We start from the raw sequence: 57671 nt of genomic DNA, 5'->3' as shown, positions 1-57671 counted from the left end.
CATCTGGTGCCAAATCACCTGCTGCTTGTAACGCAAATACTTCATGTAAGACGAGGTCAGGTTCTTCTCGCAACCAGTCTTGATTCGTATGGACGCGAAGAATTCCCTCACCGACTCGCAAAACGAGGGAGGAAGTCGCGCCTTTTAGGACTTCGACCTCTCCTCCCTCCCGTCCAAGCTGTTGCAAGATTTTTGTTAGGACAGCGGACGATATCATGACGTCACGCTGCCAGTCAATAATTGGTCGATTTGCATCTTCTCGTTCGCATGTTCGCGCAAGTCGTGCAGAATTTCTTGCGGGAAGAACAGCTTCTCATCAGTCTGGCGTGATGTGGCGATGGCTTGAACGAGTGGTGAGACTTGCGAAATTTCTTTCATCTGTCCATCCTTCATCTGTAACATGATCGGTTGTTTGCTGATTTCCCCGTTGTCTCCATATAAATCGTAAGGAAGACGACTGAGTTTATCTTCAAGCAGATAATAGGTCGGATTCAAGCCGATCGCCTCAAACAACTCACACAGTTTATCGTGGACGAGTTCACGTTTTTCAGCCGGATAATCAACATACTTGAACAACTTCCGGTCAACGAATCGCCTCGAGAGATCAGCAAGGATTGGATCCTGCTCATTCGCCCACTGCTGAAAATAAAAGTAGACGATCGTCTCATCGAGCCCAAGGAAATCACGCAACTCCATCTTCTGATCAAACAACGGCATCAAATGGACCGGTGCAATCGCAAACGGATAACCGGACAGGTACAACTCCTGCGCCCGTTCGAGAATGGCTTTTAATAGGTAATCACTCGATCGTGTTACCGGATGCAGGTAGACTTGCCAATACATCTGATACCGGCGCATGATGTAGTCTTCGATTGAATGCATCCCCGACTGTTTGACGACCATCTGATTCGGCGCCGGACGCAATACACGAAGCATCCGTTCGAGATCGAATTTTCCGTAGCTGACACCAGCAAAGTGCGCATCGCGCAATAAGTAATCCATCCGATCAACGTCGAGTTGTGAACTGATCATCGTAACGAGCAGTTGATTCGGGTGCGTCTTATTGATGATCGAAGCCACTTCCTCTGCAAATCCCTCTCCGACTTGATCGAGGACTTTTTTGATTTCCGTGTCCCCGAGGATGATCCGCTCCGTCCACGTTTCGTGATTCACACCGAAGACATTCTCGAACGCGTGCGAAAACGGACCGTGTCCGACATCGTGTAAGAGGGCTGCAACGAGCGTCAACTCCCGGTACTGATCGTCCCAATCGGCGCGACCATTGAAGACGTCGATCAATTGGCGGGTGATTTCATAGACACCAAGCGAATGATGAAACCGCGTGTGTTCCGCCCCATGAAACGTTAAAAAGGATGTTCCTAGTTGCTTGATTCGGCGTAGTCGTTGAAATTCACGTGTCCCGATCAATTGCCAAATCAACTGGTCACTGACATAGATATACCGATGAACGGGATCTTTAAAGACCTTCGTTTCCTTTAATTGTCCTAATGATTGATACATATGTTTCTCTCCTTTAAATCGAGTCTATGTCGTTGTTGTTCGGTTTTGTTTCCGAGGATTCCTGTCTCCCGCGGCGCTTCGCACAGAAACTTTACACACCCTGTGCTATAATGATGTCGCAAATCTACAATAAAGGAACGAGCCTATGGGAATCGAACTCTTAAAACAAGAACATTATCGTATTTTTGATCAAACGTCACTCGGAACTGCTTTCCATGCGACACAATCGTTTGCGATGGACGACACATTATGTGCATCGGTTGCAACAGAAGGAGCAGCACTCCGCTCTTGGATTCATCATGAAACCGTCGTCCTCGGCATCCAGGATGCCCGTCTTCCCCATCTTGCTGATGGTATAGCCGTCCTGCATGAACATGGTTTCTCGCCCGTCGTCCGTAACTCAGGTGGTCTTGCCGTCGTCCTCGACGCCGATGTCTTGAATATTTCGCTTGTCCTACCGGAACGTGGTGAGATTGATATCGACAGTGGTTACGAGGCGATGCTTGCGCTCATCCGCCACATGTTCGCGCAAGAAACGGACGCGATCGTTGCCGGTGAAGTCGTCGGATCGTATTGTCCCGGTTCTTATGACTTATCGATTGCCGGTAAAAAATTCGCCGGTATCTCACAACGTCGTGTCCGCGGTGGCGTTGCCGTCCAAATCTATCTTTGTGTCAACGGAAGTGGGAGTCAACGTGCCGCTTTAGTCCGTGACTTTTACGCGGCAGCGCTTCGAGGTGAGACGACGAAATTCGTCTATCCGACCGTCGTACCGGAAACGATGGCATCCCTTGAAGAACTACTTGGTACTTCCTTGACGGTCGAGGAGTGTTTACGTCGAGCATATGAAGCGTTACTTGCGCTCGGTGCTGATTTAACGCCCGCGACGTTGACGGAACTCGAGAACGAGCGGTTCGGTGTCAATTTGAGTCGGATGCTTGATCGAAACGAAAAAGCCCTAGGTTAAGAAAGGAGAGAACGTGATGATCCGATTGATCACAGACAGTGGTGCCGATGCACCAAAAGACATGTTAGATGCATATGATTTTACGGTCATGCCGTTCGGCGTATTGATCGACGAAGACACGTTCTTTGATGGAGAATCGATATCTCCGAAACAACTGTATGATAAGATGCGTGACGGTGCAGCACCGAAGACATTCCAGGTCGAAGTCAGCCGGATGGTCGAGGTGTTCACGCGTCACTTTGAACAAGGGGACCCCTTCCTCTACCTCGCTTTCTCGAGCGAATTATCAGGAACGTATCAAACAGCGAAGATGCTCGCAGATGAACTCGCCGAAAAGTATCCGAACGTTCCTTACCTGGTACTCGATACGAAAACAGCTTCAACAGGACAAGGATTGTTCGTTCTCGACGTCGCAGAATACGCACAAACGCATTCGTTCGAAGAAACAGTGGCTTACGCTGAAGCCAAGGTAAATACGATTCGTCATCTGTTTACAGTCGAATCACTTGAATATTTGATGCGCGGTGGACGCGTTTCTCGTGCCAGTGCCTTTATTGGTGGTCTCTTATCGATTTTGCCACTCTTGACAGTCGAAGACGGAAAGTTGATTCCAAAAGAAAAAATCCGCGGTCAGAAAAAAGTCATGAACCGGATCGTCGAGTGGATGGAAGAAGCACGTCCAGCGATTGACGGACACCGGATCATGATCGGTCACGGGGATTCGATCGAACGGGCAGAACAGTTAAAACAATTGATTGAAGCTCATTTTTCACCAAGCGAAGTCATCTTGACGATTGCTGGCGCGGCGATCGGTTCACATACAGGTCCGGGACTCGTCGTCATTGGGTATGACCTTCCACGTTAATGGCACTCATTCCTATCCTATAGTACGACAAAACGGGACAGACTCTGTTTAGAGCCTGCCCCGTTTTTTTATGAATTGTATCCGAAAAACAGCAGTGCCATGCTCAATCCAAGCGAAGAGACGATGAACACGATCGCCATCCCACCCATTCCGAAGACTAACAGCTTCGGTAAATCACGTCGCTTCTTCAGAAGGGCAGTCAATAACCCAACGTTAATCAAGAAGACGACGAGGAACGGAAGCAACAGCATCCAACGCTCTTGCAGTAGAAATAAACTATCCATTTCTTTGCTCCCTTCCTTCAGACTCCGAGAACGGTTGGAATAGATCAAGACATAAAAAACGGAATAAGACATAAGCGAACAGAAGAGTCGACACTACTTCGAACCCAACGTATCCGACGTCACGCCACGTGATTCCTGTCGTCACCCCAGCGAACCAGTACGGGAAGTCGACCGTCAACAGACTGCACATCAAAGCGAGAACGGCCTCCTGACGTGTTTGTCGATCGTAAAGTGAGTAAGATACCTTCTTTATATTGAATATATTCGCGATTCCGTCATCCGATGTGTATCCTTTGATGATTCCAATGACGCCACCTAGTACCGCCAGTGCATACCATGGAAGCGGCCAAGCAACGTGGAAAAGCAGGAGTGCGAACACAATCAATAAGACGCGGATTGCCATCAGTCTTCTGTTTTCGACGCTGCCACCGCATCATGGGAATTCAAGTTGACCGTCAACGGTTTTGCCGTTCCTTTACCGGAGAAGTTCTCGATCAACTCTTTGACATCGAGTCCTGACGACGCTTTTAACGTCTCTTGCAGTGATGCCATCAAATCTGTCGCGTAACCCGTGACACGGTTCGCACCGCCACCTTCACCGCTACCTGTATCGACGACCGTGATCTTATCGATGTTACCGAGTGGTGCTGCAATTTCTTTTGCATACTCTGGCATCATCCGAATGACCATGTCGAGAATCGCTGCTTGTCCGAATTGTTCGAACGCCTGCGCGATTTTTTCTTTCGCTTCTGCTTCCGCAAGACCTTTCAGACGAATGATCTCCGCTTCAGTCTCCCCTTGTGCCCGCTCAGCGTCCGCTTTCGCAAGACCATCGAGACGAATGCGTTCTGCATCGGCTTTTGCTGATGCCTCGATCCGGTATTTCGTTGCATCTGCTTCCGCATATTGCTTCGCACGATCCGCTTGGGCAGCCTGCTCAATCGAGTAACGATCGGCATCGGCGCGTTTTTTGACTTCCGCGTCGTATTGTTTCTCACGACGGAGAATCTCGCGTTCTTCAAGCTCGATTTGTTTTTGACGCTCGATGATTTTGATCTGCATCTGTTGCTCCGTGACTTCTTGTTGCGCACGTGCGTTTTCGAGATCATACGCTTGGTCGGCTTTCGCCTTCGCGATATCTTGTTCGCGGCGATAATCTGCCATCTTCAACTGATTTTCTTTTTCCGCTTCAGCGATTTCCGTTGCACGTTCGAGTTCTGCTTTTTTCGCATCTTTTGAAGCTTCCGCCCGTTTGATGCGTGTCTCTTTTTCCGCGTCTGCCGTTGCGATATCGGCATCACGGCGAACCTGGGCAATCCGCGGTTTCCCGAGCGATTCTAAGTATCCGTTCTTGTCACGGACGTCTTTGATCGTAAACGATACAATGACGAGTCCCATCTTTGCAAGATCTTGAGACGCGACCCGCTGGACTTCTTGTGAGAACTTATCGCGGTTTTTATAAATTTCTTCGACGGTCATCGACCCGAGAATCGAACGCAAGTGTCCTTCAAGGACTTCACGTGCTTCTCCTTCGCGCTCTTCTTTTGATTTTCCGAGGAACTGCTCCGCTGCCGTCGCAATTTCAGAAATCGAACTGCCGATCTTGATGATCGCTGTTCCGTCTGCCATGACCGGTACACCTTGCTCCGTATAGACTTCGGGTGTCGTGACTTCAAGCTTACTTGATAACAAGCTGAGTGGTGTCGCTTGTTGGAAGACAGGTAACACGAACGTCCCGCCACCACGAATGATTTTCACCCGGTTGCCGGACTCATCGGTATTGACGTTGCGTCCTCCGAGATAACTCCCCGATACGATCAGCGCTTCTTCCGGACCAACTGTTCGGTATTTCGTGATGAATAGGACGATCAACGCAACGATCAATGCGACCGCGACGATTGATACGATTAATACTGGATTCATGTAAACATCTCCTTTTTCCATTGTTGGGGGTACGTCACGACAGACGCGACGCCTTGTTTGATTTCGATGACGAGCACCTTTGTGCCTTGTGGTAGGGCAGGTCCTTCAAACAGAATGGCTGACTTTGATACGCGTCCTGAGACGTCATCAAGTAAGATTTCACCATATCCTTCAGTCGGAATCGGCACGATGACGGTTGCACTGCGTCCTTCTAGCATCTGTTCCGAAAATCCAAGCGACTGTTCGGCTTGTGCCATCGGAACGAATAAGAAAATATGCATCAGCGTCGTCACTAATAACGCAATCACACTGCTGATGATTAGAATTAACAGCGAACCAAACGGACTGAGCTGTTCGAGTCCGAATCCGATCGCTGACGTGATGATGACAAAAGATAAGATCAACGTAGGATGAAAGATTTGATCGACGCCTGGAATGACGTCTGAGAATAGGATGGACACAAACACACCGCAAGCTGCAGCCGCTAACGCATATAAATAAAGTGTACTAACGTCCATCTTCGTTCACCTCGATGTAAGGATGGGAACCATACAGTTCGTGGTAAGCCCTTTGATAAGCAGTCCGGTTTTCCTCAAACAATAAACGAGCCAATTCTTTGTCTCGTTGATCGATTGCCTCTTCTTGACGGCGTAAGTATTTTTTCTGTGCGGCAAAATGACGGGCTAATCTTGCCTCAATCGACGGTTTTCGTTCACGCTGCAACTCCTGTTTCATCGCTCCACTCCTTTCTGAAGTACTGGCTTTCTTTCTCTTCTACGCTTAATTTTTAGAAAATGTTTCAAAATGAATTCCATTTCTTTTCCTTTCATTAAAAGAAAAAACGCTCGTCCCATACATAGGACAAACGTTTTTGAATAATTAGCGTTTATGAACGATTTGGTCGACGGACGATTAGTCCGTAATAGAGGACGAGCGCTAGACAATCGAGTGTCATAATGATCAGACCCATCGGAACAGCCGATTGCTCTCCCATGATGCCGACGAGTGGTGAGACAAGTGAGCCAACGAGCATCGGTAAGAGTCCGAGAAGTGCCGAGGCACTACCAGCCGTTGATCCATAGTTTTGCATCGCTAAAGTGAAACCGAGCGTCGAGATCAAACCAACGCTTGAAACGACGAAGAACAGTGGAATCATGACGAAAATTAGTTGCTCCGTTAACGTCAAGGCAAGGAACAATAAGATACTTGCACTCGCAACAACCGTCAAACTGATTCGCATCAACCGTTCTGAATCAACACGACCAGCAAGGCGACCGGCGATTTGTGCTGCTAGGATGATTCCGATTCCGTTTAAACCGAACAAAAAACTGAACTGTTGCGGCGAAGCGCCATAAATATTTTGTAAGACGAACGGTGAACCGGAGATGTAGGCAAACATCGCGCCCATGACGAATGCTTGCGCGAATGCATAGCCGATGAAGACGCGATCCGTCAACAAGCGTCCGAACGTCTTCAACGTCGTCGTCAGATTTCCTTCGACACGTCTATCAAGCGGAAGCGTTTCCGGTAAACGGAGTGCGACGGCAAGTAACATCATCGTGCTTAAAATCGCGAGCAAGTAGAAGACGAAATGCCAGTCACCGAACCGAAGCAACTGTCCCCCGATGACGGGTGCGAGAATCGGTGCCGTTCCGTTAACGAGTGACAAGGCAGCAAAAAACCGCGTCAATTCGGGTCCATCAAACAAGTCACGAACGATTGCCCGGGAAATGACGATTCCTGACGCTCCGGCTGCTCCTTGAATGAATCGAAGCGCGATCAATACTTCGATCGTCGGTGCCATCGCACAGGCGAGAGAAGCGAGCAGATATGCGAGCAGAGCAAACATCAGCGGTCGTTTACGACCGCGAACGTCACTCAGCGGACCAACGATCAATTGTCCAAGCGCCATTCCAAGCATACAAGCCGTCAAACTCAATTGGATTAGTGATGCACTCGCATCAAACGAGCGTGACATATCCGGAAAAGCAGGTAGATACATGTCGATCGAGAGTGGTCCGAGTGCAGCGAGTGAACCGAGGATCAAGATCAACGTTAAGCGGCGTGGGGTCATCGTTGTCTTCGTCATGACGTCACGTAATCCAAATCATGCAAGACATACGCGAGGAAAAAGACGACCGATGGGTTTTCATATGTCATCTGAACCTTTTTGAGTTGTGCCCGATAACCCGTCTCATACTCGACCCCATTTAATTTACGTTCCATGTTCATCTTGATCAGCGCATCGAGTTTATCGATCACGTCGACCATCTGTCCCTCGTATGTCTCGTCTTTTGCTTCAACGACGAACCGACGGAACGGTGCTCGAATGTCTTTCGGTAAATTATTGATCAACATCTCTCCTTCTGCCCGTTCGTAAGCTTCGAAGGCTGCTGCTGTGACCGGTGTCGCATGTTTGACAGGTCCGAGAACATCTCCTGTCGTTCCTTCAACGAGATCATGACACAAGAGCCGCGAGACGACTTCTTCGATGTCGATCGTGACGCCGTACTTTTCTGATTCAATCAGACCATTGAAGATACCAAGCGAGGCTGCTCGAAACGCATGTGTCGCGTCGTTATCATCAATCGTGTTGAAACGTCCTTTCCAGCGCCGAATTGTATCCATCATCAAGACGTTTTCAATGAAATGAGACATCTCGTCCTCTTCCATGACCGACTGTGTCAAGCGCCGGACCGAAACAAGTGGATGTCGTTCCAGAACAGCCTGCAATTCTGCTGCCTTTTGTTCGAAAAAGACGGACTCTGTCATCCGTGCTTCCCTTCGTGCGTACAACATCGCATCGAACGTATCAATCGCTTCGACGATCCGTCCTTCCGGTGATTCATCTTCTGCATGTACGAGGTATGTCGTGAACGCTGGTTGAAGCGACTTTGAGAGTAAGGCAACGAGCTGTTCACTTGCTTGTTGTTCCATTGCCTGAATGTGTGCATGTAACGTTGGCTCTTTTTTTGTCCGGTGTTTAATGGGTCCGGTAATGACTTCATTCATGTCATGGAATAGAGCTTTTCCGAGCAATGTCTGGCGGTCGACTGGTGTTTGCCCGTCTGCTTCTTCTAAATAGCTTGCCATCAAACTGAATAAGGCAACACGAAAGCTGTGACTAGCTGCGTTATCCGGAAAACGTGGTGCATATTCATCCCACCGTGGAACGTTTTGCATCCGCGTCAGCATTCGAATGAAATTACCGTTTTGCATGAAATCTCTCCTAACGAAAGACGGACAGAGAGTACCCTGCCCGCCATTGTATTATTTTGCTGATTTGGTTGAACTGCTTCCGCTACGGAACCAACCAATGATTAAAATCAGAGCAAGTACGACCCAGAAGATCGTTTGCCATAGTGTACTCTCTGGAAACTCATGCGGCAAGACGTCGATTGACGGATGCGCGAGTGTCATGACGACCAGTTTTACACCAACCCATGCGACGAGCCAAAAGGCAGCTTCTTCGATGCCTGGTCGCTTTTGGAGCAAGACGACGAACCAGCTCGCGAAGTAACGCATGATAACGAGCCCGATGATCCCACTGAAAAAGACGACCCAGAATTGTCCTGTGTTCAGACCACCGATCGTTCCACCAATCATCGGTAGTGTCGTCGCCATCGCGACAGCGGCAAGTGTCGAGTCGACAGCGAACGCTAAGTCAGAGAACTCGACTTTAACGACCGTCCACCAAAAGTTCGGTGAGGCTTTTTGTGAGGCAATCGTGTCCGGTACTTGGTGTTTATTCGATCGTGCCTCGACGATTCCTTTAAACGCGACGTAGAAAAGGTAAATCGCCCCGAGTGCTTGAAGTTCCCAAATCGTCGCTAAATACGAAGCAAAGAAGATTGCGACGAAACGTAAAACGAGTGCTCCGACGAGACCATAGAAAAGCGCCTTTTTACGTTGATCGTCTGGTAACGGTCGGACCAGGACCGCCATGACCATCGCATTATCAGCAGAAAGTAACCCCTGCAAAATGATCAGTACGAGCCCGACGGTCGCATACTGTGTAATTAATCCAATATCCATACTAACGAATCCCCTTTTTTGTTCAGTCTATTCATTATATGCCGGTCGACCGGAAAGAAAAAGATACAAGCTCAGCTCAAGTACTTAACCTTGTGTTTTATTCCCATTGTTTAAGAAAACCTAACACAAAAAAACGACCCGTCATCGACGGATCGTTCCATTTCTTATAAGTTTTGATCGACTTTCTTTTCAGCATCTGGATTTGGTTTTGTTTTTGGTGAAGAGAACCAACCCCAAAGAGCAAGACCGACCATGACTGTCCAGAAGAATGCCTGCCACGGTGTACTGTGGGCGAATCCTTCAGGAAGTTTTAAGGCTTCAAAGATTGTTCCTTCGATCGATGCATGGTATTTCGGGTGCTCGAGCGCAAGAACGGCTAACTTTACACCGACCCAGGCAACGATTGCAAAGGCTGCTGTCTCAAGACCTGGGCGATCTGCAAGTAACTTAACGAAGACACGTGCTGCGAAACGCATCAAGACGACCCCCATCAAACCACCTGTTAAGATGACGATGAAGTGACCCGTGTTCAAACCACCGATTTCGCCTGATCCCCAGTTTGGAAGGGCAACGGCAAGGGCAACGGCAGCAAGAATCGAATCGACAGCAAACGCTAAGTCTGCGAATTCGATTTTCGCGACTGTCCGCCAGAATTCACCTTTTGAAACTGGCTCTTCCGACTTCGGTTCTGCATCTAGCTCATTTTCAGCGCCATGATTTTCACCGAGCTTTCTGGCTTTAACGGTCTTATAAATATGCCGTAGTCCCATGATGAGCAAGTACGCTGCTCCAAGTGCTTGGATTTGCCAAATATCGACGAGGAACGAAATCGCGAACAATGCCGCGAATCGTAAGACGAATGCTCCAGCTAGTCCATAAAAAAGTGCTTTCTTTTGTTGTTCTCCTGGTAAGTGCTTGACCATGACCGCGAGTACGAGTGCATTATCCGCTGAAAGTAATCCTTCAAGCGCGATCAAGACGAGTACGACCCAGGCATACTGTAATAGTAACTGCCAATCCATCTCTGTCATCCCTTTCTTTAACTACCTGTAAAATAAAAAAACTTCAATTATTGACCATGACGAAAAAACAGTGATTACACGTTCACCTGAACATATAGTATAGGATAGTATACCCGATTGCAAGTAAGTTATTCCTCTAAATATGGAAACTGTCGATTTTGAGTCGTGCGAGTTTCGTTTATCGGATGTTCGTGATAAAATTCAAGACAATACTTCTATCGATGAAAAGATGAAACACATTTGCGGAATCATCAGACTTGCTCGTCTCTAGCATTCCTGTCATGTTATTACTATTGAAACACTACAAAAGGACAAAGGGGCCAATGAATATGTCTACCTACCCGATTACGTTACCAACAAAAGAAGAGCGCCATAAGCTGTTCGGTTCGGTACCACCGATCAAAGGAACAAAACCGACTGAAAAAGATAAGATGGTCGACTTGCAAAATACACCAAAGAACTTCCTGTTCGCACTAGACGCTGTTGGAATCTCAAACGTCAAACATCCTGTCGTCATCCAAGACGGAGACAAAACACAAGCGACAGTCGCGACGTTCGAACTGTCAACGTCACTCGTGCAAGACCGTAAAGGGATCAACATGAGCCGTTTAACGGAACAACTTGATCAATACCATAATGAAGGTTGGACGGTCACAAACGAGTCACTCATTCAATTCGCGCGTGATTTAGCAGACCGCATGGAACAAACGGAAGGTCAATTGACGATCCGTTACCCATGGTTCTTCACACGTAAAGCACCTGCAACAGGTCTTAGCGGCTTGATGAATGCCGAAGTATGGCAAACAGTCAGCGTCAACACGGAAACAGACGAAGCGACGTTGTCTGTCGGCTTGACGATCAACGTCACGACACTTTGCCCATGTTCAAAAGAAATCAGCGAATACAGTGCTCACAACCAACGTGGTTACGTCACGATGGAAGCATCGTTACGTGATGAAGCAGAAGACTTTGACTGGAAACAATCATTGCTTGATGCTGCGGAATCCAATGCCTCAGCGCCACTTCACCCAGTACTCAAACGTCCGGATGAAAAGCGCGTAACAGAGATGGCATACGAAAACCCACGTTTCGTAGAAGATATGGTTCGTTTGATTGCTGCTGACTTGTACGAAATGGACCCAATCGCTTCGTTCTACGTCGAATGCCGTAACGAAGAAACGATTCACCAACATGACGCGATCGCACGGATCACGTTCGATAAAGACGCACAATAAGTAAGTCTGCCGTACTCCCTCTTAAACCGAGTGAGTACGGCTTTTTTGTGTGCCGGCATTGCTCTCCGTTTTGCGAGCGTTTACACTTAACTCGAATGGAGGAATGCACATGTTGGAACTGATTCCTTTTTTACTCGAACGACTCGGTATCATGATCATCTTAGCGTTCATCCTCGCCCAGTGGGGACCGACACGACGGCTGCTGCGTCAACCGGAAGCAGGCTGGCAATTTCGTGTCCTCGTCCTGTTTTTTGCAACGTACGGCATTTTAAGTAACTATACAGGGGTCAAAGTCGACTTAGCTGAATTCTTACCTCATGCTTGGCTCGAAGAAGTCGACGGGACATCAGCGATTGCAAACACACGAACGATGATCGTCGTCATCAGCGGATTGCTCGCTGGTCCGCTCGGTGGATTGATGACCGGATTGATTGTTGGGGTTCACCGGTATTCCCTCGGCGGATTCACAGCGTTCGCTTGCGCGCTTTCCACCGTCATCGCCGGTGGTGTCAGCGGTCTCTTACGATCCTATTGGCGCGACCGCCTCAGTAGCCAAGCGTTATTGCCCGTGTGTCTGACGGCTTTTTTAATGCTGTTTGAAATGTCATTAATTTTACTATTCGCCCGCCCCTTTGATGCGGCAGTCGAACTCGTCCAGTTCATCTTCGTACCGATGACACTGATCAACGTCCTCGGTGTCTGGTTGTTCTTATCGATCATCCGTCTTGCTGCACGAGAAGAGGAAACGGTTCGGGCACGAGAAGCAGAACGGTCGTTGCATATCGCCGATTTGACGCTTCCGCATCTGACGCGTGGTCTACATATCCATACGGCAGAAGCTGTCGCGGAAATTCTGTTGCAGCAAACGCGAGCCGAAGCCGTCTCACTGACGGATCGTTCCGTCATCCTGGCCCATATCGGTATCGGGAGCGACCACCATCAAGCTGGGAGTCACTGGACGACGAAACCGACCGAGCATGTCTTGCAAGACGGACAAGTCCGTCTTGTGACGGAACGACTGGATATCGGCTGTCCCGTACGTGATTGTCCACTCCAAGCAGGCATCATTGCTCCGCTGATCGTCGGGGAAACGACGATTGGAACGTTGAAAGTCTATTATCCGCATGCCGAATTACTCGACGCGGTTGAAGTCGAACTCATTGAAGGATTAGCGAAACTGTTCTCGACACAACTGGCACTCGGGAACGCAGAGCGTCAAGCCGGTTTACTGAAGGATGCCGAGATTCGGGCACTTGAAGCACAAATTCATCCCCACTTCCTGTTTAATGCGATCAATACGATTTATGCACTGTGCCGGACGGATGTCGAACAGGCACGCACGTTGCTGCTCGAATTATCGACGTTCTTCCGTAGTAACCTCCAAGGCGCACGATCGACGAAAATTCCGCTCCAAAAAGAATTCGAGCACATCGAAGCGTACACATCGCTTGAAGCCGCTCGTTTTCCGAATCGCCCGTTTCTCGATATCGATTTAGCAGACGAGACGACGTCTTTACTCGTTCCACCGTTCATCTTACAACCGTTGATCGAAAATGCATTCCTTCACGCGTTTTCTTCTGAACAGACAGGATATGTCGGTGTGACGGCATGGTGTGAGGCAGACCAACTGTGTCTCGAAGTCGTCGATAACGGACGCGGGATTGACGCCTCGCGTCTTGCCCGTCTCGGCCGAGAAGTCGTTCCGTCCTCAGGCACCGGTACCGCATTATTTAATACGGCAGAACGAATTCGAAGTTTATATGGTGAAAAGGGACAGTTTACGATCACGAGTGACGGTCAAAACGGCACGACGATCGCGATTCGTCTCCCGATTGAAGTCAGAAAGGAGATTCAGCATGCGCACCTTGTTGATTGAAGATGAACCGCTCGCACGCGACGAGCTCCGTTATCACGTGACCGCAGCCGGTCTTGAAGTCGTTGGGGAAACCGGAAGTGTCGAAGAAGCGGAACGACTCGTCCGCTCCCTTCAACCCGACTTAGTCTTTCTCGATATCGAGTTGACGGACGGAAGTGGTCTTGAAGTCGCCAAACGTTTGAAATCGATGCCACGTCCTCCAGCTCTTTTGTTTGTGACGGCATATGATGCTCATGCGCTTGAAGCATTTGAGCTCAATGCCTATGACTACATCTTGAAACCGTATGATCCGGCACGGATTGTCCGTGCAATTGAAAAAGTGGCGCGACCGCTTCCCAAAAAAGCACCTCGACTTGAACGTTTAGCCGTCGAGACAGGAGAACGCCTCAAACTCTTGTCTCCTCAAGATATCGATTACATCGTCGCTGAGAACGGAAAGACGAAGATCGTCACGGAACATGAGGCGTATCCATCGAACGAGACCTTACTCGAACTCGAACGAAAGCTTCAAGATCATCGCTTTTTACGGGTTCACCGCTCGTATCTCGTCAACTTATCGGCAATCGACGCGATTGAACCTTGGTTTAACGGCGCCTATAATTTAAAAATTCATCAGATTGACGTGCCAGTCAGCCGGACGTATGTCAAACTACTGAAAGAAGCGCTCGGTATTTGAGCGCTTCTTTTTTGTGATTCAAGGTCCATTTTCAACCTTTCATCGAACGAAACCGACAACTCATCTAAAAATCAAAGAAAGCGCTTCCATAACTTGTATACTAAATCCATCATAGTTCATTCAAGAGGAGGAATTTTAGATGAGTGCTACTCCAATCGTTATTGCTGTCATCTGTATCTTATTAATCGCGTATCGCCTCTACGGTACGTTCATGGCCGCGAAAGTCTTAAAAATCAAAGATGATCGCGAAACGCCTGCTCATAAATTAGCGGACGGAAAAGATTACGTTCCAACAAACAAATGGGTCTCGTTCGGACACCACTTCGCGGCAATCGCTGCTGCCGGTCCACTCGTCGGACCTGTCCTAGCTGCGCAGTTCGGATATCTCCCCGGCTTACTGTGGCTCTTAATCGGTGCCGTCATCGGTGGAGCGGTCCATGATATGGTTGTTCTTTTTGCCTCGATGCGCCAAGACGGTCAGTCGCTGTCTGAAGTCGCTAAAAAAGAGCTGGGACCAGTCGCTGGTTTTTGTGCCGGTCTGGCGATGCTCTTCATCATCACGATCACGATGGCCGGTCTATCGATGGTCGTCTTGCACGCACTTGAACATAACCCATGGGGTACATTCGCTGTCTTCTCGACGATTCCGATCGCGATGTTCGTTGGGATTTACTTACGTAAAGGTGGCAACTTAGCACTTGCTTCAACAGTTGGTTTTTTACTTATTCTAGCTGCGATTGGTTTTGGTCCTCAGTTAACGGAAACATTCATCGGTGACTGGTTCGATCTGTCGTCACGTCAACTCGCGATTGCTTTACCGATTTATGCGTTCTTTGCTGCTGCACTGCCAGTTTGGCTCTTACTCGCACCTCGCGACTATTTATCGAGTTTTATGAAAATCGGTGTCTTCCTTGCTTTGATCGTTGGTGTCTTCATCATCAACCCGGACATTCGATTCCCAGCATTCACGAAGTTCGTTGATGGTGGTGGTCCAATCATCGCTGGTCCAGTCTGGCCATTCATCTCGATCACGATTGCCTGTGGTGCGATATCTGGTTTCCACGCCTTCGTTGGTTCTGGTACGACACCGAAGATGATCAATCGATGGAGCGACATCAAACCCGTTGCCTTCGGTGCTATGCTTGTCGAATGTCTTGTTGCCGTCATGGCATTGATCGCTGCGACATCGCTTGAAGTCGGTGATTACTTCGCCATCAACTCAACACCAGAAGTATTCGCGACGCTTGGTATGAGCACGGTCTATCTTGATGATTTATCCCGTGAAATCGGTCTCGATCTGGCAGGTCGAACAGGTGGTGCCGTCTCACTCGCCGTCGGTATGACATTCATCTTCCGCGCCATCCCGTGGTTCAAAGAGATTGCCGGATTCTTCTTCCAATTCGTCATTCTATTCGAAGCGGTCTTCATCTTAACCGCAATCGATGCAGGAACACGCGTCGCCCGTTACTTGATTCAAGATTTCTTCGGGGAGTTCTACAAACCACTCAAACGTGTCGACTGGATTCCAGGTGCGATCTTCGCTTCGGCACTCGGGACGTTCTTCTGGGGCTATCTCCTGTTCTCGGGTGACATCGGTTCGATTTGGGCATTATTCGGGGTATCGAATCAGCTGATGGCGTCGATCGGCTTGATCATCGGAACGACGATCATCTTGAAAATCGCCGACAAAAAAATCTATGCCCTGACGACGTTCATCCCGCTCGTCTATCTTCTGATCACAGTAACGTTCGCGGATATCTGGATGGTCGCAAACGTCTATGCGAATCCCGATTCTCCAGGTTTCAGCATCTTGAATACGGTCTTGTCCGTAACGATGGGACTGCTCGCGATCGTCATCACGATCTCAGCCGTCAAGAAATGGATTGAACTGTTGAATTCACCACGTTGGGAAAATCAAAAACGATCTGCGTAAGTGGATCAGTCATATGACAAAAGGCAGTGGACGCATCCACTGCCTTTTTCGTATCTCATTTTTAAAACGGATTATAAAAGCGATTACCATCATAGAAAGTGACGACGAATGACAAAACCGTCAAAAGTAGCACACAGCCGATCGCGACATAATCGATTTGTGTCATCGTCTGTTGGTTGTACCACGTCCGCTTTCGTCCGGCACCGAATCCACGGAGATCCATCGCATTACTGACGGTCTCAATCCGCTCCAAACTCGTAAATAGCAACGGAAGTAAAATCTGGATGCTATTACGTGCCCGTTGCCAAAGGGAGCCGTGTGAGACAGCAATCCCTCGTGCTTCTTGAGCATTCGCGATCGTCCGAAAATCCGCTTGTACGTCTGGAATGTAACGGAGTGCTAAGGAAACTGCAAAGGCGATTTTATACGGAACACCAATCCGATTCAATGAAGAAGCGAATTCCGTCGGATGGGTCGTGACGAGAAATAGCACGGCAATCGGAACGATCACACTGTATTTTAAGATGAGATTAAACAGATAAAACAACTGTTCTGCCGTTACCGTAAAGCGCCCGATGCCTTCAAATAAGACGTGGCGCGACCCGTAGATTGCCACGCCCTGCTCTGGCTCGAACAGATAAACAGCAAGCGCATTGATCAGGACGAAAATCGCTGTAAAGATCAAGACGAACCGGACTTCCCGAAACTGAATACGCGACAATCGGAATAACACGATGCTGACTAATCCCATGACAAGTAAGACACGTGTATCATAGGTGAACATCGTTGCTGTCGTAAATAATAAGAATCCGATCAGTTTCGTCGTTCCCGTCAATCGATGAATCGGTGACGTTTTTTCAATATAGCCAAGCATTTCTACAGCCATTGTTCCCGCTCCTTTCGCTCCGCCGTAATCACGGACTCGACGAATCGTTCCGGATCGACTTCGAGGTGTTGCGCTAGCGTAAAGAGCGATGTTTGTTTTAAATGGGCATGATGCAGCAATTGTTCTTGATTCAGCAGTCCAAATGATGTTCCGGCGTAACGGATGCGCCCAGCTTGCACGAGGCAGACTTGATCGCTGTATTCTAAGACGAGATGCATGTCGTGCGTGATGATGAGTAACGTCATTCCGTCCTGCTTCAATCCTTCTAAAAAGTCCATCATATCCGAATAATGCCGATAATCTTGACCGGCTGTTGGTTCATCGAGAATCAAGATATCCGGTCGTCGAACGAGAATCGAAGCAATCGTCACTCGTTTCTTCTGACCAAAACTCAGTGCTTGAATCGGCCAATTACGAAACGGATATAATCCGCAACGACGTAATGTCTGCTCGAGACGCTCGTTTTCTTCCGCCTCACTTAATCCGAGCGCCTGCATCCCGTAGCGGATTTCCTCCTGCACGAGGTGCTTCGAAATCATATGATTCGGATTTTGCAGAACGAATCCGATCGTTCCTGCTCGCTCTGCGATCGATTGGTTCGTGATGTCGATTCCGTCAAGCAGGATCCGACCACCTGTCGTCCGTTGGTAACCACTCAACACTTTCGCAAGCGTGGATTTTCCGGCACCATTCTGACCAACGATCGTCGTCAGTGTTCCTTTTTGAAAAGTCGCCGTCACATTCTCAAGCACCGGCGTTCCTTGACGATAATGAAACGCCAACTGATTGAGTTCAAGCAATGAAGTAGAGGTTGCAACCTCTTTTTGGGGTGCTTTCTCTAAACGCTCTAACACGTTCGTCTGGTTGAATCGCTTTAAAAAGGGATCGATGCGGCTCGGCTGATCTGAAGGTTGAACGGCAAGCCCAGCCCAGCGTGCGGCACTGACATAGAGAGGTTCACGCAAGATCGCTTCTTGCAGTTTTCCGTTACTTAAGATGACATCCGGATGATCATCAGCGATGATTTCGCCATCGACCATGACGATGATGCGGTCAAACGGAATGACGAGTACATCCTCGATCCGATGTTCGACGACAATCAATGTGCGATTCGTATCACGTTGCAGTCGATCCATAAGCGTCATCGCCTCTTGTCCCGCTACTGGATCGAGATTCGCGAGCGGCTCATCAAACAGTAAGATGTCCGCATCTTCCACGAGGACTCCGGCTAATGCCGCCCGTTGTCGTTGTCCTCCTGATAGATCATTCAATCGTGCTTGCAAGAGCGTCTCGACATCCGTCATCCGTGCGACACGTTCGACGATCTCCTGCATTTCCGGTCGCCCAGTCTGTTTATTTTCGAGCGCAAAGGCGATGTCTTCGCCAACCGATAAACCAACGAACTGCGCATCTGGATCCTGTAACACCGTTCCAATATGCAGCGAACGATCAAATAACGATAACTCCCGGGCATCCTGATCCTTGATCAGGACCTGTCCTTCCCACGTTCCCGGGTACGAGAACGGAATCAACCCATTGATGCACTGGGCGAGCGTACTTTTTCCTGAACCCGACGGTCCCACGATTAAGATGCGTTCGCCTGCTTGAATCGTTAACTGAATCTGTCGGAGTGTCGGTTCCGACTGACTCCGATATGTAAATGAAAAATCCTGAAATTCGATTACGTTTGTCATGTCCTTCTCCCCCCAAGCTAAATGAGCTATGATCCTGCCGTCTCTTCGCACAGGATCATAGCTCATTCGGTCAAGCTTCGCGTTTCAAGCTGCCTGCTTTACTTCTTGTTTTCGCATAGGTGACGAGCAACAACGTTCCAATGACACCGACCGTCAAGATGTTCGATGTCGCAGCGACAGCCCCTTGGACGAAGACTTTGTTCGCTGGCTCCGTGTAAATTAAGATATCGAGTACCGGTGCAATGATGATCCAACCGATCGCTTGCACGATGGCTTGTGTGACATTGAATAAGACGATTTTACGTGTCGTCAATCCGCCTTCTTCTAGACGAATCCGGTTAGCGATCAATCCGATGCCAAAGCCGACGAACCCGGATACGATGACCCAGCTCCACCACGGGGATCCATATAAAATCGCATCTTTTAATCCATGACCGATTAAACCAATCAAACCGGCTGTGACTGGTCCGAACAAAACTGCCATGAATGCGAGAAATGCATAGGATGTCTCGATTGACGTGTTCGGTACGCCTGTCGGAATCACAGCGAATCGACTTAAAATGATGAATACTGCTGCTCCGATCCCGGTTGCGACGATCTGTTTTGTCGTAAATCCTTTCATGTTCGATCTCCTCCTTTAATATGTTGTACGTTAACACTCCAATCATTTCCGATTCCAACCTCAAATGCATGCGCAAACGAACCTTGATTCAAGGCAAGAGCAATCTGATCCAGCGAGTTGATGTAGACGACGCCTGAACCAACCGGCACATCGGCGAACGAATGACCAAAGAGCAGTGTTTGTTCGTAAACAATCCGTTCTCGGTACGAAATCGTTACCTTGACGTGGCTACCGATGTCGAGACCCGCCTGACGGACGAGAGCGACCGGAATATTCGTCCAGACATTTCCGAAGCGAACATCGAGAATCTCGACGATACCGGTAACACCGGTATCTGACGACGAGGCAAGTGTCCGGTCGAGCAAGACGATGTCCGAAGCAGGTAAAACGGGTCCTACTTCCTCGAAGGTGATGACATGGCTCGATAACCGAGCACCCGTGAAGGCAAAGATATCTCGTCCGTGAAACGTATACGATTCACCCATTCGAGGTAAGCGATGCCGTCGATCATCGAGTTGCCTCACTTCAGCAATGTATCCGGCTTGCCAAAGATGCGTCAACGTTCCGTTATCTGGTGTGATGATGTATTGATTCGCATGCGTCCGCGCGACGACACTCTTTCGACTCGATCCGACACCTGGATCAACGACAGAAACGAACACCGTTTGCTCCGTCCAGTACGGTACCGTCTGCAGTAACCGATAGGACGCTTCCCAAATGTGGAAGGGCGGAATGTCGTGCGTCAAATCAAAAATCCGAATCTCTGGATTGATGCTATGCGCAACCCCATACATCGCACTCACTGCCCCGTCACTCACGCCAAAGTCTGATTGCAATACCAATGCTTCTGCCATCTCGTCATCCTCCTCCTGCGCGGACGTCCCCACAAAAAAGACACCACGCCCTTATCTCTCAGGACGTGATGTCTGATCACGTGGTACCACCTTCGTTCATGGCTCAACTCACGTTCAGCCACCTCTAGGAGTACGAGACTCCCTGGAATGCTAACGGTATCCGTCCTACCGGTCGGTTCTACTGATGAACACGGTTCACGTTCTTCCGACTGCTCCGGGACCATCTTCAAATGACGAAATCGTCTCATTTCCAGCAACAGAGACTCTCTATCGATTTCTGATCACTTTACTCTTCCCGTCTACGCATGCAGATTTAGTTGTCTGAAAATTTAAATTAATAGTACAACCGTTTCATTCCTGACGCAAGGTTTTTTACTCAGAAATTTTTAAATTCGTCGTCCGGATCGTTCCCCATGGTGACACATCCGCACGGACTTCCAGTGCTTTTGCTTTTTCATATTGTTTTCCGCTTCCCTGTTCGACATAATACTGCGTCAATTGTGGAATCGACACGTATTGATCGTAATAGTCGCCGGCGACACTTCCAAAGAATCGTTCATTCGAAATCCGGTCGATTTGAGCATAACCAGAAGCATCGGTCTTGAAGCTGACATAGACACGTCCATTTTGAATCGTCGGACCTGGTTTTAAATCCGGATACTGCAGCATCACGTATTCGCCGTAAACGGGATCAAACGGATCAAACGGTTCTGCCCGAAAACGGTACGATGTTCCGAACCAGGAGGTCGCAAAAAAGCTGACAATCAACAGACCGACGGCGCACGTCTGCAATACAGGCATCAGATAACGCTTCATGACGTCACACCTCCTCTACGGCGTAACCACCATAAGACACCGGATAATAGGAAGATGAGTAGCGCACCGATGAGGAAAAATAAAGACATGTTCAACCGATCCCACGCATAGATGACATATATCGCGATTTGAACGAGAATGAAATAGAGAAAGGCTGGCCAGACGACCGCATGACGGCGTTCTTGATACAACAGATACAGTAGCGCCGATAGTTCAACGAGGATGGCAAGTAGAATTGCCTGTTCATCGAGCCACAGGACTCCGACGAATCCAAGCGGAACGATAAACAATAAGGAGCGACGTTTTTGATAGAGGAAGATTCCTAACCCGATGGATACGATAGCTAGCAGAATCGCTTCTGTCATGGATGGTAATGTGGCATTTGATTCCGCACGTACAGACAGATAGACGATCGAACTGATGGCAGCAACGACCAGATAGACCATTTCGACGATCCGACGATTGGACTCCTCAGGAACAAGCCAGAGAACTGGAACGAGTAAAAATAGCGTCCAGACCGGCCACAGGAATCCGTCATATGATACAAGGAGAAACAAGGAGAGACCACTGAAGAAGAGAAACAGCCAGCTAAACAAAAGCGATGGCAGACGTTGGCTGAAGTAAAACCAACTGAACGACAGCACGACCATCAGACCGAACGATGTCCAGTCGAGATAACTCGCCTGTTCTTGACCAAAACCACCGAGACTCGTGAAGATCGTCCATCCGGAAAGGAAGGCGACGACACCGTATGCTTCATGACGCCAAAGCACATAATGCGCTAACGCGGCGACAAACACACACCATCCGAGTAATGATCCTTCCATCGGCAAGTGGAAACTTTGAACAACGACGAGAATCGAGGCGCCAAACGCTAGGATTCCACCGATTCGGAAGACAATCGGATGCAACATACTCCGACGTTCCGAAAGATCCGCCATGACGTAACAGCTCCACATGAGTGCTACGACAAGCCCGATTTTCCAGCCAACCGGCATCGCTTGCCAGTTGGCAGCTAAAAAGCTGAATACAGCCAATACGACGAACGTACCCCCTACAATCAACAAGAGCGGTAGACGTTGCTTTTCCTTACGATTGTTCTCATAATCGACGATTCGTTTGACGGTTGCTTCGTCCAAAAGCCCCGCTTCACTCCACTCTCTCATCTTGCGTAACTGCTTCATCGCACCCACCTCCTTCGAAGTGTTTAGATATTTATTAAATTCCCGATTTAGTACCATCTCAAGCCCGGATTCACAAGGATTCCAAGCTATTTGTTCAGTTCGTCACAAAATGGTGGCAGACAAAAAAAGCAAGGAAGAATAGCTTCCTTGCTTTGTATAATCGATGGCTTAAACACGGAAACGGGCAACGAGCACCTGTAATTCTTCCGCCATATCGGATAATGCTTTGGCTGATTGCGAAATCTCTTCCATCGCACTCAACTGTTCTTCTGTCGTCGCCGCCACTTGTTTCGACGCCGATGAATTCTCTTGCGCGATATGTGCGATTTCGGTTGCAGAGGCAGAAACCTCTTGAACGTTCGCTGCGATTTCCTCGACAGTTGCCGTCACATCTTCAATCCGCGGTGTCATCTCTTGCGTCCGTTCGAGAATCTTCTGGAATCGTTCTGCTGATGCTTCTGTCGTCGATAAACCGGCTTTCGTCTGTCCCGATACCTCTCTCATCATCTTGACTGACTGATCCGTCTCCTGTTTGATGTTTTGAATCAGTTGGGCAATCTGCTTCGTTGAATCCTGTGATTGCTCTGCCAGTTTTCGTACTTCGCTTGCAACGACGGCAAAGCCTTTTCCGTTTTCGCCTGCGCGTGCCGCTTCAATTGCCGCATTCAGTGCTAATAAATTCGTTTGTTCGGCAATGCTATTGATGACATCGACGATTTTTCCGATCTCATTCGAACGATGTGCGAGTGAACTGATGACGCCACCGAAGTTTTGAACAGAGGCATCGATTTCTTTCATCTGCTGGACATTCTGCAGGACAGCAACTGTTCCGTTCTCGGCTTCTGTTGCCGTTGAACGTGATAGCTCTGACACATCGGTCGAGCTCTCAGCGATCCGCATGATGCCGGCTGTAATCGACTGTAACGAAACAGCGTTCGCATCAAGTTGACGCTTCGATTGATCCGCCCCTGCTGCGACCTGTTGAATCGATCCCGCAATTTGTTCCGATGCGGACGTCGTCTGGGCAGAGTTCGCCATTAATTCCTGCGACGAACCGGCCACTTGTGTGATCGACTGATCAAGATTGATGATGATCGAGCGGAGTGAGTCGACCATGACGTTAAAGCTTTGCGCGACTTGCCCAACCTCATCGTTTGACTCAACGATGACGGGTTCTGTCAAATCACCAGATTGAATCCGTTCTGCCCCACGTGTCAAATGACCGAGTGGGCGGAGGATCGAGCGAAGAATGAAGTAAATGAAGACGGCTGCGACGAGTAACATTCCGCCGATGACGGCGAGCGTTGTCCAAAGAATACTCGACGTCGCATCGGTGATTTCATGATCGTACAGGGTTCCGGCAACCTTCCACTTCGTTAAATCATTCGTCATGAAGTCCATCTGTTTGCCTTCGTTTTCGAATTCATACGAAAATTCTCCAGCTGGATCCGCATAGAGGGGCGCAACCCAGTTCCCTGTCGCCTTTTCACCTGGTTTTAACGTCGGGTGCGTGACGAACTTTTTATTCGAATCAAGAATCGTCACATAACCTTCTTTACCAATTTTAATCTTTTTCGCGATTTCCGCGATCCGGTCGACATCGACATCAATCGCCACGACACCTTTCCCGTTACCCGTCGTCTGTGACAATGTCACCATCATCTTGTTCGAAGCAGCATCAACGTACGGATCGGTGATGACGACTTTTCCACCTGCCGCTTCCGCTGACTGATACCACGGGCGTTCACGTGGGTCATAATTCTCGGGCATGACCTGTTCCGGGAAAATGTTCATATCCCCTTCCGTCGTCGCGAAGTAGATGTTCGCTGCTTGCGGATGCATATCGAGATATTCCGTCATTTTTTCTTTTAACGCTGCATTCGGTTTTCCTTTTTGATAAAGCGTGCCGTCAATCCGGTCCGCAAAAAAGGCGACATCGCGCCGCATCGGATCGATGATATTCTGGATCTCATCATTCATTCGATCAACTCCACCATGTGCCGACTGCAGGATTTGCTCCGTCATCGTTTGTTTTGCCTGATTGTAGGCGACAAATCCGATTACGAGCGCTGGAATTACTAATAATAGAATCGATGTCAGTATTAACTTTTGTTTGATGCTCATCGTTCGTTTGATCTTTTGTTCCATGTGTCACTCCATTCTCGAGTGCAAGGACTCGCTATTCTACCTTCTCTATCGGAAGAATAACGAAAAATGTTCATAGAAAAATCGATAAACGTGTACTCGTTCACATGAAAAAAGACGACTCATTTCGAGTCGTCTCCCTTGATAACGCTTACCCTTATGCTTCTTGATCGCCTTTCCAGTTCATCATGCCGCCTTCGACATTAACGATATCATATCCGTACTGCTCGAGGAAACGACCGACGTTTTCGCTCCGTCCGCCTGCTTTGCAGATCAAGTAGTAGGTTTCACCTTCTTGCAACTCCGTATAGCGTTCGCCGATCTCAGACATCGGAAGGAAGCGGACGTTCGGAATGTGTCCTGCATCGTATTCATCCTGCTCACGGACGTCGACGACGTGCAACGCTTCGCCTGCCTCTAATCGCTCTTGTAACTCGTCTACATGAATCGTTTTCATCTCGTATGACCTCCTGTATGGTTCTGTCGTAAGTGTAGCAAATCTATCGTTAAAACAAAACGAAACCGTTTGATACGAAGTGATGAAAAAGCGGACCCGTTTCCGGATCCGCCCGTTTCCTTATTCTCCTGATGCTTTCCGAATCGACTGACGTGTCTCCTTATGCATTCCCCGTGCATAATAGACAGCGATCAGAATCGCGTACCACAGTGGTCCAACGACCAAAGCGATGCGCGTACTTGCATCAAATGCCATCAAAACGATGACACCAGCTAGTGCTGCAAGTGCGAAGTAGTTCGCGACCGGGAAGAACGGAACAGCAAATTCTGCTGAACCATGTACCTTCCGTGCCCGCATCTGAGCGATCAGAATCATCGCCCACGTCCAGACGGCTCCAAACGTCGCGATACTCGTCACGATCGCAAAGACGTCTTCCGGTAAGAAGTAGTTCAAAGCGACACCAACTAGCAATGCGACACCTGAAAGAATCGTCGCCAGTGCTGGAACACCGTTTTTCGAGATTTTCGAGAAGCGACGTGGTGCTTCACTGTTCTCGGATAAGTTCATCATCATCCGGGCTGTCGAGAAGATACCCGAGTTACATGACGAGAGTGCTGCCGTTAAGACAACAAAGTTGATGATGCCGGCTGCTGCCGGAATACCAAGTGAATCAAATAGTAATACGAACGGACTACTGTTATTTGCACCAACTTGATCCCACGGATAAATCGATAAAATGACGAAGAGCGCCCCGATGTAGAATACTAAAATCCGAAGGAAGACGTTGTTAACGGCTTTTCGAATCGTTTTCTTCGGGTTCTTCGCTTCCCCTGCTGTGACCCCAATCACTTCAATTCCTAAGAACGCAAACATGACCATCTGCATGGCAAGAAGTACACCAGTGAACCCGTTCGGTAGGAATCCACCATGTGACCACAGGTTCGAAATCCCAACTGGTGTGCCGCCGTTCCCAAGACCAATGACGATCGTCAAAGTTCCTAAGATGATCATGGCGACGATCGCGACGATTTTAATCAACGCAAACCAAAATTCGAATTCACCATAAAATTTAACAGCAATGAAGTTGATGCTCGTCATCAAGACAAGTGCTGCTAGTGCCCATACCCAGCCCTGGGAATCCGGGAACCATACTTTCATGTAAATACCGACTGCTGTGATTTCCGCCATACACGTAAAAATCCAGAGTAACCAATAATTCCAACCTGTTAAAAAACCAGCTAATGGACTGACATACTTCCGGGCATACTCCGCAAAACTACCAGCTACCGGCTCCCGCACCGCAAGCTCCCCAAGTGCTCGCATGATGATGAAGATGATAATACCACCGATCAGATAACCAAGTAAGATCCCTGGACCTGCCAGTTGGATCGCTTTCGCTGACCCGAGGAAGAGTCCGACACCGATTGCCGCCCCCAGCGACATTAGTGTAATATGACGTTCTTCCAGTCCCCGATTCAACTCTGTCTGTTGTTTCATTTTTACGACGTCCTTCCCGTCTCTGTTTGTTTCTTAGCAGTTCCCCGTACCGCTACGTTGTCAGTATAAAGAAGATGTGTCGATTTTGTAAACGTTTTCATCCAATATTTCTCACCAAATCCACATACTCGGAATATTCTGATTACAATAGCAATATAAAAAAAGGAACCATCTGCTACTAAATAGTATACAGGATGGCTCCTTTCGGAAAGTTACAATTGTTAATCAACTTTAGCAAGTGGTACATCTGCTGTCTCGGACTTCCCGGTCAATCGGAAGATGCCATTCAGTAATAATGCCGTCAGCGATCCCGCGACGATTGGGCTATCCGTCAAGACACGGATTTGTGACGGGAGACCGGCTACGATCTCAGGATTCATACTGATTCCTAAACCAATTCCGAGCGCGAGTGCCACCGTGATGACGTGTTCGTTCTTCGAAAAATCGACCCGCGACAGAATACGAATCCCGCTCGCTGCGACCGTTCCGAACATGATCAACATTGCCCCACCTAGGACAGGTTTTGGAATCAATGTCGTAAACGTCGCCACTTTGGGTAAGAAGCCGAGCAAGATCAAAAATCCGCCCGCAAATAAAATGACTTTACGTGTCTTCACGCCAGTCAATTGAACTAGACCGACGTTCTGGCTGTAGGTCGTATACGGAAAACTATTGAAGATGCCGCCAACGATCGTTGCAACCCCTTCTGCCCGGTAGCCACGCGCTAGATCCTTATCCGTCAAGCGACGATCCGTGATCTCACCAAGTGTCAAGAATACACCTGTCGATTCGACCATCGAGACGAGACCCACGAGCGTCATCGTCAAGATAGCGGTCGCATTGAATGTCGGTACACCGAAGTAAAACGGTGTCACCATTTGGAACCATGACGCTTCCGCCACCGGACTGAAGTCGATCATCCCCATTCCGAACGCAACGAGTGTACTGATCATCACAGCAATCAAGACGGCTGCTGCTTTTGAGAAAACAGTTCCATAGCGATTCAAGATTAAAATCAAGACGATCGTCAGTCCAGCGAGTCCGAGATAACGTGCGTCACCAAAGTCCTTCGCGCCCTGTCCGCCTCCGATGTCATTGATCGCAGCCGGAATCAAGGAAATGCCGATGATCGTCACGACAGAACCAAGGACGACTGGCGGAAACAGGACTGCAATCTTACTGAACCAGCCTGAGATGACGAGAATGATCAGCCCACTCGCAATCAAAGCACCGTAAATCGCCGTGATCCCTTGAAGGCTACCGATCGCAATCATCGGACCGACTGCCGTGAAAGTACAACCGAGCACAACAGGAAGACCGACGCCTGTGTATTTCGTGACGAGTACTTGTAATAAGGTCGCTACGCCACACATGAAAAGATCAATCGCCACTAAATAAGCGAGTTCTTCTCCCGACAATCCGATCGCACTCCCGACGATCAGCGGAACAACAGCTGCTCCGGTGTACATCGCAAGCACATGCTGAAGTCCGAGACTAGCGGCTTTGAAGTTTGATAGTCTCATATGGTCACCGAATTGACGAACGTCGCCTTTCCGTCCTTCAACGACTCCACGCGAGCGAGTGACTCGACGCGGAATCCAGCGTCGATCAGTTTTTGACGTCCCGGTTGGAACGACTTTTCAATGACGATTCCAAAACCGGCAACTTCTGCTCCTGCCTGTTCAACGAGGCGAGCAAGACCAAATGCCGCTTCCCCGTTTGCGAGGAAATCGTCAATGATCAAGACACGCTCACCTGGTTGCAGGTATTTTTCTGCAACCGTAATCGTACTCGTCTGTTGTTTCGTAAACGAGAAGACTTCAGCTGAAATCGTCCCTTCATTCAAGGTGACGGATTTCGTCTTACGGGCATAGACCATTGGTACACCTAAACGGAGCGCCGTCATCATTGCCGGGGCAATACCACCTGCTTCGATTGTCAAAATCCGCGTGATACCGGCATCTTGGAAGCGGTCCATGAACTCATAGGCGATTTCCCACATCAAGGTCGGGTCGACCTGGTGGTTTAAAAAGGCATCCACTTTCAATACTTGATCCGATAAGACGATTCCCTCTTGATTAATCATGTCGTGTAGACGTTTCATACATGCATTCTCCTCTTTAAAAACGAAAAAACGTACAGCCGCTACCCGGGGGCAGCCACTGTACGTCAAAAAAGAGAGCAGTAACTCACCACCCGTAGTCGGACCGTTACGGCGATCCGGTAGAGACTCGTGGGCCAATTCCCACTATTATACGAGCGTTGCTATACGTTTACGTTTCGTGATTTTCGTGATGTGTACCATTGTACGGGGTTTAGCGAAAAAGTAAAGACTTTTTCACACCATGCTTAGGCTTGGCGTTCTTCGACCGCTTGTGCTGCCGTGATGATCGCGAGTTTGTAGACATCCTCTTCGTTACAACCGCGTGAAAGATCGTTGACCGGTTTGTTCAAACCTTGAAGGATCGGACCAATTGCTTCGAATCCACCAAGACGTTGTGCGATTTTGTAGCCAATGTTTCCAGCTTCAAGACTTGGGAAGATGAAGACGTTCGCTTGACCTGCGACATCTGATTCTGGTGCTTTTGATTTCGCGACGCTTGGAACGAATGCAGCATCGAATTGAAGTTCGCCATCGATTGCAAGCTCCGGTGCACGTTCTTTAGCAATACGAGTTGCTTCAACGACACGCTCTGTCTCTGGTGATTTTGCTGAACCTTTTGTCGAGAAGCTAAGCAATGCCACTTTCGGATCGATACCGAATGTTTTCGCTGTTTTCGCAGATGCGATTGCGTTCTCTGCTAGATCGTTTGCATCCGGTGCGATGTTGATCGCGCAGTCTGCAAAGACGTATTGCTCTTCGTCACGTACCATGATGAAGACGCCTGATGTTTTTTTATAGCCTTCTTGCATTTTGATGATTTGAAGTGCTGGACGAACTGTATCGCCTGTTGCGTGCATTGCTCCCGATACAAGACCTTCTGCTTGTCCTGTGTGAACGAGCATCGTACCGAACGTGTTCACGTCTTTTAAGATGACAGCACGTGCTTGCTCTTCAGTTGCTTTCCCTTTACGGCGCTCAACGAACGATGCGACGAGCTCATCAATTCCAGCGTAAGAAGCAGGATCAATCGTATCAAGTCCAGTGACATCGATTCCGTTTGCTGTTGCTGTTTCTTCGATTTGTACACGTGGTCCGATGACGACCGGTGTGACGAGACCGTCTTTCTTCAAACGGACAGCTGCGCCAAGAACACGCGCGTCAATTCCTTCTGGGAAGACGATTTTCGGTTGGTGCGCTTTAATCTTTTGTTCTAACATATCGAATAATTGCATGAGTTTCTCTCCTTTTTAGGTAAACACGACGTCGTCGATTTGATCGATTTTCTTTTCCATCGTTTATTATACACAGTTCTCAATCGTTATTAAAACAATTTGCAAAAAAGTTATCTAACAAAAGCACTGAAGCCATATTAATCGACTATTACAGTCATTTTCAAGAATGATACAGAGACTATTTCCAAGCAAAATAATCTCCCCTTCCCCTTTTACCCACTCTCTGCTTTTTTCATGTGTTACGACTTCATGGACAAAGACCTTTTTGGGCGAAGCCCATCCATAGAATGTGATAAGATAGGATATGGAAAAAGACAACTTATTTCAGACTCAGGAGGTCATCCCATGCAACATCAAACATCTGAACCGACTGCTACGCAACAAGCCGCTGAAACACTCGACGGCTGGTATACATTACATGATTTCCGCCGGATCGATTGGTCACGCTTGAAACAAATCGACGCGACAGACCGCGCGCGCATGATTGAAGAGTTCCAAGCTTTCCTCTCAGAGCTTTCTGATGTCGAAGCGACAAAAGACGGAAGCCACGCACTCTATACAATCATCGGTCAAAAAGCTGATCTCGTCTTGATGGTTCTTCGTCCAACGATGGAACAAATCCAAGACGTCGAAGTCAAAATGCAGAAACTTGATCTCTATGATTACTTGATCCCGACGTACTCTTACGTCTCTGTCGTCGAACTCGGTACGTACCGTGGTTCAGGCGAAGGGAACCCATACGAAAATCCGTACGTGCGTGATCGTCTCTATCCGATTCTGCCGCAAGCGAAGCACATCTGCTTCTATCCGATGAGCAAGTCACGTCGCGATGGCGACAACTGGTACACGCTCTCGATGGAGAAACGTAAAGAGCTCATGTATCGTCACGGGATGATCGGTCGGAGTTACGCTGGAAAAATTCAGCAAATCATCGGTGGATCAACTGGATTCGACGATTGGGAATGGGGCGTCACGCTCTTCTCAGACGATATTCTTCAGTTTAAGAAAATCGTCTACGAAATGCGTTTTGATGAAGTCAGCGCGAAGTACGGTGAGTTTGGTGAGTTCTTCATCGGCAACCGTCTTGAAAGTGAACAATTAAATACTCATTTTGCACTTTAATGTGTTGAATGACGTTTGATTGAAATATCTCATGGGAATATACTCCTTGCGGCTATAAAACAGTAGGTTGAATGACGTAAGGAGGAATTACCATGGGGAATGCTATGAACCGATCGACACGATCGCGTGAATTGCAATTCGCTGTGCTTTCAAAAGAGCTGAAACCGGTTGCAGATCGCGTACTGGATCGCTATGAGCAAGCATTATCGAAGCTAAATAAAACACAAACGGCAAAACGGTGAGTCCGTTTTGATACCTTCGCCTACTCTGAACTGAGTAGGCGTTTTTCGTATGAAAAAAAACCGTTTTTCTTCAGATCAACTGAAGAAAAACGGTTTATCCTCATAACCCTTTGTATGCGCCGATTGCGACAAAAATCCATGCTGCGATGAATAAGACACCACCGATTGGTGTGATCGCTCCAAGTTTCGTCACATTCGTCAATGCCATGACGTACAGACTACCGGAGAAGAAAACGATACCGGCAAGCATCAGCCATGCTGCTAATGACCATTGTGGAATCGATACCTTTAACAAGAGTCCCCCGAGTGCTAGGATGCCGAGCGAGTGTACCATCTGGTAAAGTACGCCTGTCTGCCAGTTCGCGAGCATCCGTTCCGTTAGCATATCTTTCAAAGCGTGTGCACCGAATGCACCTAGTGCGACCGATAACATCATCGAGATCGCGCCAATCATAATGAAAACTTTCATGCTTATTCTCCCCCTAACCGTCGTGCTGGTAAATTCCATTCATAATAATACGATAGCATACGTAAAACCGTGATGAGTCCAAGCAATGTGAACAAATGTAGAGGATTCGTCAATTGGAAGCGATCAATCACGAGAGCTGCCATGACGGCCCACATCGCATAAATTTCTTTATGCAAGACGAGTGGTTTCCGACCTGCGAGTAAATCCCGAATCACTCCACCACCAACACCAGTCAGCACAGCTGCTGAAATCGTCGCAGACAACGGCAATCCTTTTGCTGTCGCCATCAAAGCACCTTGAATCGCAAACGCCGACAACCCAAGCGCATCCGCGAGGACGCCCCAACGTGTCCAGTGCGGCAAAAACAACTGGGGTAACATGAAGATCAACAACGCAACGAGAATTGCGACTAAGAAGAGACCACCTTGCGACCAAAGAGCGGATACCGGTACACCAATCAGTAAATTACGAATGGCACCGCCGCCGAATGCTGTGATCAAAGCAAGTAACCAAACACCGAATAAATCATATTTTTCTTCCATCGCAACAATCGCACCACTCATCGCAAAAGCGACCGTGCCGATGATATTCAATAAGTCCCAGGACATGCGCACATTTCACCTTTCTACAAAGAAATTCCAATACTTACTATACTCTCTTTTTAGTTTCCGTAAAGCATTAATTTTCTGTCACCGTTTCGACCGTTTGCGAGTGACGTTTTTAGGTAAAGTAACCTATACTGAAACAAACTGTACAGGAAGCTAGGTGACCGTATGAAACGTTGGGCGCTTTATCGCATCGTCGTCATCGTGACGATGTTCGCACGTTACATTTTTACGATCTATCGATTCACCCGGAAAAACCGGCCAGGTACGAACAACGAAGAGTTTGAGCGCATCATGATCCGGATTGCGCGTGACTATAAGAAAAAAGCATTACGGCTAGAAGGATTACTGATCAAGCTCGGCCAGTTCTTATCGATTCGAGCCGATCTGTTCCCACCATCCGTCTTGATGGAACTGACCGAACTGGTCGATAAAGTACCTTCAAGCAAACTCGGAGAGTCACGAAAGATCATCGAAGAAGATTGGGGCATGCCGATTGAAGAGATCATCTCGGACATCAGTCCCCGTCCTGTCGCTTCTGCCTCGATTGGTGAGGTGTACAGCGGAACCTTAAAATCAAACGGTAAAAAAGTCGCGATCAAAGTCCAGCGACCGAATATCGAACAAATCATCAAGACCGATTTCCGTGCCATGCGCATCGTCATCGCCATGTTACGTCGGACGTCATTAAACAAATCGACTGATCTACAAAGTCTGTACCGCCAAATGGTCTTCGTCATTGGTGATGAATTGAATTACCGAACTGAATTAAAAAACGGTCTCTACTTTAAAAAGATGTACGAGACGAATCCTGTCATCTATATTCCGAGTTATTATGAAGAACATTGTACGAATCGGGTGCTCGTCATGGAATGGATTGACGGGACACGTATCACCGACCTCGATTATTTAGCAGAACATCAGATTGACCGTGACGAACTAGCGCGTAATTTATTCTTAAACGCTGGTGAGCAATTACTGTTCGGTGGGAAATTTCACGCCGATCCACACCCAGGTAACGTCCTTGTCCAGTCTGATGGCAAAATTGTTTTGCTAGATTTCGGTATGATTGGAGCGACGACGCCTGATGACATGCGGGCGATTCAACGAATCCTCCAATCTTTCGTCACCTTGGATTACGATGCGATCGTCGATGGTTTAGAAGATTTACGATTCCTGTTGCCGAATGCGAATAAGCAAAACATCCGACAAGCGATTGAAAAAGCGGTCACGTTTTATCTCGAGAGTGATATGGAAAACGTCGATACGAAGCTGATTGAGAAGGTCTTATCCGATATCGAATTGCTCGTCCGAAACGAACCGATCCAGCTTCCTGCCGAGTTCGCGTTCTTCGGTCGTGCTGCCTCGACGATTCTTGGGATCCTTCAGATTCTTTCACCACAAATCAATCTACTCGAGTTAGCCAAGCCAATGGTTCGACGTTGGCTCGATGACGAAGGGAAAAACCAAAACCGTTACCTACAGATTGCCGGATCCTACGGTGCGCGATTGCTTGCCTTCCCGCGCCTTGTCAACGACGCTCTCAGCGAACCGACGCGTTGGCGGATCATGGAGCAACAAAAGTTCTCTCGCGTCGCGAACATCGAATCACTCAAAATCCGGCAGTGGACGAGTTCACTCGTCGGAATCATCAGCCTACCTTTTAGTTATCTCGGCTATTATTTTACGCAGTACGATGTCATGGGGATTTCCTTGACGATTGCGGTCATCGCTTTATGGAATGGTCGCCGAATCGGACGACAAATCGTTCGGATTGCTGACGAACCGTTCCGATAAACGAAATACCAGTAAACGTTCACTTCGGTGGGCGTTTTTTTTATTTCAGAATAACTCTTCTTCGCGCTTCGAGGTTTTTCCTCGCGTCTCGCGGGGTACAGCTTCAAGTAGAGAGATAATAGTAAGGAGAGGTGAAACACTTGATTGATATTTTAATTGCCATCGTTCCTGCATTGATGTGGGGATCGTTGCCGCTCGTCGTCTCGAAAATCGGAGGTTCAACGGCGCAACAAATTATCGGTACGACTCTGGGTGCGTTGCTTTTCGCGATCGTCACCTTCTTTTTTGTCAGCCCAGAGCTGTCGACGACTGCTTGGATCGCCGGATTCTTTTCTGGTGCTTTCTGGGCGCTCGGTCAAAAAAATCAGTTTGCTGCCTTTCGTCAGATGGGTGTCTCAAAGACGATGCCAATCTCAACAGGAATGCAACTCGTCGGAACATCATTGTTCGGTGTTCTCGCTTTCGGAGAGTGGTCAACGACAACTGCGTTGATTCTCGGAATCAGTGCCCTTGTATTGATCATTGCCGGAGCAGCTTTCACGTCTTACAAGGAAGATAAGAGTAAAGAAGATGAGAATATAGGAAAAGGTCTGACGCTCCTCCTCATCTCGACTGTCGGGTATGTCGGCTACGTCGTCATTGCCCGTTGGTTCGATATCAATGGCTGGGAAGCAGTCTTACCACAAGCTGTCGGGATGGTCGTGAGTGCGATTCTTCTTTCTTTACGAGAAGGAGATCTCTTCACGAAAAAAACAGCCGGCAATACGGTTGGTGGACTCATGTGGGCTGTCGGGAACGTCGCTTTACTGTTTGCGACGGCAAAAGTCGGGGTCGCGACGAGCTTCTCCCTCTCCCAAACAGGGGTCGTCATCTCAACGATTGGCGGTGTCCTCTTACTGAAAGAAACGAAGACAAAGAAAGAGATGACCTTTGTCATCATCGGTTGTATTTTAGTCGTTGCCGGCGGAATCATGATTGGATTTACGAAACAATAATGAAGGAGTGAAGCATCATGTATGAAAGTTTAAAAGGAAAAGTCGCCATCGTAACAGGTGGATCAATGGGAATCGGTGAAGCTGTCGTTCGCCGCTATGCAGAAGAAGGCATGCGTGTCGTCATCAACTACCGCAGTCACCCGGAAGAAGCGAAGAAAATCGCTGAATCGATTAAAGAACAGGGTGGCGAAGCCCTGATCGTCCAAGGAGATGTCTCGAAGGAAGACGATATGATCAACCTCGTCAAAGAGACTGTCGCACACTTTGGTCAGTTGGATGTTTTCGTCAATAACGCGGGAATCGAGATGCCGTCAGCATCTCATGAAATGTCACTCGAAGACTGGCAAAAAGTCATCGACGTCAACTTAACAGGGGCATTCCTCGGTGCGCGTGAAGCACTGAAGTACTTCGTCGAACACGATGTCAAAGGTAGCATCATCAACATGTCGAGTGTTCATGAAATCATTCCATGGCCAACGTTCGTCCACTACGCTGCGAGTAAAGGTGGCGTCAAATTGATGACACAAACTCTTGCGATGGAATATGCACCAAAAGGCATTCGGGTCAATGCGATTGGACCTGGTGCGATCAATACACCGATCAATGCTGAAAAATTCGAAGATCCAGAACAACGAAAAGAAGTCGAGAGCATGATCCCAATGGGCAACATCGGGAAACCAGAAGAGATTTCTGCCGTTGCCGCATGGCTTGCGTCAGACGAAGCAAGTTATGTCACAGGGATCACACTCTTTGCGGACGGTGGGATGACACTTTATCCGTCTTTCCAAGCAGGACGCGGTTAACCTATTTTGAATAGACAAGGAGAGAACCGTTCATGGCCACTTTTTTCTCATTGATCCGTCGCGGCAATAAGTCAGCCCTTGCTGCTGCTGTCGTCAATACAATCATTGCTATCATCAAGTTCGTCGCTTATATCTTGACTGGGAATGTGGCGATGTTTGCCGAAATGATGCATACAATCGGTGATGCGGCGAATCAGTTTTTCGTCTATATCGGTTCTGCTCTCAGTAAAAAAGCACCGACGAAACGGTTTCCGAACGGATTCGGTCGCCTTGTTAACCTCGTGTTACTGGCTGCAATCATCGTCGTCGCGTTGCTTGCGTATGAGACGATCCGGGAAGGCATCTTGCATATCACACATGGTCCTGGCGAAGAGACGACTGGGCTTTGGATCATTTTGACGGCACTTGGAATTGGTGTTGTACTCGAAGTCGGCGTCTTTTATAAAGCGATGATCGAGATTGCTCATGAAACCGGGCTTAAGTCTAGAGGGTTGACACTTGTTGGTCAAAGCTTCACCCATCTTGGGCAGGCAAAACCAGCTACACGTCTTGTCTTCATGGAAGATCTTGTTGCGACTCTCGGTGGTATCATCGCAATCATCGCTGTTCTGATTTCACACTACACATCGTTTTATCAAGCAGAGGGCATTGCATCGATTTTGATTGGTCTGATGATGTTTTACGTCGTTTATAATGTCTTTATTCAAAACGCTGCCGGTGCGCTCGGTGAAATTGATGAAGTACTGACTGCTAAAATTGGTGAAATTCTCTTACGTGATGAGGCCGTTCGGGATATCGAAAAACTTGAAGTCATCAAGGAAGGGGATCACTTCCATGTCGAGACAGAGATTGAAGTGGATCCTAACTTAACGATTGCCCAAGCGGACGACATCAAGGACCGGCTTGAACTGCAAATTCGAATTCTTAAAGGGGTCACCGATGTCACGATCTCCTTTGATGAAGATGATAAAGTACAACAGTATCAATCTCCCTCACCACCTGTAGAATAAACAAAAAGCCATCGGTAGATGGCTTTTTGTTTGCATTCATTAGCGTGTAGCGCGGACGAATCCGGCTTCTTCTGCTTCTTTTTCCGTACAGAATCGTTGCTCCGGCTTCACTTCATCGTAGGACTGCCCTCCCGGTACATGGTAGATTTTTTTACCTGACCGATTGATGTTGCCTTTGATTTCGCAGGATTTCGTTTCTGTAATCGCTTGAGCGTCAAAGCCACGATTTGTGACGTAGCCATCGTGCTCCCAAATCTTTTTCTTCGACTGCTTGGCTTCCTGTTCGATCTGTTCGAACATATCGACATAACGTGTATCCGGCTCATAGACGAACGCTACACGTGCGAGCCCTTTTCGAAGTAACTCCTGATTCAACATCTTATCACCGTACCAGACGTATGCGAGTAATCTTCCGTATCGATCGGTCCGGGAATGGTCACGCTCGACCCGAATAGCTGTTCCGCTCGGTAAGGTCTCTTTCGTAAACGCTGACGCTTCCGTTCCATATGGTTGAACCGGTGTATCCGGTTTGACGGTTTCTGGTGTATCGACAAGGAGTAGACGAACGTCCTCCGTTTTTCCATCCGCCAACTTTACTTTTAACGTATCCCCATCGATGACGCGCTCGACCGTCGCCTTCGTGACCTTTTCGTCATCCGGTTGTTTGATGCCAAGCACATCGGTTTCTTCTGGTGCACAACCGATGAGAACGAATAGAAAAAGTAGACTCATCATGGCGTATCGTCTCACTTTTGTTTCGCTCCTTTCCATGAAAATACGGATCCGGTCAAAGCCCGAACCCGCATATGCTATCTTGGTTATTCGTTAGTCTGCTGATAGAACCGTTTCGACTTCATTTCGGTTCGTATAAAGTTGATAGAACGCTTCCGCTACATTTTTTGGATCAAGTGCCGTGCCACGCTTCACTTCTCCGGCAATCGTGACAGTTCCGACGTAGACACCGTCTTCCTTCAATGTATCATGTAACATATGCGTCACTTGTCGAACGCCTGCCTTCCCGATTGAAAGCCCTGGCAACGATTTGATCGCTTGCATCGCAGCGCCGCCTCCAGTAATCAGGATCGCGCCGTCTTTCCGTTCTTGCATCGACGGAGCAACGAGTTGTGCGGCATGCAGTGCACCGAGCACATCGATTTCGAACTCTTTCGTAATCTGTTCTGCTGAGACTTCAAGGACAGACGCTTGATGTAAAATCGAAGCATTATAGACTAAGACATCAACTTGTCCGTACTGCTCCTCTGTCCATTCGATGAGTGATGCGATATCGGCTTTTCGAGAAGCATCACATTCCACTCCGACCGCTTCCACACCCGCTTCTTTTAGTTCCGTGATAACGGCTGCGAGTGTTTCTTGTGTCCGCGCCGCACAAACGACTTGAAAGCCTTCTTGTCCGAATCGTTTGCTGATCTCATATCCATTCCCTGGTCCTGCTCCAATGACGATTACTGTTTTCATGACGTATCTCCCCTTCTCATTTCAACTGTGATGGTTATTCCCTGAATCGCGTCATTTCATTCAAAAATCGAGCAAGGAAGTCCCTTTTTCTTCTTTATCCTGCGAAACACCCATGAAGCGCGCTAACATCGGATCGACTGTTGGTGTTGCCTGAGGTGTTGACGTAGGTAGCGATATCGTTGAACTTGATGTCGCCTCAGATTCAAGTAATAGTTCACAGTACGCCTTCATCGCTGCAATCTGCTCTTTCTGGGCGGCTCCTGTCGTTTGCTCAATGCGTTGCATCGCTTGACGCATCTTTTCAATGATGTGTTGTTCCGTAATCATCTTGTATTCCTCCTTGTGGTAGATTGAGGGTATGAACTTGAAAGGGATGTGTTTTCCATGATTCGTACCGCTTTAGTTGGTTTTGGTATTGCCGGTGAACATTTACATGCTCCTTATTTACACGCACCTGATTATCAGTTAGTCGCTGTTCAGTCGAGTCGTCCGGAAGCAGTCGCTGCTTATGACGTGACGCTACCTGTTTATTCGACACTTGAAGACTTGCTCGCTAAAGAACAGATTGATTTAGTCGTCATCGCGACAGCAAATGAACTACATTATCCACTTGCGCGCCTCGCTTTGCTATCAGGCTGTGATGTACTCGTCGAGAAACCGTTCACTGTCACGCTTGAAGAAGCCGAAACGTTGACAGAACTAGCACGTATACACGATCGGTTACTGACAGTTTATCATAATCGTCGGTATACGAAGGACTTTCGAACGCTGATGACCTTACTCGAATCCGGACGTCTCGGCACTCTTCAAACGTTCGAAGCGCATTATGATCGCTATCGTCCAGACGTTGAAGATCGTTGGCGCGAACAGGACGTGCCCGGTGCCGGTCTACTGTATGACCTGGGGTCACACTTGATTGATCAAGCACTCGTCGCCTTCGATGAAATTCCGGATCGCGTCTTTTGTGACCAAACGATTCAACGGCAAGGTGGGATCGTTGATGACTATACACATCTGATTTTAGCATTCGGTACGCGACGCGCTATTTTACACATCGGTTCCATCGTTCCGGCTGTTGGTCCTTCGCTAATGGTACACGGGACACAAGCAAGCTATTTTGTCGATGAAGTCGATACGAAACGAACGACTTATCAGTTGGCTGAAGCAAACGGACCCATTGAAGACTTTCCTTTTGTATCCGGGCAATTTAGCGATTATTATACAGATCTCGCGCCAGCTATTCGTAAGCGGACAACACCACCTGTCTCTCCGAAACAGGCTGAACTCGTCATGAAAATCATTGATCGTGCTCAAAAGAGTGCAAAATCGGGTACATGGATAGAAGTAGACTAACTATCCATTCAGACGAACAGGGGGAAGACAAGATGTTTTCAAGTACGGAACGGACAGCTTGGTTAGAAGAGATGGGACAAGAACTTTTAGACGTGCTCGTCATCGGGGGCGGTATCACGGGAGCCGGTATTTTGCTTGACGCACAAAGTCGAGGCATGCGGACAGGATTGATCGAGATGCAGGACTTCGCCGAAGGGACATCGAGCCGATCGACGAAACTCGTCCATGGTGGATTGCGTTATCTGAAGCAGTTCGAAATCAAACTTGTTGCCGAAGTCGGAAAAGAACGTGCCATCGTGTATGAGAACGCCCCACACGTGACGACGCCGGAGTGGATGATGCTTCCACTCGTCGAAGGCGGGACGTTTGGCAGCTTCTCGACCTCGATTGGCTTACGCGTCTATGACCAGCTCGCAGGCGTCAAACGCCATGAACGCCGGACGATGCTCAGTAAAGAAGAAACGTTACGTTACGAACCACTATTACGTTCGGAACACTTGGTCGGTGGCGGCCGTTATGTCGAATATAAAACGGATGATGCCCGATTGACAGTCGAAGTCTTAAAGGCAGCCGTTGGTTACGGTGGACGTGCCGTAAACTATACGAAGGCTGAATCGCTCGTCTACCACAATGGAAAAGTTGTCGGTGTCGAAGTCCGTGACGTCTTAAGTGAAAAAACGTATACGATTCGGGCGAAGAAAATCATCAATGCAACCGGTCCATGGGTCGACGAACTACGCGAAAAAGATGGTTCGAAAGCTGGGAAATCACTTCACCTGACGAAAGGGATTCATCTCGTCATCGATCAAGCGCATTTCCCACTCCAACAAGCCGTTTATTTCGACGTTCCAGATGGTCGGATGATTTTTGCGATTCCACGCGAAGGGAAAACCTACGTCGGAACGACCGACACGAATTATAAAGGAGATATTCTTGAGCCGGGTGTCACTGTCGAGGATCAGGACTATATCTTAGAGGCGACGAATCAAATGTTCAACGTCGAGTTACGACCTGAACACGTTGAATCGACATGGTCCGGACTTCGTCCACTCATTCATGAAGATGGAAAGGATCCGAGTGAACTGTCCCGAAAAGATGAAATCTTCGTCTCGAAATCCGGGCTGATGTCAATCGCTGGTGGTAAGTTGACCGGGTACCGGAAGATGGCAGAACGAATCATCAATATGGTCGCAGACCAATTCAAGACAGAAGAAAATCGGATTTACCTCGCTTCCCGTACGCACGATATCTTGCTTGGTGGTGGTCATCCACAAGGAAGTAAAGGATTTGCCCGCTACTTGAAAGAACAACAACCAAAAGGAGAAGCACTTGGATTGTCACCGAATGAGGCGACATGGCTCATCCAACGTTACGGTACGAACGTCGAACGTGTCTACGAGTTGATTCGGACACGTGGCGACGAGGCAGCTCGTTATCAATTACCGTTACACTGGTTCGGCGCCCTTCTATATGGATTAGAAGCTGAACTCGTCATGCAACCCGGCGACTTCTTGAACCGTCGTGCCTCGGCCGTCTTCTTTGATTTCCCTCACGCTGAACAGTACGCAGATGGTGTTCTCGCCTTAATGCGTAGCGAACTCGGCTGGTCGGCAGAAGATGAAGCCAAAGCCAATGAAAGTATTCGTCGTGAATTCGATGCGGTCCGCGTCAAAGGACCTGTTCCACTTTCATAACATCAAAAGACCCGATCGCCTTCAGGCGACCGGGTCTTCTTGTGTGTTACTGTTCTTCTTTCGAAGCAGCGAGTTCCGCTGCCGGCATATTTCCTGGGTGTAAATTCGAACTCTTACGTGCAAACGTAAAGTAAAGGACTAAACCGATGGCAAGCCAGATTCCGAATGCAATCCATGTCTCGAGTTTCAAGTTGAACATCAAGAAGAGACATGCAGCGATTGCTGCGATTGGCACATATGGCATACCTGGACATTTGAACGCACGCGGGAGATCCGGCTGTGTCTTACGAAGAATCAAGACAGCGACAGAGATCAAGACGAATGCTGCGAGCGTACCCATGTTGACGAGGTTTGCGATGACATCGAGCGGAACGAAACCAGCAACGAGTGAGCTTCCCAGTCCGATCATCCAAGTCGCCTTGAATGGTGTTTGGTACTTCGGATGCACTTCAGAGAACACTTTCGGGAACATTCCGTCACGCGAGATGGCGAATGCAAGACGCACCATTCCGTAAGTCATGACGAGAATGACCGTTGTGATCCCGAGGATCGCACCGAGATCGATGAATCCAGCTACCCAGCTTTGACCCGCCATTTGAATCGCAAGTGAGACTGGATGATCGACACCAGCGAACTGTTGGTACGGTACGATTCCTGTCATGATGGCTGCGACGATGACGTAAAGGACTGTACAAACAGCGAGTGAACCGATGATCCCGCGTGGCAAGTTCTTTTGCGGATCACGGACTTCTTCAGCTGCTGATGTGACGGCATCAAAACCAATGTACGCGAAGAAGACGATCGCGGCACCTGAGAAGACACCTCCCCAACCAAATGGTGTGAACGGTGTCCAGTTCGATGGCTCAACGTAGCCAACACCAACAACGATGAAGAGAATGACGACTGCAACCTTGATGACGACCATGATGTTGTTGACACGTTTCGTTTCCTTGATTCCCATCGACAACAATGCCGTAATGGCAAAGAGGATTAAGAACGCTGGAAGGTTGAAGTATGTCTTGGCTCCTTCGACTGCTCCAGGAGCTGCTGATAAGGCTGTTGGCACATGGATGTTGAATCCTGCGAGTAAGGACTGGAAGTACCCAGACCAACCTGCTGCAACGGCACTGGAGGCAAGTCCATATTCGAGGATCAAGTTCCAACCGATGATCCAAGCGAATATCTCTCCCATCGTTGCGTACGTGTACGTATAGACGGATCCACTGACCGGAATCGTTGATGCGAATTCAGCGTAAGCAAGAGCGGCTAGACCACAGGCGATGGCAGATAAGATGAATGATACGATAAGTCCTGGTCCTGCGGTCAATGCTCCTGTTCCCGTCAAAACGAAGATTCCGGTTCCGATGATGGCGCCAATTCCTAAAAACGTTAAATCCATCGCGCCAAGATTTCGAGCAAGTCCACTGTTTCGTTTACTTGCAGCAATCATAGCGGAAACATCTTTTTTCCGCGTCAAACTCATGATGTATTTCCCCCTGTACCTGTTATGATTCGTCCTACGGAGCGAGTCGTCCGCAAGAACTTAATCAAAAATTTACGAAGTTTTCTGATAAATTGATATAGGTCATTATACCTATTTCTATTTTATTGAACGCTTTCATTCGTTAAACAAAAAAATCCGTACAAAAAAGATGGCTGTGTAACACATGTTACACAGCCATCTGACAAGCCTCAGTTTGTTAGGTTTTTAATTTGTTTTTCGAGTCTTCACCCACTCCAAAAACACTTGGTAATCCAGCTTTGTTCGTGTCACGTAGGCTTCTGACCAACGCTCGATTTGCTCTAAAAAAGCGGTGTCCGAAACACCAATGGCTTGGATGATTTCAACATCCGCATGATGTGTCAAAATTTTTTCTTTAATCCCGGCGTCCTGATCCGCCCGCGCATGGATTTTCGCGGTGATTTGACCTTGAATACACAATACGTTCTCAAGGTCTTCCTGACTTTTGATATGCTTTGCTTTTAGTTTTTTCTTATATGGCGAGCGCTCACGTACATAATATTCCTTTTTCCCAATCGTCAGGTAGCCAAGATATGGATCCTCATGTGCCTGCATCGCTTTTTGGGACGTGATGATTCGGCGTCCTTGATGAACTGTTTCTGCTTCTGGACGATGGACGGGAAGGAACAACGAAGGGACAGAAGTCTGAGCTTGTTTCATCTCTAGAATCAAATCCTCTTCCCCTCCCTCCCCCTCAATCAAGATGTAATAGCGTTCAAGACCAATCGATGCCGTTCCACTGTCTAGTTTCCGGACGATATCCTTGATTGTATAGAACGCTTCGTCACGACGATCCTCTGCGTCAATCGTCTCGATATAGGAGGACCAAGCAGACTCAATCGCTATTCGCGTTGGATCATCTACCGCTGCCATATCCGGTAATGTACAAAAACGTCTCACGCCATCCACCAGTTCCGTCCGCTCTCCCATTAATTCTTCACGTTTCTTTTCTGCTTTTTTAATCAACTTCTTGATTGGTCCTTTCGTATTATCCCGCGTAAAACAGACATCACTCGGATCTTTTCCGAGAGCGTACTTTTTTAAATCGTGTAAGTATTCCAGGACATAATTTCGAATCGCAGGAGTCGGATCGTATCCTGCCTCTTCAGCGAACAACCGGACGGAGACCGCCATGCGAATCAAATCATATAAATAAGATCCTAAGTACCCTTCATCAAAATCATTGATATCGTAGATGATCTCTCCCTTCGCATTGCCATGAACACCAAAATTCTCAAAGTGAAGATCGCCTTGAATCCACGTCGGTTTATCACGAGGTGTATCAAAACCAAGAGGGATTCGCGTCACGTCATAATAAAACAGATGTGAACTCCCGCGGAAAAAGCGAAATGGACTCAAACTCATCTTGTCGTACTTTTCCTGACGTGCTTGCTCATTGAGCTGACGAATTTCATGATCGTAAAAATCAAGTACCTTCGCAATCGTCATTTGTCGAATCTCTTCATATACGGGTCGAAACATTCGATTCTCTCCCTTCCATTTGAAAAAAGAGCAGTCAAAACGAAATCGTTTGACTGCTCCTTACATGTTACTCGAAATGTTTTTTATATTCCCCATATCCTGCCGAATCAAGCTCTTCAAGCGGAATAAATCGTAACGCTGCTGAGTTGATACAATAGCGAAGACCACCAAGTTCGGTCGGACCATCATCGAAGATATGACCGAGATGACTATCTGCATTCGCAGAACGCACTTCCGTCCGCGTCATCCCGTGACTCGTGTCGAGTTCGACTTCCATCTTCTCTTCTGAAATTGGTTTAGCGAAGCTCGGCCAACCACAGTTCGACTGGAACTTATCTTTCGATGTGAAGAGTGGTGTGCCATCGACGATGTCGACATAAAGACCTGGACGTTCTTCATCCCAGTATTCGTTACGGAAAGCGGGTTCTGTCCCGTTCTCTTGTGTGACTTTATACTGAATTGGTGTCAGACGTTCTTTCAGTTCTTTTTCCTTACCGTGATCCTTCCACGCTTCCTTGATGAATTTCGCGCGACCTGAGCCGACACTATACATCTGATAACGGAACGGATTTTTTTTATAATAATCTTGATGATACTCCTCGGCTGGCCAAAACGGCTTTTCTGGACGAATCTCTACCGCGACCGGACGTGAGAAGCGTCCTGATGCGTCAAGCTCTGCTTTCGAACGTTCAGCTGCCTCACGCTGTGCTTCATCGACATAAAAGATAGCCGGTTGGTATGATTCACCACGGTCATTGAATTGACCTCCGCCATCCGTAGGGTCGATTTGACGCCAGAAGATCTCGAGTAATTCTTCGTACGTAATGACGGACGGATCGTACGTGACTTCAACCGCCTCCAAATGACCTGTCGTTTCCGAACAGACCTCTTTATAAGTCGGGTTCTCTGTATGACCACCGGTATATCCTGAAATGACCTGCTCTACACCATCATATTTATGGAATGGCTTGACCATGCACCAGAAACAACCACCTGCAAATATTGCTTTTGCCATCTATCTTCCCCTCCTCTGTATGTGTCTATTTTACCTCGTTCAGAGAATGGACTCGACTTTCCTGCTCATTCAATCCTCTGGGTTCGCTTTTAGACGACGCATGACGAAGTAAATCGCAGCAAAGACAAGAAGAAGTCCTCCAAACGAATACCAGATGTTATTCAAACGATAAATCATTTGGTACAAGGCAAGCGTCACAAGCAATAATGCGATCGGTAGGAAGGCACGCTTAAAGTGGTACCAGTAATTCAAGAAGATCGCCTCCTGTTTTTCTTTCATCTTACCTGATATGTCATGCCTTCTGCGAGAGGATTATTCGGCTTGACGGTACTCTTCTTCGAGATAGGTCCGGTACTTCACCTCCCAAGCGTTTAGCGACACACGCCATAATACGATCGTCGCAATGACAAGTCCTAACGTGACCGGCCAGAACCAACTCGACACGACACCTGCTGTCGAAGCCAGTCCGATCTTTGAAAACAGAACGTACGTCCAAATGATTGATGTACATAATAGGATCGATACTGGAATCGCGAACTTCCATGGAGTGAGCTCGACAGACTGTCGTCGATTGACCTTTCTTGACTGGACGGCTGGGTAACGATACCCCATGAATACCATGAATAGCACTTCAATCACGAGTAGAATACCGTATCCATGAATATAGCTAATGCCATGATCCCAGCCAAACAGTTGTTTGAAACCGAAGACGAATAAGTAATACGCGAACACGTGAAAGACAATGACGATTTTCGCCGCAATCGCCGGAATTCGTTTCATGAAAATCCCCATTAATACGATGACGAGAATTGGAATGTTGAAAAATCCTGTGAATTGCCGGATCAAACTCCATAAGCCGTCCGGCGCGTACATCAAGAACGGCGCAATGACGAAAGAAATTAAGGCAACGATCGTTCCAAACCATTTACTGACGCGAATCAAATGTTCATCACTCGCCTCTTTCGCAAACACCGGCTGATAGATATCGAGTACGAAAAGTGTCGCAATACTGTTGAGCAACGAGTTAAACGAACTGAAGACAGCTCCGAGTAAGACAGCTAAAAAAAATCCCATCAGCGAGACCGGCAACAACTCCGTAATGAGTCGAGGATATGATAGATCACCGCTCGTTAGTGTGTTCCCATATAAGTGATAGGCAATGATCCCAGGAATCAGCATGAAGATCGGAACTAATAACTTCAAGAAGCCTGTCATTAAGACGCCCTTCTGTCCTTCCTTCAAATCTTTTGCCCCGAGCACACGTTGAATGACATATTGATTGAGTGACCAATAAAATAAGTTCGCAAATAGGATGCCCGTGAAAATCGAAAAGAACGGAACGGCATCGGTTGAGCTTCCGATTGCGTTCAGCTTCTCCGGTTGCACAGTCGCAATCGTCTTCATTCCTTGAAGCAAATTCCCGTCACCCAGCGCGATAAAGCCAAGCACCGGAACTAGGAATCCAACGAAGACAAGCCCAATCCCGTTCAAGGTATCGGAGACAGCCACCGCACGTAGTCCTCCAAAAATTGCATAAATCGCTCCGATGATTCCAACGACCCAGACGACTAACCAAAGGGATTGCGTATAACTGAGACCAAATAATTCCGGAACATCGAACAGCTGCAAGACAGCAATTCCACCCGAATAAAGCATCGAAGGAATCGTGACACACATATATCCAAGTAAAAAGAGTAAGACTGTCATCCGGCGAACCGTCTCATCATACCGGTGACTTAAGTATTCCGGTAATGTCGAGATACCTAGCCCGAGAAATTTCGGGAGCAGATAGATGGCCATGATGATTGCAGCAAATCCCGCCGTAACTTCCCATGCCATACTCGACATATTCCCCATGAAGGATTGTCCATTGAGTCCAATCAACTGTTCTGCCGACAAATTCGTCAGTAGTAATGATCCGGCAATGAAAACGCCACTTAGACCTCGCCCCGCTAAGAAGTATTCATCGACGCCTTGTGTTTTCCCACGCGTCAATCGATAGGATATGTAGGCAACGAGCAACATGAAAAACGCTGCAGAACCTAATGTGAAAAATAATTCAGATGTAGTCATGTGTCTCCCCCCTATTCTTCATTCATGTTTTCTATTCTTGTAATATGTATTCATTGATTCCTTTTTTATACTTTTCCAAAACTATATTTTAGAAAACGTTTTCATTTAAAGAAATAAAAAAACCACCTTCATTATAGAAGGTGGTTCACACATTACGATTGACGCGGATGTTCTGGGAAGTCCATCTCGTCATAACGAACGATCGACGTCCGGTTTTTGAATTTATGTCCTAACCAGAAGGCAAGGAACAATGGAATACCGACGTACGTCGCAGCAATCCCGACCCAATCGATTTGATCAGCGAGGAATGCGGCATAGTTTTGACCAACGATGACAAGGAAACAAAGACCGAATGCGAACAGCGGACCGAACGGGAACGCTGGTGCAACATATGGTAAGTCTTTCAACGAGTGACCTTGTGCAACGAATCCTTTACGGAAGCGATAGTGACTGATCGCAATCCCGAGCCATGCGATGAATCCTGTCATCCCGGAAGCATTGAGTAACCACAGGTAGACTTGTCCACCAAACATCGACGTCAAGAAACAGAGCGCACCGACTGCACCTGTTGCAAGCAAGGCGTTACGGGGTACACCGTTTTTCGAGACTTTCGCGAATAACTTCGGTGCATCGCCTTGGCGCGCAAGTGTATACAGCATCCGTGTCGAAGCATACATGCCTGAGTTTCCGGCAGATAGAACAGACGTCAAGATGACAGCGTTCATGAGTGCTGCTGAGAACGCAAGACCTGCTTTTTCAAAGACGAGCGTAAACGGACTAACCGCTACGTCCGTAATGTCATTCGAAACCAAGTTCGGACTCGTATACGGAATGAGCATTCCGATGACGAAAATCGCGAAGACGTAGAAAAGTAAGATACGCCAGAAAACTTGTTTGACTGCTTTAGGAACGTTCTTTTTCGGGTCTTCTGACTCACCCGCGGCAATCCCGACGAGCTCCGTTCCTTGGAAACTGAATCCAGCAACAAGAATGATTCCGATGACGGCAGGAATCCCACCGACGAACGGTGCATCGCCAAGAGCAAAGTTTTTAAAGCCAACCGGTGGCTCCGATGTAAAGACACCGAAAATCATCGCAACACCGACGACTAAGAAGACGATGACGGTAACGACTTTAATCATCGCGAACCAATACTCCGCTTCCCCGAATCCTTTAACGGAGAAGTAGTTCAAGCCAATCATGAGTAAGAGGAACAAGGCACTGAAATAAAATCCAGGAACATCCGGGAACCAATACGTCATGACGATTTGTGCTGCGACGAGCTCGACTGCGATCGTGACTGCCCAGTTGTACCAGTAGTTCCAGCCGAGTGCAAAGCCGAATGATGGATCGACGAATTTCGTTCCATATGTCGAGAAGGATCCAGCGACCGGCATGTACGCTGCCATTTCACCAAGACTTGTCATTAGGAAGTAGACCATCAGACCAACGATTGCATACGATAGGAGCGCACCACCTGGTCCTGCTGCTGCGACGGAAGCACCGGACGCAATGAAGAGTCCTGTTCCGATCGCTCCACCGATGGCGATCATTGACATATGACGGGCTTGTAATCCACGTTTTAATCCTTCTGCTGTCGAATCTGTTGTTTGTTTCACATCTAGATTGTTCATTTCGTTCGCTTCTCTCTTTAATAAATTTTTGAGAGGACACTTTTTGAATGAAAAAACAAAAAGCGCCCTCATCTTCCAGATGGAAGATGAGAACGCAACATAATAAAATGGATGCGCCTCATTCTACCGTCGTGAAAGATAGCTCTCCACAAGTAGGTGATACCCGACTTGTGACAGTATTAGACCTATTTGATCTAATCCCAATCAATCATCTTCAAAGCGATGATTGATTTCGGCAATTCTTCCTTTCAGGTCACCTCATCTGTCGCTTGACGACATCCGTAACCGTACTCTTAAGAACTGCAACCTCCATCCCACTGGTTGAGTGAGAACTGAATTAAGTTAGTTATTACTACGCCATATTACACAAATCGCCACGAAATTGTCAATTGCCTTTTTCGAATATCAGGTAGTCGATGGTAAAAATCCGATATGTTTAGTACACTAAATGGTAGAAGTCCACTGAGAGAAAGGATGCTGCTTGCATGCCACAGGAACGTGATTTGCTAACTTATCGACTCGAGGAACAAATGCGTGTCATTCTTCGTACCCTGCGACGTGAACTTAACCGGCTATTTGAAGGAACGGCGACCCGGAGTGAGTTTTTCATCTTACGAAGCCTTTCAGAAAATGGTCCTCAGCGCCCGACGCTTCTTGCGGAACAATTTGAGCTCGCGACGAGTCAAGTCACTGCTTTGACGGATAAGCTGTATAAACAAGGATATGTCACCCGAACACGTTCGACGGAAGATCGTCGTTCAATCGTCCTCGCTTTGACGGAGGACGGTGAACGTGCATTTCGGGATCTCGAAATCGTCCGGAAAAACTATTTACAAGATCGCTTCGGCACATTGACAGAAGAAGAGCTTGAAACGATGGTTCATGTTTTTAATAAAATTTTACAGACGATGGATGAGGATACACTTACTTCGTCTTCTTAAAAACGGTAGATTTTCTACCGTTTTTTCTATTTTATCTAAAGATTTCCCTCTGTCTAACCGTTATCTACTTGAGTATACTGGAAGTATATATATGGAAATCTGTTAGCTGGGGGAGTTGGGAGGATTTGTTGTCCATCATGAATCAATTCATCATTAACTTTTGTCTACTGTTTACAACGATTACTCTCTTGTTCTTACCGTTTCGAAATCAACCGCGTATTTCATTGAACTCCAAATGGAGCATTCGACTTATACTCGGAGCGGTCTGTGGTCTGGTTGCGGTTTTATTGATGTTCAATGGGATCCAAATCGATGTCGCCCGTGTTGATTTACGTATCGTTCCCGTCGCGATCGCCATGCTGTTCGGTGGTTTTCCAAGCGCCATCGTTGCGGGTGCGATGATCATTGGGACACGTTACTTTTTAACACCAGTTGATCAAATGGAAGGTTTTTATTTATCTACGCTGATCATCGTCTTGTTCATCACGACAATCGGAATCATTCGTCGATTCGTCCATGTCTCGATGCGTCATTTTCAGCTTATGGTGTTGGTCGGTATTCTCTATTCGTTACCCGCCATCTACATCCTGACGCACAGCTGGTCGACATTCTTTAAAATCTCGATTGCGTACGTCTTCTTTAATTTATTAGCTGGCTTTGTCGCTTTTCGATTGCTAACGGAATTACGCCGTCACTTCGAAAACATCCAGTATCAGCAGAAACTCGCCATGACGGATGCATTGACAGGGCTCGCCAATCGTCGTCGTCTTGATGACTCCCTTTCGCTTGTCGGTTCGACCGACCAAGGCTATTCGCTTGTACTCATCGATATCGATTTCTTCAAGCATGTCAATGATACATATGGTCATGATGCGGGCGATGATGTGTTACGCCAACTCGGCATGACTCTTGCTTCCTTGACGCGTCCAGACGACCTCGTCGGACGGTACGGTGGTGAAGAATTTTTAATCATCTTACCAAGTACTTCGGCGAAAGAAGCGCAAAAAATCGCAGAACTAGCTCGGCTGACGGTCGCACGTAACCTGTTCCCGACAGCAGATGTACCTGATCTACAAATCACGATTTCGCTTGGAATCGCGCATTCTAGTGGTTCTCATACGTCACTTGAAGCATTACAACAGGCAGATAAAGCGTTGTATTACTCAAAAGAAAGCGGACGGAATCGGAGTACGATCTACACGAAAGAACTTGCATTCCGACAAGCTTAACCTGACTGGACACTTCCGTAGGGAAGTGTCTTTTTTTACGTCTTCATTCCGGCTCTTTAGGAAAACCGATGCTTTCTACTGTTCCAAAGACGATCATCCGACTTAATTGTTCTGCCATATACTCTGATGAATACGGTCGACCGTTTCGTAACCAAGAAATCAACAATCCCAACTGTCCACCAATGACATAGTTTAATAATAAGTCCCGATCGACGAACGTAGCTTCTTCTGTGATTTGCGGTCGAAACATTAGTCGGTAATTCTCTTTCAACGTATCGAGAAAGCGCGAGATGAACGTTTTGATCGGTCCTTGAACAAGCATCGTCTGATAGAATAATTCATTTTCTTCGATATGAATGAATAACCGAGCAAAATAGCGACTCACCTGCTCGACTGTCGGAAAGGCAGTTCCTGTACCGGTGATCCGAATCGCTTGTTCAAGTGCCTTCATTTGCTCCTCAACGATTTGGTCAAGCAAATCATACTTATCCGTATAGTGTGCGTAGAAGGTCGAACGGTTCACACCGGCTCCATCCGTCAACATTTTGACCGTAATACTTGAGAAGCTGTGCGTCTTCAGTAAACGAAATAATACCATTGTAATACGGTCACGTGACCGTTTTGGTCGAGGATCACGGCTCTCATTCATCCATATTTCACTCCTTTTTCATCATCTTTTCATTAATGAATCCGTTATCATCTATTTTTCCGACATTTTGTCGGAAATTGTCGGTTGTTTGTTACCTAACTATCCATATAATTAACTATATTAATTACTCCTCCCCCCAGAGGAGTACTTTTTTTGAATCGATTGTACACAAGAAAGGATGCAAACACACCCATGAGTATGAAAAAACTATTAATCATCAATATCGTGACACTCATCGTTTTGATTGGTGGTGGTGTTGTCGGATACTACTATTACGATCAAGCAACGAGCTATGTCAAAACAGACAATGCAAAAATCGATGGCAAAATGATAACGATTGCGAGTCCAAGCGCCGGTAAATTAACAGACTGGTCGGCAAAAACAGGCGAATCGCTCGACAGCGGTGCAACACTTGGTCACATCATGACTGCACAAGCTGGACAAAAAACGACAGATCTTTCTGTTTCGATGCCTGCGAAAGCAACAATCGTTCAGTCGATGGCGACAAAGAATGGCTTCGTCGCAGCAGGTACACCACTTGCTTACGGATTTGACTTAAACGACCTTTGGGTCACAGCGAACATCGAAGAAACAGAAATCGATGAAATCAAAGTCGGACAAACAGTAGATGTCTATGTCGACAGCTACCCGGACACGACACTTTCTGGTGAAGTCGAGCAAATCGGGATGACGACGGCTTCTACGTTCTCAATGATGCCTTCTTCAAACGGAAACGCGAACTACACGAAAGTCGCACAAGTCATTCCCGTTAAAGTATCACTCTCGCAAGAAAAATCACTCGACATTCGACCTGGTATGAATGTGACCGTCCGCATTCATAAGGATTAAGGAGGGACGTTCATGTCTACTACCTTCTTGTTCGGATACAGTGCGTTCACGATTCTGATCATCATCGGCGTCAACTGGATTGCCCGTCGAAGTCGCCCATCCGACATGGCACTGGCGACTGACGGACCAACACTTGAGGAATCCCTCGAGACGGAACCGACGATGACCGTGACACCACCAGTCGCAACACCTTCAAAACAGGTATCGACTGAAAACGTCAGTATTCCGAAAGTACTGACGGTCTTACTAATCGGTATGTTCATTGCTATTTTGAACCAAACGTTGATTAATGTCGCGTTACCGGTTCTAATCAATGATTTCAACGTATCGACTTCCACTGCCCAGTGGTTGACGACAGGCTTCATGCTCGTCAACGGGATTTTGATTCCGATCAGTGCCTTTTTGATGCGAAGCTATACGTTCCGCCAGCTGTTCCTCGCTTCGATGACGCTCTTTTTCTTCGGATCCATCATTTGTTCGATGGCAATGAACTTCCCGGTCATGATGATCGGTCGTGTCGTTCAGGCAGCGGGGGCTGGTATTTTGATGCCACTCGGATCAAACGTCTTCATGACGTTGTTCCCACCGCATAAGCGCGGAGCTGCCATGGGGATGCTTGGAATCGCGATGATTCTCGCTCCTGCTGTCGGACCTACGATCACGGGATATGTCATCCAAAACTATGATTGGCACGTCATGTTTTACGCGATGTCGTTCTTTGGATTAGTGACATTGTTACTTGGTGCTGCCTGGTTCCGACTGACACAGCCCCTCTCGAAACCTTCTTTTGATGCACTGGGCGTCTTATTCAGTACGATCGGATTCGGGAGTCTCCTTTACGGATTCAGTGAAGCCGGGAATGACGGCTGGGATAGCCCGATCGTCATCAGCACGATCGTCATCGGCTTAATTGGAATTGCCGCTTTTGCGATGCGTGAGCTGTCGATGGAAGATCCGATGTTGAATATTCGCGTGTTAAAGGTACCGGAATTTTCGTTCACCCTCTTCATCAACGTCATCGTCACGATGGCTTTGTTCGGCGGGATGTTACTTTTGCCGATTTACCTTCAAAGCATTCGCGGTTTTTCACCGGTCGACTCCGGTCTGCTCCTCTTACCCGGATCACTGATCATGGGAATCACCGGACCGATTGCCGGTCGGTTATTTGACCGTTTCGGTATTCGTCCACTTGCCATCTTCGGTTTGACGTTAATGACCTACGGAACATGGGAACTGACGCAATTGAACATGGATACGTCGTATTACTCCATCATGGGGATCTACATGCTTCGGTCATTCGGTATGGCGTTCATCATGATGCCGATCATGACTGCCGGTATGAATGCCTTACCGATGAAGATGATCCCACACGGAAACGCGACGCAAAACACACTCCGTCAAGTCGCTGGATCTATCGGAACCGCGATTCTCGTCACCGTCATGACCCGTCAAACGACGGCTCATTTAGCAGACGACGCGAATCAGTTCACGACGCTCGACCCAACGCTTTCGCAACATTTAAACGATCTTGGACAACAGCTGGGTAGCTCACAAGCCGCTTCGACGAGTTGGTTTACGATGCTGACGAAACAAGCAACAATCCAAGGGATCACCGATGCGTTCTGGATTGCGACCGTCTTATCTGCGCTTGCACTGATTCTGTCCTTCTTCTTGCACGGAAAAAAAGAACCGAATCTAGATTGATTGACGACAGACCAGTTGATGTCCTATCAGCTGGTCTTTTCTTATACTTTACGAAAAGTTCTTCTTTGCACTTCAGCCTTAAAATCGATACACTAGGGACAATGAGTTTCATATCTAAAGGAGATGCTTTATGGTTGCCTTTCTGCAATTTTATGCGTTCATCTTTGCTTGTTGTTTTGCTTGGCAAGTTGGTCGACCATCCCCTTGGTCACAAAAGATCGTTCGTGCCTTTTTAACAAGTGTCAACGGGCTCTTCGTATTCGCACGTGCCTCGATTTCAATCTTTTTATTAGTTGGACCACTATTACTCGTCACTTATCTTGTCTTCCCACGGTTAATCGCTTTTGAAAATGGTTTAGCGATGGTGATCAGCGTCCTCGTCATCGGACTGGTTGATCGTCTCGTCAGTCTCGTCGTCCTGCCACTTATGCGTTCCTTTTTCTTAAAACGTCAACGCGTCATGCCACAATCGGTGGAAATGGTGCTTTATACGATGGCAATGGCTGTCTTGCTCTTCATTCAGCTTCATGCTGTTCCCGGCGTTCAAATTCATGTAGCACTGACGATTTTCCTTGGTTTTACGATCTATTTCGCCCATTATCTATTTGCCCTATACCGGATTCGTCTTATGAAAAAGAAACTAACGACTGTTGCTCAAGATCAAGACGAGGAACGAAAAGCTTCTTAATCCGAATCTAACGAAAGATGATTTCCTCTTGGGAATCGTCTTTTTTGTTTTCTGACAAATAACATTGACAATGATAATCGTTATCATTTATAGTGAAAAAGTACTCAGTGAGGAGATGAAACGGATGCATGCCCAACAAGTGATTGAAACACGCCGGTCGATCCGGTCCTATACGGAACAACCCGTTCCGGTCGAATTGGTAGAAGCATTACTCGACACGGCGATTTATGCCCCGAATCATAAATTACGAGAGCCTTGGCGCTTTGTTCTCGCAATCGAAGACGGACAAACACGGTATGTCGATGCCTTGATGGAATTGCTGACAGCACGTGGTCAATTCGAGACGAAAACGTCTGAACAACGTCAACAGGCTGAACAAAAATTACGGGAAGTCCCGGTTTATTTAACGGTACTTTGTCAGGTACAAGGGACACCAGATCAACAGCTAGAGGATACACTTGCAACAGCTGCGATGATTCAAAATCTGCAATTGGTAGCAACAGAACGAGGTCTTGGTTGTTGCTGGAAGAGCGGGAAACACTGGTTCACACCAGAGTATGCCTCACTCGTTGACGCTTCTGAAAACGAACGCGTTCTCGGTGTCATTCAAATTGGTTGGCCTGCCATCGTTCCACCTGTCAAACCGAGAACGTCCGCAAAGGACAAGTTGACGCACTTTTAAGAGGTGCGCATTCTGCGAGCTACCCCTGCTCGCGCCAATCAAGCCCCAATTCAAAAATAAAAACGTTCCGATGACGTCTCTCTCCCCAAACGGAGACGCAATCGGAACGTTTTTCTGTATTCACACTGGCGTTTTCGTATAGACAGGCGCCTCTGGAATCGTGTCATATAATATATGATCGACGATTCGTTTGGTCGCTTCTCCGTCCTGATACGTAAAGAACTGATTCGCGAATGTCTCAATTTTATGTGTATCGAATTGCCCACGTTTAATCCAAGCAATGACGTCTTCGAACGTCGACACGATTGGTCCCGGTACAAAAGTTTCATATGGGAAATAGAAATCGCGTTCTGCTTTATACGACTGCAGATCGTTGACGAGGAAAATCATCGGCTTTTGCAACAAGGCAAACTCGAAGATGACAGACGAATAATCCGTAATCAGAATATCCGCAATCTGCATCAGATCATTGATGTCCGGATAGTCTGTCATGTTAATGATTTGATCCGCATACGCGTCCGGTACGACTGGTGGATTGAGAACAAACGGGTGCATGCGAAGCAAGAGAACCGTATCCGGTCCAAGCTCCCGACGAAATTTCTCAAAATCGAGCTCTTGATCGTAATGTGCCGTTGTCTGTCCATTTCCTCGGAATGTCGGCGCGAGTAAGATGATTCGTTTCTTACGCCATTCTGGATATCGATCATACAACTTTTCTCGAACACGGGTTTGACGTGCTGTGTTCAGTAGCTGATCTGTCCGTGGAACCCCTAATGGATAAATCCGTTTCTGCTCCATTCCAAAAGCATCCGCATATGGGGCGATACATGCTTCACCGGAAACATAGACCTTACTATAATTCCGGTGAATCTGGACCATCTTCAAATAATCATCATCCGGTGAATAGGATTTATCAAGCACACTATAGCCGAACTTTTTAAAGGCTCCACAAGCATGCCATAGCTGAATGACTTCTGTCCCTTCCCGTAAGGATGACACATATACAGGGTAATAATAATCATCGATGATGAAGTAACGGGCAGTCGCTAATTCATACGTCGCTCGCATCATATGAAAGACGTATTGAATTTGTCCCGCCAACGATTGAGGGAATCGCTTTAACAAAAAAACGTATTCATACCCTAAGTCGCGTCGTTCTAGTTCATCGTAGACGGCACGAAAGTTATCGACAAGACGATCGGAACGGTACGTTGCAAAGACGACTTTTTTCGGTTGAATCGGTAACCGTTTCGTCAACCAGTACGTCACAGCAAGCAGATAGTGGACCGTCCGTCGTTGTAGTAACCGAATTTTTTGTTTCATAGACGATTCTCCTCTTTTTCAATGCATCTCGTTACATGCACCATTCCATGACCGTCTTTCCGAACCGATTCGTCAAATCATTTTCAAACGCTTTATGAATATCCTCGATTTGACGAATTTGGAATACACCTGAGACAAGGTTTGATAAATAAGCTGGAATGTCAGGATGTGTTTGGTATAACTCCATCGTCCGTGCGAAATCTGCCGGCGTACTCCGACTTGAACCGTAGACACGAAGACCTTTTTCAAGAATCATCCGTGTGTTGATCGCGACGGCATCTTCTGATACGCCGAGCAATGCCATCGTGCCTTCCGGAATGATGTAGTCGATCATCTGATTAATCGCGTATTGACTGCCAATTCCCCCAACACATTCAAAACCGTGGTTGAAGGAGACATCGGCTGGAATCTGGTCGATGTGGTACGTCTCGTCTGCAAACGAGAAATAGTCAAGCTTCGACTGCGTTTTACCAAAGACGAGTAATT

General features: G+C 47.6%; 57 protein-coding genes and 2 riboswitches (2 of these 59 running past the window's edge). Of the genes, 20 read left to right on the top strand and 37 right to left on the bottom strand.

The genetic code is table 11. The annotated features are described in order from the left end of the window. A protein-coding gene (locus L985_RS01540) for a phosphotransferase family protein (RefSeq protein WP_235609851.1) crosses the window boundary here: on the bottom strand, positions 1-187 show its start. It extends 641 nt beyond the left edge of the window; the window shows 187 of its 828 coding nt (coding positions 1-187); its start codon is at positions 185-187; its stop codon lies off the left edge, out of view. A gap of 26 nt (positions 188-213) precedes the next feature. Then, positions 214-1521, bottom strand: coding sequence for an HD domain-containing protein (locus L985_RS01535; protein WP_047391908.1), 1308 nt, complete (start codon positions 1519-1521; stop codon positions 214-216). A gap of 145 nt (positions 1522-1666) precedes the next feature. Between L985_RS01535 and L985_RS01530 the strand changes: the two genes are divergently transcribed. Together L985_RS01530 and L985_RS01525 are read left to right on the top strand one after the other, a co-directional pair. Then, positions 1667-2488, top strand: coding sequence for an octanoyl-[GcvH]:protein N-octanoyltransferase (locus L985_RS01530; protein WP_047391911.1), 822 nt, complete (start codon positions 1667-1669; stop codon positions 2486-2488). 16 nt (positions 2489-2504) lie between these two features. After that, on the top strand, positions 2505-3353 hold the full coding sequence (locus L985_RS01525; RefSeq protein ID WP_029343204.1) for a DegV family protein: 849 nt from the start codon (positions 2505-2507) through the stop codon (positions 3351-3353). A gap of 68 nt (positions 3354-3421) precedes the next feature. Here L985_RS01525 and L985_RS01520 read toward each other — a convergent pair whose 3' ends face one another. The 9 genes from L985_RS01520 to L985_RS01480 all read right to left on the bottom strand — a co-directional run bounded on the left by L985_RS01520 (position 3422) and on the right by L985_RS01480 (position 10617). Beyond that, the gene (locus tag L985_RS01520; RefSeq protein WP_029343203.1) at positions 3422-3637 is read right to left on the bottom strand and encodes a hypothetical protein; all 216 of its coding nucleotides are present in this window, start codon (positions 3635-3637) and stop codon (positions 3422-3424) included. Continuing rightward, positions 3630-4040 carry a hypothetical protein gene (locus L985_RS01515; protein ID WP_047391915.1) on the bottom strand — a complete coding sequence of 137 codons (411 nt, stop codon included), beginning with the start codon at positions 4038-4040 and terminating at the stop codon, positions 3630-3632. The genes L985_RS01520 and L985_RS01515 overlap by 8 nt, the downstream gene beginning before the upstream one ends. Continuing rightward, a complete protein-coding gene (locus tag L985_RS01510; RefSeq protein WP_023466783.1) occupies positions 4040-5560 on the bottom strand; it encodes a flotillin lipid rafts scaffold protein FloT in 1521 nt (506 codons plus the stop codon). Before L985_RS01510 ends, L985_RS01515 begins: the two co-directional genes overlap by 1 nt. Then, positions 5557-6078 (bottom strand): NfeD family membrane protein, encoded by a 522-nt coding sequence (locus L985_RS01505; protein ID WP_047391919.1) that lies wholly within the window; start codon positions 6076-6078, stop codon positions 5557-5559. Before L985_RS01505 ends, L985_RS01510 begins: the two co-directional genes overlap by 4 nt. Next, positions 6068-6295: a hypothetical protein gene (locus L985_RS01500; RefSeq protein ID WP_047391922.1), complete on the bottom strand. Its 228-nt coding sequence runs from the start codon at positions 6293-6295 to the stop codon at positions 6068-6070. The genes L985_RS01505 and L985_RS01500 overlap by 11 nt, the downstream gene beginning before the upstream one ends. A gap of 151 nt (positions 6296-6446) precedes the next feature. After that, on the bottom strand, positions 6447-7649 hold the full coding sequence (locus tag L985_RS01495) for a multidrug effflux MFS transporter (RefSeq protein ID WP_047391926.1): 1203 nt from the start codon (positions 7647-7649) through the stop codon (positions 6447-6449). Beyond that, the gene (locus L985_RS01490; protein ID WP_047391929.1) at positions 7646-8779 is read right to left on the bottom strand and encodes a YfbR-like 5'-deoxynucleotidase; all 1134 of its coding nucleotides are present in this window, start codon (positions 8777-8779) and stop codon (positions 7646-7648) included. Before L985_RS01490 ends, L985_RS01495 begins: the two co-directional genes overlap by 4 nt. Before the next feature lie 51 nt (positions 8780-8830). Continuing rightward, the gene (locus tag L985_RS01485; protein WP_029343196.1) at positions 8831-9595 is read right to left on the bottom strand and encodes a TerC family protein; all 765 of its coding nucleotides are present in this window, start codon (positions 9593-9595) and stop codon (positions 8831-8833) included. A gap of 164 nt (positions 9596-9759) precedes the next feature. After that, positions 9760-10617 carry a TerC family protein gene (locus L985_RS01480; RefSeq protein ID WP_029343195.1) on the bottom strand — a complete coding sequence of 286 codons (858 nt, stop codon included), beginning with the start codon at positions 10615-10617 and terminating at the stop codon, positions 9760-9762. Between the two features lie 329 nt (positions 10618-10946). On the opposite strand from L985_RS01480, the gene folE2 reads away from it, so the two are divergent. From folE2 to L985_RS01460, 4 genes are all read left to right on the top strand, one after another. Further along, positions 10947-11852, top strand: coding sequence for a GTP cyclohydrolase FolE2 (folE2, locus tag L985_RS01475; protein WP_023466774.1), 906 nt, complete (start codon positions 10947-10949; stop codon positions 11850-11852). Between the two features lie 109 nt (positions 11853-11961). After that, entirely contained in the window at positions 11962-13728 is a 1767-nt protein-coding gene (locus L985_RS01470) for a LytS/YhcK type 5TM receptor domain-containing protein (RefSeq protein WP_047391933.1), read from the top strand. After that, the gene (locus tag L985_RS01465; protein ID WP_047391936.1) at positions 13709-14404 is read left to right on the top strand and encodes a LytR/AlgR family response regulator transcription factor; all 696 of its coding nucleotides are present in this window, start codon (positions 13709-13711) and stop codon (positions 14402-14404) included. The genes L985_RS01470 and L985_RS01465 overlap by 20 nt, the downstream gene beginning before the upstream one ends. 139 nt (positions 14405-14543) lie before the next feature. Continuing rightward, positions 14544-16337: a carbon starvation CstA family protein gene (locus L985_RS01460; RefSeq protein ID WP_029343192.1), complete on the top strand. Its 1794-nt coding sequence runs from the start codon at positions 14544-14546 to the stop codon at positions 16335-16337. Positions 16338-16398: 61 nt separating this feature from the next. On the opposite strand, the gene L985_RS01455 is transcribed toward L985_RS01460, so the two are convergent. The 12 genes from L985_RS01455 to pta form a co-directional block, all read right to left on the bottom strand. Then, entirely contained in the window at positions 16399-17223 is an 825-nt protein-coding gene (locus L985_RS01455) for an energy-coupling factor transporter transmembrane component T family protein (protein WP_047391940.1), read from the bottom strand. Further along, the gene (locus L985_RS01450) at positions 17214-18917 is read right to left on the bottom strand and encodes an energy-coupling factor transporter ATPase (RefSeq protein WP_047391947.1); all 1704 of its coding nucleotides are present in this window, start codon (positions 18915-18917) and stop codon (positions 17214-17216) included. The genes L985_RS01455 and L985_RS01450 overlap by 10 nt, the downstream gene beginning before the upstream one ends. A 70-nt stretch (positions 18918-18987) precedes the next feature. Then, entirely contained in the window at positions 18988-19539 is a 552-nt protein-coding gene (locus tag L985_RS01445) for an ECF-type riboflavin transporter substrate-binding protein (protein ID WP_023466768.1), read from the bottom strand. Then, the gene (locus L985_RS01440) at positions 19536-20393 is read right to left on the bottom strand and encodes an SAM hydrolase/SAM-dependent halogenase family protein (protein WP_029343188.1); all 858 of its coding nucleotides are present in this window, start codon (positions 20391-20393) and stop codon (positions 19536-19538) included. Before L985_RS01440 ends, L985_RS01445 begins: the two co-directional genes overlap by 4 nt. Before the next feature lie 372 nt (positions 20394-20765). Then, positions 20766-21209, bottom strand: a complete 444-nt coding sequence (locus tag L985_RS01435) for a GDYXXLXY domain-containing protein (RefSeq protein ID WP_047391952.1) — start codon at positions 21207-21209, stop codon at positions 20766-20768. Continuing rightward, on the bottom strand, positions 21206-22393 hold the full coding sequence (locus L985_RS01430; protein ID WP_047391955.1) for a DUF2157 domain-containing protein: 1188 nt from the start codon (positions 22391-22393) through the stop codon (positions 21206-21208). Before L985_RS01430 ends, L985_RS01435 begins: the two co-directional genes overlap by 4 nt. 168 nt (positions 22394-22561) lie before the next feature. Next, positions 22562-24541, bottom strand: coding sequence for a methyl-accepting chemotaxis protein (locus tag L985_RS01425; RefSeq protein ID WP_047391960.1), 1980 nt, complete (start codon positions 24539-24541; stop codon positions 22562-22564). A gap of 154 nt (positions 24542-24695) precedes the next feature. Then, on the bottom strand, positions 24696-24995 hold the full coding sequence (locus tag L985_RS01420) for a rhodanese-like domain-containing protein (RefSeq protein WP_029343185.1): 300 nt from the start codon (positions 24993-24995) through the stop codon (positions 24696-24698). A 120-nt stretch (positions 24996-25115) separates the two neighbouring features. Next, positions 25116-26492, bottom strand: coding sequence for an amino acid permease (locus L985_RS01415; protein ID WP_047391963.1), 1377 nt, complete (start codon positions 26490-26492; stop codon positions 25116-25118). Between the two features lie 221 nt (positions 26493-26713). Continuing rightward, positions 26714-28015: a nucleobase:cation symporter-2 family protein gene (locus tag L985_RS01410; RefSeq protein WP_029343183.1), complete on the bottom strand. Its 1302-nt coding sequence runs from the start codon at positions 28013-28015 to the stop codon at positions 26714-26716. After that, positions 28012-28596 (bottom strand): xanthine phosphoribosyltransferase, encoded by a 585-nt coding sequence (locus tag L985_RS01405; RefSeq protein ID WP_029343182.1) that lies wholly within the window; start codon positions 28594-28596, stop codon positions 28012-28014. Before L985_RS01405 ends, L985_RS01410 begins: the two co-directional genes overlap by 4 nt. 75 nt (positions 28597-28671) lie before the next feature. Continuing rightward, a riboswitch (purine riboswitch) is annotated at positions 28672-28771 on the bottom strand. 70 nt (positions 28772-28841) lie between these two features. Beyond that, positions 28842-29828, bottom strand: a complete 987-nt coding sequence (pta, locus tag L985_RS01400; protein ID WP_029343181.1) for a phosphate acetyltransferase — start codon at positions 29826-29828, stop codon at positions 28842-28844. Between the two features lie 345 nt (positions 29829-30173). Between pta and hemQ the strand changes: the two genes are divergently transcribed. Together hemQ and L985_RS16995 are read left to right on the top strand one after the other, a co-directional pair. Further along, entirely contained in the window at positions 30174-30950 is a 777-nt protein-coding gene (gene hemQ / locus L985_RS01395) for a hydrogen peroxide-dependent heme synthase (RefSeq protein WP_029343180.1), read from the top strand. Positions 30951-31042: 92 nt separating this feature from the next. Next, positions 31043-31192: a hypothetical protein gene (locus tag L985_RS16995; protein ID WP_169738100.1), complete on the top strand. Its 150-nt coding sequence runs from the start codon at positions 31043-31045 to the stop codon at positions 31190-31192. A gap of 100 nt (positions 31193-31292) precedes the next feature. Here L985_RS16995 and L985_RS01390 read toward each other — a convergent pair whose 3' ends face one another. Continuing rightward, on the bottom strand, positions 31293-31661 hold the full coding sequence (locus L985_RS01390) for a DUF423 domain-containing protein (RefSeq protein ID WP_029343179.1): 369 nt from the start codon (positions 31659-31661) through the stop codon (positions 31293-31295). Between the two features lie 2 nt (positions 31662-31663). After that, positions 31664-32269, bottom strand: a complete 606-nt coding sequence (locus L985_RS01385; RefSeq protein WP_023466752.1) for a trimeric intracellular cation channel family protein — start codon at positions 32267-32269, stop codon at positions 31664-31666. Between the two features lie 165 nt (positions 32270-32434). Here L985_RS01385 and L985_RS01380 point away from each other — a divergent pair, with 165 nt between their 5' ends. From L985_RS01380 to L985_RS01365, 4 genes are all read left to right on the top strand, one after another. Then, positions 32435-34063 carry an ABC1 kinase family protein gene (locus tag L985_RS01380; protein WP_023466751.1) on the top strand — a complete coding sequence of 543 codons (1629 nt, stop codon included), beginning with the start codon at positions 32435-32437 and terminating at the stop codon, positions 34061-34063. A gap of 143 nt (positions 34064-34206) precedes the next feature. Next, the gene (locus tag L985_RS01375) at positions 34207-35058 is read left to right on the top strand and encodes a GRP family sugar transporter (RefSeq protein ID WP_029343177.1); all 852 of its coding nucleotides are present in this window, start codon (positions 34207-34209) and stop codon (positions 35056-35058) included. Positions 35059-35075: 17 nt separating this feature from the next. Then, positions 35076-35861 (top strand): glucose 1-dehydrogenase, encoded by a 786-nt coding sequence (locus L985_RS01370; RefSeq protein WP_029343176.1) that lies wholly within the window; start codon positions 35076-35078, stop codon positions 35859-35861. A 32-nt stretch (positions 35862-35893) separates the two neighbouring features. Beyond that, a complete protein-coding gene (locus tag L985_RS01365) occupies positions 35894-36871 on the top strand; it encodes a cation diffusion facilitator family transporter (protein WP_029343175.1) in 978 nt (325 codons plus the stop codon). Between the two features lie 39 nt (positions 36872-36910). Here the strand turns inward: L985_RS01365 and L985_RS01360 are convergent, their stop codons facing one another. The 3 genes from L985_RS01360 to L985_RS01350 all read right to left on the bottom strand — a co-directional run bounded on the left by L985_RS01360 (position 36911) and on the right by L985_RS01350 (position 38674). Then, complete coding sequence (locus tag L985_RS01360; protein WP_071908736.1) at positions 36911-37606, bottom strand: thermonuclease family protein; 696 nt, start codon at positions 37604-37606, stop codon at positions 36911-36913. 90 nt (positions 37607-37696) lie between these two features. Beyond that, positions 37697-38347 (bottom strand): SDR family NAD(P)-dependent oxidoreductase, encoded by a 651-nt coding sequence (locus L985_RS01355; RefSeq protein ID WP_029343173.1) that lies wholly within the window; start codon positions 38345-38347, stop codon positions 37697-37699. A 60-nt stretch (positions 38348-38407) separates the two neighbouring features. Further along, on the bottom strand, positions 38408-38674 hold the full coding sequence (locus L985_RS01350) for a DUF5327 family protein (RefSeq protein ID WP_029343172.1): 267 nt from the start codon (positions 38672-38674) through the stop codon (positions 38408-38410). A gap of 57 nt (positions 38675-38731) precedes the next feature. Here L985_RS01350 and L985_RS01345 point away from each other — a divergent pair, with 57 nt between their 5' ends. Both L985_RS01345 and L985_RS01340 read left to right on the top strand, forming a co-directional pair. Continuing rightward, a complete protein-coding gene (locus L985_RS01345) occupies positions 38732-39700 on the top strand; it encodes a Gfo/Idh/MocA family oxidoreductase (RefSeq protein WP_047391969.1) in 969 nt (322 codons plus the stop codon). Between the two features lie 32 nt (positions 39701-39732). Next, positions 39733-41394 (top strand): glycerol-3-phosphate dehydrogenase/oxidase, encoded by a 1662-nt coding sequence (locus L985_RS01340; RefSeq protein ID WP_047391972.1) that lies wholly within the window; start codon positions 39733-39735, stop codon positions 41392-41394. Positions 41395-41440: 46 nt separating this feature from the next. On the opposite strand, the gene L985_RS01335 is transcribed toward L985_RS01340, so the two are convergent. The 6 genes from L985_RS01335 to L985_RS01310 all read right to left on the bottom strand — a co-directional run bounded on the left by L985_RS01335 (position 41441) and on the right by L985_RS01310 (position 49120). Then, positions 41441-42877 (bottom strand): branched-chain amino acid transporter BcaP, encoded by a 1437-nt coding sequence (locus L985_RS01335; RefSeq protein WP_047391976.1) that lies wholly within the window; start codon positions 42875-42877, stop codon positions 41441-41443. A gap of 225 nt (positions 42878-43102) precedes the next feature. After that, positions 43103-44398, bottom strand: coding sequence for a DUF2252 domain-containing protein (locus L985_RS01330; RefSeq protein ID WP_029343168.1), 1296 nt, complete (start codon positions 44396-44398; stop codon positions 43103-43105). Between the two features lie 67 nt (positions 44399-44465). After that, positions 44466-45413, bottom strand: a complete 948-nt coding sequence (gene msrA, locus L985_RS01325; RefSeq protein WP_029343167.1) for a peptide-methionine (S)-S-oxide reductase MsrA — start codon at positions 45411-45413, stop codon at positions 44466-44468. A 69-nt stretch (positions 45414-45482) separates the two neighbouring features. After that, positions 45483-45665: a hypothetical protein gene (locus L985_RS01320; RefSeq protein ID WP_029343166.1), complete on the bottom strand. Its 183-nt coding sequence runs from the start codon at positions 45663-45665 to the stop codon at positions 45483-45485. A 60-nt stretch (positions 45666-45725) separates the two neighbouring features. Beyond that, positions 45726-47486, bottom strand: coding sequence for a solute:sodium symporter family transporter (locus tag L985_RS01315; RefSeq protein ID WP_047391981.1), 1761 nt, complete (start codon positions 47484-47486; stop codon positions 45726-45728). A 152-nt stretch (positions 47487-47638) separates the two neighbouring features. Next, positions 47639-49120, bottom strand: coding sequence for an amino acid permease (locus L985_RS01310; RefSeq protein WP_029343164.1), 1482 nt, complete (start codon positions 49118-49120; stop codon positions 47639-47641). A 131-nt stretch (positions 49121-49251) separates the two neighbouring features. After that, positions 49252-49440, bottom strand: a riboswitch (Lysine riboswitch). Between the two features lie 165 nt (positions 49441-49605). On the opposite strand from L985_RS01310, the gene L985_RS01305 reads away from it, so the two are divergent. Then, positions 49606-50061, top strand: a complete 456-nt coding sequence (locus L985_RS01305) for a MarR family winged helix-turn-helix transcriptional regulator (RefSeq protein ID WP_029343162.1) — start codon at positions 49606-49608, stop codon at positions 50059-50061. A 137-nt stretch (positions 50062-50198) separates the two neighbouring features. After that, positions 50199-51290 carry a diguanylate cyclase gene (locus L985_RS01300; protein ID WP_235609850.1) on the top strand — a complete coding sequence of 364 codons (1092 nt, stop codon included), beginning with the start codon at positions 50199-50201 and terminating at the stop codon, positions 51288-51290. A gap of 43 nt (positions 51291-51333) precedes the next feature. Here the strand turns inward: L985_RS01300 and L985_RS01295 are convergent, their stop codons facing one another. Beyond that, positions 51334-51939, bottom strand: coding sequence for a TetR/AcrR family transcriptional regulator (locus tag L985_RS01295; RefSeq protein WP_051656326.1), 606 nt, complete (start codon positions 51937-51939; stop codon positions 51334-51336). 192 nt (positions 51940-52131) lie between these two features. Between L985_RS01295 and L985_RS01290 the strand changes: the two genes are divergently transcribed. The 4 genes from L985_RS01290 (at position 52132) to L985_RS01275 (ending at position 55862) form a co-directional block, all read left to right on the top strand. Then, positions 52132-52788: an HlyD family secretion protein gene (locus L985_RS01290; RefSeq protein WP_047391989.1), complete on the top strand. Its 657-nt coding sequence runs from the start codon at positions 52132-52134 to the stop codon at positions 52786-52788. Positions 52789-52800: 12 nt separating this feature from the next. Then, complete coding sequence (locus tag L985_RS01285) at positions 52801-54492, top strand: DHA2 family efflux MFS transporter permease subunit (protein WP_029343158.1); 1692 nt, start codon at positions 52801-52803, stop codon at positions 54490-54492. A 130-nt stretch (positions 54493-54622) separates the two neighbouring features. Next, entirely contained in the window at positions 54623-55180 is a 558-nt protein-coding gene (locus L985_RS01280) for a hypothetical protein (protein WP_023466728.1), read from the top strand. Positions 55181-55304: 124 nt separating this feature from the next. Continuing rightward, positions 55305-55862 (top strand): nitroreductase family protein, encoded by a 558-nt coding sequence (locus L985_RS01275; RefSeq protein ID WP_023466727.1) that lies wholly within the window; start codon positions 55305-55307, stop codon positions 55860-55862. Between the two features lie 120 nt (positions 55863-55982). Here L985_RS01275 and L985_RS01270 read toward each other — a convergent pair whose 3' ends face one another. Then, a complete protein-coding gene (locus L985_RS01270) occupies positions 55983-57185 on the bottom strand; it encodes a CDP-glycerol--glycerophosphate glycerophosphotransferase (protein ID WP_047391992.1) in 1203 nt (400 codons plus the stop codon). A gap of 31 nt (positions 57186-57216) precedes the next feature. Further along, positions 57217-57671: the end of a ribitol-5-phosphate dehydrogenase gene (locus tag L985_RS01265; RefSeq protein WP_029343156.1), read on the bottom strand. 571 nt of this gene lie beyond the right edge of the window; only the last 455 of its 1026 coding nucleotides appear in the window; its start codon lies beyond the right edge, outside the window — the gene reads right to left on this strand; the stop codon is at positions 57217-57219.

The organism is Exiguobacterium sp. ZWU0009, assembly GCF_000798935.2.
Taxonomy (GTDB): Bacteria; Bacillota; Bacilli; order Exiguobacteriales; family Exiguobacteriaceae; genus Exiguobacterium_A; species Exiguobacterium_A acetylicum.
Note: the sequence above shows the minus strand (reverse complement) of the source record. Positions and strands in the feature narration are given on the sequence as shown.

What these genes read in the sequence shown, in the direction of transcription:
- L985_RS01340 (WP_047391972.1), top strand. Translation starts at nt 39,733, where the DNA reads ATGTTTTCAAGTACGGAACGGACAGCTTGGTTAGAAGAGATGGGACAA.
- L985_RS01530 (WP_047391911.1), top strand. Translation starts at nt 1,667, where the DNA reads ATGGGAATCGAACTCTTAAAACAAGAACATTATCGTATTTTTGATCAA.
- L985_RS01365 (WP_029343175.1), top strand. Translation starts at nt 35,894, where the DNA reads ATGGCCACTTTTTTCTCATTGATCCGTCGCGGCAATAAGTCAGCCCTT.
- L985_RS01445 (WP_023466768.1), bottom strand. Translation starts at nt 19,539, where the DNA reads ATGAAAGGATTTACGACAAAACAGATCGTCGCAACCGGGATCGGAGCA.
- L985_RS01410 (WP_029343183.1), bottom strand. Translation starts at nt 28,015, where the DNA reads ATGAGACTATCAAACTTCAAAGCCGCTAGTCTCGGACTTCAGCATGTG.
- L985_RS01335 (WP_047391976.1), bottom strand. Translation starts at nt 42,877, where the DNA reads ATGAGTTTGACGCGGAAAAAAGATGTTTCCGCTATGATTGCTGCAAGT.
- L985_RS01465 (WP_047391936.1), top strand. Translation starts at nt 13,709, where the DNA reads ATGCGCACCTTGTTGATTGAAGATGAACCGCTCGCACGCGACGAGCTC.
- L985_RS01440 (WP_029343188.1), bottom strand. Translation starts at nt 20,393, where the DNA reads ATGGCAGAAGCATTGGTATTGCAATCAGACTTTGGCGTGAGTGACGGG.
- L985_RS01500 (WP_047391922.1), bottom strand. Translation starts at nt 6,295, where the DNA reads ATGAAACAGGAGTTGCAGCGTGAACGAAAACCGTCGATTGAGGCAAGA.
- L985_RS01535 (WP_047391908.1), bottom strand. Translation starts at nt 1,521, where the DNA reads ATGTATCAATCATTAGGACAATTAAAGGAAACGAAGGTCTTTAAAGAT.
- L985_RS01435 (WP_047391952.1), bottom strand. Translation starts at nt 21,209, where the DNA reads ATGAAGCGTTATCTGATGCCTGTATTGCAGACGTGCGCCGTCGGTCTG.
- L985_RS01495 (WP_047391926.1), bottom strand. Translation starts at nt 7,649, where the DNA reads ATGACGAAGACAACGATGACCCCACGCCGCTTAACGTTGATCTTGATC.
- hemQ (WP_029343180.1), top strand. Translation starts at nt 30,174, where the DNA reads ATGCAACATCAAACATCTGAACCGACTGCTACGCAACAAGCCGCTGAA.
- L985_RS01385 (WP_023466752.1), bottom strand. Translation starts at nt 32,269, where the DNA reads ATGTCCTGGGACTTATTGAATATCATCGGCACGGTCGCTTTTGCGATG.
- L985_RS01525 (WP_029343204.1), top strand. Translation starts at nt 2,505, where the DNA reads ATGATCCGATTGATCACAGACAGTGGTGCCGATGCACCAAAAGACATG.
- L985_RS01470 (WP_047391933.1), top strand. Translation starts at nt 11,962, where the DNA reads ATGTTGGAACTGATTCCTTTTTTACTCGAACGACTCGGTATCATGATC.
- L985_RS01370 (WP_029343176.1), top strand. Translation starts at nt 35,076, where the DNA reads ATGTATGAAAGTTTAAAAGGAAAAGTCGCCATCGTAACAGGTGGATCA.
- L985_RS01485 (WP_029343196.1), bottom strand. Translation starts at nt 9,595, where the DNA reads ATGGATATTGGATTAATTACACAGTATGCGACCGTCGGGCTCGTACTG.
- L985_RS01330 (WP_029343168.1), bottom strand. Translation starts at nt 44,398, where the DNA reads ATGTTTCGACCCGTATATGAAGAGATTCGACAAATGACGATTGCGAAG.
- L985_RS01505 (WP_047391919.1), bottom strand. Translation starts at nt 6,078, where the DNA reads ATGGACGTTAGTACACTTTATTTATATGCGTTAGCGGCTGCAGCTTGC.
- L985_RS01430 (WP_047391955.1), bottom strand. Translation starts at nt 22,393, where the DNA reads ATGAAGCAGTTACGCAAGATGAGAGAGTGGAGTGAAGCGGGGCTTTTG.
- L985_RS01425 (WP_047391960.1), bottom strand. Translation starts at nt 24,541, where the DNA reads ATGGAACAAAAGATCAAACGAACGATGAGCATCAAACAAAAGTTAATA.
- L985_RS01480 (WP_029343195.1), bottom strand. Translation starts at nt 10,617, where the DNA reads ATGGATTGGCAGTTACTATTACAGTATGCCTGGGTCGTACTCGTCTTG.
- L985_RS01515 (WP_047391915.1), bottom strand. Translation starts at nt 4,040, where the DNA reads ATGGCAATCCGCGTCTTATTGATTGTGTTCGCACTCCTGCTTTTCCAC.
- L985_RS01310 (WP_029343164.1), bottom strand. Translation starts at nt 49,120, where the DNA reads ATGAACAATCTAGATGTGAAACAAACAACAGATTCGACAGCAGAAGGA.
- L985_RS01315 (WP_047391981.1), bottom strand. Translation starts at nt 47,486, where the DNA reads ATGACTACATCTGAATTATTTTTCACATTAGGTTCTGCAGCGTTTTTC.
- L985_RS01285 (WP_029343158.1), top strand. Translation starts at nt 52,801, where the DNA reads ATGTCTACTACCTTCTTGTTCGGATACAGTGCGTTCACGATTCTGATC.
- L985_RS01415 (WP_047391963.1), bottom strand. Translation starts at nt 26,492, where the DNA reads ATGAAACAACAGACAGAGTTGAATCGGGGACTGGAAGAACGTCATATT.
- L985_RS01350 (WP_029343172.1), bottom strand. Translation starts at nt 38,674, where the DNA reads ATGATTACGGAACAACACATCATTGAAAAGATGCGTCAAGCGATGCAA.
- L985_RS01270 (WP_047391992.1), bottom strand. Translation starts at nt 57,185, where the DNA reads ATGAAACAAAAAATTCGGTTACTACAACGACGGACGGTCCACTATCTG.
- L985_RS01305 (WP_029343162.1), top strand. Translation starts at nt 49,606, where the DNA reads ATGCCACAGGAACGTGATTTGCTAACTTATCGACTCGAGGAACAAATG.
- L985_RS01300 (WP_235609850.1), top strand. Translation starts at nt 50,199, where the DNA reads ATGAATCAATTCATCATTAACTTTTGTCTACTGTTTACAACGATTACT.
- L985_RS01455 (WP_047391940.1), bottom strand. Translation starts at nt 17,223, where the DNA reads ATGGCTGTAGAAATGCTTGGCTATATTGAAAAAACGTCACCGATTCAT.
- folE2 (WP_023466774.1), top strand. Translation starts at nt 10,947, where the DNA reads ATGTCTACCTACCCGATTACGTTACCAACAAAAGAAGAGCGCCATAAG.
- L985_RS01390 (WP_029343179.1), bottom strand. Translation starts at nt 31,661, where the DNA reads ATGAAAGTTTTCATTATGATTGGCGCGATCTCGATGATGTTATCGGTC.
- L985_RS01345 (WP_047391969.1), top strand. Translation starts at nt 38,732, where the DNA reads ATGATTCGTACCGCTTTAGTTGGTTTTGGTATTGCCGGTGAACATTTA.
- L985_RS01295 (WP_051656326.1), bottom strand. Translation starts at nt 51,939, where the DNA reads ATGAATGAGAGCCGTGATCCTCGACCAAAACGGTCACGTGACCGTATT.
- L985_RS01275 (WP_023466727.1), top strand. Translation starts at nt 55,305, where the DNA reads ATGCATGCCCAACAAGTGATTGAAACACGCCGGTCGATCCGGTCCTAT.
- L985_RS01420 (WP_029343185.1), bottom strand. Translation starts at nt 24,995, where the DNA reads ATGAAAACGATTCATGTAGACGAGTTACAAGAGCGATTAGAGGCAGGC.
- L985_RS01355 (WP_029343173.1), bottom strand. Translation starts at nt 38,347, where the DNA reads ATGAAAACAGTAATCGTCATTGGAGCAGGACCAGGGAATGGATATGAG.
- L985_RS01380 (WP_023466751.1), top strand. Translation starts at nt 32,435, where the DNA reads ATGAAACGTTGGGCGCTTTATCGCATCGTCGTCATCGTGACGATGTTC.
- L985_RS16995 (WP_169738100.1), top strand. Translation starts at nt 31,043, where the DNA reads ATGGGGAATGCTATGAACCGATCGACACGATCGCGTGAATTGCAATTC.
- msrA (WP_029343167.1), bottom strand. Translation starts at nt 45,413, where the DNA reads ATGGCAAAAGCAATATTTGCAGGTGGTTGTTTCTGGTGCATGGTCAAG.
- L985_RS01520 (WP_029343203.1), bottom strand. Translation starts at nt 3,637, where the DNA reads ATGGATAGTTTATTTCTACTGCAAGAGCGTTGGATGCTGTTGCTTCCG.
- L985_RS01460 (WP_029343192.1), top strand. Translation starts at nt 14,544, where the DNA reads ATGAGTGCTACTCCAATCGTTATTGCTGTCATCTGTATCTTATTAATC.
- L985_RS01360 (WP_071908736.1), bottom strand. Translation starts at nt 37,606, where the DNA reads ATGATGAGTCTACTTTTTCTATTCGTTCTCATCGGTTGTGCACCAGAA.
- L985_RS01510 (WP_023466783.1), bottom strand. Translation starts at nt 5,560, where the DNA reads ATGAATCCAGTATTAATCGTATCAATCGTCGCGGTCGCATTGATCGTT.
- L985_RS01450 (WP_047391947.1), bottom strand. Translation starts at nt 18,917, where the DNA reads ATGACAAACGTAATCGAATTTCAGGATTTTTCATTTACATATCGGAGT.
- pta (WP_029343181.1), bottom strand. Translation starts at nt 29,828, where the DNA reads ATGCAATTATTCGATATGTTAGAACAAAAGATTAAAGCGCACCAACCG.
- L985_RS01490 (WP_047391929.1), bottom strand. Translation starts at nt 8,779, where the DNA reads ATGCAAAACGGTAATTTCATTCGAATGCTGACGCGGATGCAAAACGTT.
- L985_RS01405 (WP_029343182.1), bottom strand. Translation starts at nt 28,596, where the DNA reads ATGAAACGTCTACACGACATGATTAATCAAGAGGGAATCGTCTTATCG.
- L985_RS01280 (WP_023466728.1), top strand. Translation starts at nt 54,623, where the DNA reads ATGGTTGCCTTTCTGCAATTTTATGCGTTCATCTTTGCTTGTTGTTTT.
- L985_RS01290 (WP_047391989.1), top strand. Translation starts at nt 52,132, where the DNA reads ATGAGTATGAAAAAACTATTAATCATCAATATCGTGACACTCATCGTT.